Below are 57,671 nucleotides of genomic sequence, written 5' to 3' on the forward strand. Positions count from 1 at the left end.
ACAAAATCAAAAGGCGCCTTCCAATCCGAAGACGCCCTAATGAAACTTTTATTCCTCGTTCAGGAAAATATCTGCGCTAAGTGGAACAAACCGGTTCACAACTGGAATCAGACGCTTGCTCAACTATCTTTTATTATCTTTGGGGACAGGCTCAAACTCAATCTCTAACAAACTGACACACTTTATGTAATACTACCTGAGACTATTACAAATCGAAGTAAATCCAAAGGAACAATCCTCACCCAACCCTCAACACCATCCCGGCCCCCTGTTTCGCATTACCCCAAATCCCCCCGTCCGGCTCCGGTGAGCCCATCTGAATGCCTATCGCTAACATCAGCGTTTCGTCTTCAGCTGCCGCATGCGGCAGCTGCATCGTGATCGTCTGCCGGTCTGTGGGCTGTGTCAGATGCACCCAGGGTGTTTCGGCGCTTTCGCGGCTTCTCGGGTACGGGCACCGCTGGTAGTCCCATTGAGGATCGTGCATAAAGTCCTGGATAGGGCCGAAACTGAACACCAGCCGGTAGTACGACGCCTTCCACGGCGAAAACAGGTTCATCCCGGGCATGAGCGGCGGTATTTCGATGGTGGCCGTACCCCTTTCCCGGTCGATGGAAGCATGCAGCGGCTGGCGGATGATGCCGCCGAAAGGGTGAGCGCGGTTGAGTTGAAACCCTTCCAGCAGGAACCGGTACCGTGAAATCCGGATGTTTCGTTCCCCGCGATTGCCGGTGTCGCATTTGAGCTGGATTTTTTTCATGATGGCGGTCAGGGGCGGAAAGACGTTATAATCCGCCAGCCGGGCCACGGGGTGTAGCTGGTCGTGGATGTAGGCGGCGACCTTTGCACAGCCGGAAAATTCCACGTTGTTCTGCCGGGTCCGCTCGAACTCGGGGGCTTTTTTGATTCTTTTCTTCGATACCCCGCCTTTCCTGCGGACAATAATGCGGTCGATGCCGGGGAGGCGGTAGTAAGTAAAGTCACCAACGGTGCCGGTAAACTGTGTAGCGTTCGGATCAAGGAATCCCATAGTGATAGCTTTAGGGTGAAACAATAGGAACTGAATTTAACACTATTTCCTGGACCTACTAACAAGCTATTTCCCACCTAGTTAGTTCCTTCTTTTAAAAGAAGGAATCAATAAGGGATAGAGTAGGGCGGAACAAGGAAGGAACAAGGGCTCAACCCTCTGTAAATACAATGTCAATAAAGCTTTTGACCTACTTCGAGGTTTGTTATACCATAGAACAGGCGTTGAGCGAGAAAATCCTGCAATCGGATTGACTTGCCTGGAATTAATATATTGTGAGTAATTCTGTAAAATTCAGGCATATTTTAAGGTAATATGAAATTAAAATCAATAAATATCAATCAAAACTCAATAAAAACCGTATTTTACAAACAATAAATGTGGATAGAAATAATTATAATATAATTACATTCTTCACCTGAAAACCGGAGGGAGCCCAGCGGACCATTATCCTGCATGTATGTGAAAGCCGCGACGGATCCCTCCACTTTTCAGGCGCCAACAGTCCTAAAATATCGAGAGTCATGATTAGTGTTACTGCCGCCATGCAGCAAATAGCGGCCTGCCGGACAAGCTGGGGAACAGAACAGGTGCAGCCGGAACAAGCTACAGGCAGGGTGATCTCCGAAGCGCTCACCGACCAGGAAGGAAATAAACTGCTCGATACCGGTACCCGCATCAATTTTCAGCACCTGGCCCTGCTCGTGTCCGCGGGCATCCGCCAGCTGAAGGTGCACCGCCCGCCGCGCGCGGCGATACTGACGGTGGAAGGAGATACGGCGAACAACTTCACTATCGCCGGGCTGCTCGAACAAAACGGCATCATTCCGGAAACAAACGAGCGGGCCACGGGGCCGAAAAAACTGGAGGCGGCGATGAAAGAAGCGCTGGAAACGGACCTGCTCGTCATCTGCGGGGAAGAAGGGGTGCACAAGGTATTGCAGGAGCTTGGGGTGGAACAGGTGTTCCACAAAGTTCGGGCGAAGGCGCTCAAATCTTTCTGGCTGGGTTACAGCCCCACCAAAACGAGGGTCATGGTGTTCCCGGCGAACACCTTCTCGGTGCAGGTAGGCGGCAAGCTCTTCCTGGAGTCGTACATCCGGGCATGCTGGCAGCTGCCGGCCGTGCGGCCCTGGTTGCTGCCTTTCATGGAGAACCGGTCGGCGGTGAGCTCGTTCGATGAATTTGTGCCGGCCATGATGGTGAACAAAAACGGCCTGAAAATCAAAGGGCTTCACTTTCCCAAAACCGCGGAACTGGCGGCGGCCGCACAGGCGCATGGCTTCATTTACCACAGCACCGACGCGGGCAGCCTGGAGCCGGGCTCACTCGTGCCGTTCTATCCCTGGGTGGAAGGGGTGTCGCCGGCGGTCAACGGGCAACACTAAACGATTCAACGGGATGTGTCTGTCTCACGAGGCGCTGTCCTTCGTCAACGGCCAACATTAAACGATCCAACCGGAACTCATATATCTATCCCGAGAGGTGTCGCCCTCCGTCAACAGACAATACCAGGCGACTATTATCAACCAATATCAAAAAAGGGTGCCGCTTCCGCAGCGGCACCCTTCGATTTTATGGAAAAGCTGAAAAAACGATTCGTATTGCTTTGACCCGGTGGGTGTCCGGAAAATTTCCACATTGGTATCGGTACCCGTAAAGCGCCGCCGCTATCTCACCGTCCTGATCTTTATCTGCAATCCAATGCTTTGTGGTCCCGGTGATTATTCATGTCCGTTACCTTGGCAGCCTGAGCTTTATCTCTTACGTTCACTTCTATGCTGTCCGTTACCTCGGCAGCCTGCTTTCTCCCCAATCCAACGTACATACCTCTACGCCGCATCCACGCACCTCTTACCTGAACAGCCTGATCTTAATCCCCAATCCAAAATTCGCATCCACATTGGTTTTAGGCCCGGACGTCTGGGAGGTATAGCTCGCCTGCACTTCAATGGAGTTCTTGAACTGGAAGCCCACCCCGGCCGACACGGCATTGTTGGTATGGTACATCGCGAACATATTGACGGTGTTGCGGTAGAAGTTCACCTTCGCGCCCACATCACCCACCGGCTTGTAGCCTTTCACCCCGCGGAATGCCACCAGCGGTTCGATGGAATTGATCTGCGGGCATTTGGTGCCGAGTTTGTAAGACGCGGCCACGAAGAAGCTGGGTGTGCTGCGGGGCTCCACCTCGTCGCTGTTCCTGAACGTGCGGGTGATGTTCGGCAGGGAGGCCTGCAGGGTCAGTTTGTCGTTCGTATAGGCGATCCCGAAATCGGCCTGGAACTCGCTGCCCTTTTTGTTGAACGCCTCCACATAGGGGTCCTGTGGCATGTTTTTGCGTTTCTCGATGTGGCGGTTATCGATCGCGCCGGTCAGGCCGATGTGCAGGGATTCGTTGTCGTCTTCACTCAGCCGCAGATGATAGGCATAGGTGAGGGCCACCCGGTTTTGTTTGAGAGGACCGGCCTGGTCGTTGAACACGGTCAGACCGATGCCCATCTTTCTGCCCAGCCGGTAATCGCCGGTGAGCGCGAACGTTACGGGAGCGTCGGGTACTTCTTTCCATTGTTTGCGGTAACCGACGTTGATGCTCAGCCCGGAATCGGCGCCGGCCATCGCAGGGTTGGCGAGGTAGCGGTTCTGGAAATAGGAGATCATCAGCGGGTCCTGCGGGGGCATGGTTTTGTCGAAGCCCTGTGCGTGAAGCAGAACTGGCATTAAAGCCATGCAAGTCATTAATAATAAACGGGGAGTAAAAAATCTTTTCATCAAATATCAATTAGGTACAGGAAAATGAATGGGTCAAATCAAGTCGGACAGCAAATATAGAATATAATTTAAATTAAACAAAAACATTAATATGAATAAAAGTGAATGGGAGTAAGGGTTCTGGCGAATAACGGATTGGTTTTTAATCACAAAAAAAGAGCAGTTGAATAACTGCTCCAGCTGAAAAATCTTTAAAAATATGGAGGAAAGGGCGACGTAACGGTCATAATGAGCCTGGTTGATGCTTCAATCCCGGCATTACACCCCGGTATTTGCCCTCCGGGAAGGCAATGAAAAAAGGACGATGTAACGGTCATAATGAGGTCGATTGATACTTCGATCCCGGCATTGCACCTCGATATTTGCCCTCCGGGAAGGCAATGGGAAAAGGGCGACGTAACGGTCATAATGAGATCGGTTGATGCTTCAATCCCGGCATTGCACCATGATATTGTGTCTACGGTCAAAGGCAACAGGAAAGAGCGCCGCCTCAGGCTTTCAGCTGCGATTTTGAATGGAACCTTCACCCAACAGACGGCCGGGCAGGAATAGGCCGCTATGCTGGGCACAACGGGGTCGAAAACCCTAAAACGGATACCCGATCGCGATATTCAAAATCAGGTTCTCCTTCCGCCATTTCCCGTCCCCGAATGCAATCTGGTTAATGACCCAGCGTTCCCCCTGGGGCAGCCAGGGTTTCCGCAGCGGGAAAGCGATGTCGAACCGCACCAGCAGGATGGACGCATCTATCCGCAATCCCAACCCGGCGCCGACGGCGATCTCTTTTACGAAGCGGTTAAAGGCGAACACTTTCGCCTGCGCGGTATCGGGGGCTTTGCCCAGCCAGATATTACCGGCATCCACGAAGGCGGCGAGTTCAAGTAAATTGTTCGGCTTGTAGCGCAGCTCGGTGTTGAATTCGAGTTTGATGTCCCCGGCGGCGTTGGCCAGCAACAGGTTGCCGTCAGGCAGGGTATCGCGGTAAGATCCCGGGCCCAACGCCCTGGCGCGGAAAGCGCGGATGCTGTTGCTACCGCCGGTGAAAAACTGCTTCACGAAGGGCAGCGTGGGAGGAGGCAGGGTGTCGGGATTTTTCCCATAGGCGAAACCGTAACCGGCAAACAATCGGTTCACCCAGCGCAGGTTATCGCCCAACCGCCAGTAATGCCGGCCATCTACATTCACCCGGATGTACTGGGAGATCTCGTTGTTGAAGATGCGCTTCACCCCGTCGCCGGACTTCGGCACCACCAGCCCGGCGAGGTTGCCGGCGAGGTCGATATTAAACAATCCGAAGAAACTGTGATATTTCGCGGGTGATTGATTATTAAAGGTTAAGGTGTAGTTACTTCCTAAAATGAATTGTTTGGAAATGGACTGCGCCAGGGCGGGATCCTGCTTCTTTTGTTTCAGAAACTCCTCGGACTCATTCCCGGGCAGCACATAGGTGATCGCCACAGGGAACAGTTGGTGATCGATGTAACGCGTCTGTTTCCACAAATACCCGTACAGCCCGGTAAACGCGTTCAGGTTGTAGAGGTTCGGCCGGTTGAGCAGTTCGTACCCCAGACTGAACCTCGTTTTCGGCACGTACGGCGTGCGGGGATTGAACTTGATAATGGGCGTATAAAACCGCGGCATGGTGATGGCCACCTCGGCATTGGCGCTGTAAGCGTTGGTCGACAGCTGCGTGGTCTTCCCGCCCACCTGTGTTTCAAAGCCACCGCCCAGGTTAATTTCCAGCAAATTGGCCTTCCGCTGGAAGTTCCGGTTCCTGGCGGAAATCTTCACCTGCGATCCCACGAACCCGTTCGACTTGGAGGTGCCGGACACTTCGAATTGCAGCGACCGCTTGGGATAGGGGGTCAGGAAAAAACGGGCGAACAGCAGGGCACTGTCGCGCACGGGCCTGAAGTTGCCGCGCACGAACTTGAACGTACCGAGGTTCACCAGCCTTTGCAGGGTAATATTGTGGGAACTTATCCGGTACAGGCTGTCACGCTGCAAAAACACGCTCCGGTCGAATACGATGGGCTTATAGAGCGAATCGGGGTCGATGATGGTGAAGTTCTGGTATTTGACGCCGGGGGTGTTCCGCTGCACGCTGTCTTTGGTCAGGTCGTAATTGGTGTAGAGCTCCACCTCCTTCATCCAGTACTGCCGGATGGCGGTGGCGGGGGTATTGGGCTTCAGCCGCACGTACAGGTCTACCTGGCCTTTCAGCGTACTGTCGATCTGTACGAGCATGTAATCCGGCGTGAAATAATAAAAACCCTCTTCTTTCAGATGGTCGTGTATCCGTTCGCGTTCGGCCTTGATACGGTCGAGACTGAAATTGTCGCCTGGCTTCAGTAAAGTTCTCCGGGTGTTTTTCATGATCTCGCGGGCCAGCACGCCGGTGTCGGTATCGAACCGCACCCGGTGGATGGTGTACCGGTGGTTGGGCGTGGCGGTAAACTCCACGCTGGCCTTTTTCTTCCCTTTATTTTTGATCTCATGGGTCACTTCGGACTGGAAATACCCGTTGTCTTCGAGATAGCTGTTCAGGATATCGTCGTTCCGGTCTGCATTCAGCTGGCTGAGCAGCACGGGCGGCTCGCCCCATTTTTTGCGCAGCAGGTAATTGAGGCCTTTGCCTTTCGGTTCTTTCCCGAGGTTGTACAGCCATAATTTAAACGGCATGCCGAGGAACTTGCGGTTGGGGGTGGGGCGCACCCTGCTGTCCATCGCGCTTTTAAGATCGCTGTAATCCTTCGGTTTTTTCTTTTCCGTCCATTTGATCTCGTGGCCGGTGTACAGGCGGTCGCCCTCCGGCACGGTGCGGGTGGTGGAACAGGCTGCCCATACTGCCAGCAGCCCCATTAGTAAAAGATATCGTGCAAATGTCTTCATGTCGCTATTTGGTTTCCTTGCGCAGGCGCTCCTGTTTCTTTTCTTCTTTTTTCCTGCCGAATATTTCCCGGAACTCGTCATAATCCATGATGAGCATAAAAGTGAGCCCGGTTTCCACGATCTGCCCCTGCACCACGGTTTCGGTCACGTTCCGCTGGTACGCCCTGATGCGGTAGCGCCCGTCGGGCGTGAGGGTGTACTCGGCGGATACGTCGCCGATGATGGAGCTGGCGTCCTGCCCCTTCGTCTGTGATCCGGCGATGCCGATGTTGGAGCCCACGCTCACGGTGAGGCGGTCGCTGAACAGGCGTTTGCTCACATCCACCTTCAGGTTGGTGCTTTCTTCGCGGCTGCCGGCATCGGTGTATTCGTTCTCGCTCTGGAGGTCGAAGTTCACGTCAAAGCCTTTCACGAGGCTGCCGGCGAGATTGTTCAGCTGCTGCGACACGATCTTGCTCACACTTTTGCGGGCGATGTCTTCGGCCGCGCTGCCGCTCTTGCTGTCGAGCTGGTCGAACGGATTCTCGGAAATGAACCGGTTGAGCACCAGCAGCCCCATTACCTGCTTGTTCAGTTCGGAAGGCACCTGGTTGATCTGTTTGATGCGGGTATAGATCATACCGCCCAGCGCGCCCTGTTCGCGTTCGGGCATGTCGAGCTCGAAGGCGATGTCGGGTTTGAGCAGTTCCTTGGTGATCTTCAGGTACACCTCCACGGGCACTTTCTGGTTGAAACGGCCGCGGGTGGGGTCGGAGGAAGAGATCTGGTCCTGCACCAGGTCGCCGGCCACGGCATTCACGTCGTAGCGGGCGGTGATGTTCACGTCGGCGCTCAGCGGGTCGCCGTTCCAGATGATGGTACTGCCTTTGACGATCTTGAACTCACGTTTGATCAGCTGGTTGAGCGACATCTGGTATTTACCGTCGTCGATCTCATAACGCCCCGTCAGGCTCATTTTGCTGCTGGGGTCCATACTGAAGTTGAGGGTGGCGTTGCCTTTCACCTCCAGGTAATCTCCGTTGGCGCGGTCGATCACGATTTTCATGGACGATTCGGGTGTTACGGTGATGTCGCCGGAAAACACAAAGCCCTTCAGGCCGGTGGCCACCACCTTGGCGGTGTCTTTCAGGCGCAGCGTGGTGTCGAGCCACATGGCGGGGTCAATGAACTCAATCACGCCGGCGCGGTCGGCGATGCCGGGGTCTTCCTCGGGTATCAGCACGGTTACCTGCGATTTTTCGCGGAGCTTCAGTTTCATTTCCACGCGGGGGAGGTCGAGCGTGCCGCGGATGCGGGCGGTTACGTCTACATAGGCAGGGCCGTAAAAATACTGGTCGGGGTCGTTCATGGCCTGCGGGCCGAGCGCCTGGAAGTTTTCGGCGGCCAGCTCAAGCTGCAGCTGGAATTTCTCCAGGTCTTTCGTCAGTATCTGCCCGTTGATCACGGCCTCGTTGCCGCTGCTGTCGGCGATCACGAACTGGTTGAAACGGATGCCCTGGTCGTCGAGCTTCAGGTCTTCGGAAGGCAGCTGTATGATGCTGTTGATGGCCGTTACGCGGCCTTTCACTTTTTCGAAATGCAGGTCGCCCCGGACGATGGGCTTATCCATCGTGCCTCTCAACGTAACGGTGCCGCTGGTGGCGCCGCTCATCGTGGTCACGTTGCCGAAGGTGAACGGCTCCACGCTTTTCATATTGAGTTTGGCGATGTCGAGCCGGAGGTCCATGACGTCGGCATAAGTGCCCTGGAGCGTCAGGTCGTTGTCGTTGCCCTTGACGGTGGCGTTGAGGGTCACGGCATTTTGGGCGTTGGTCTGCGCGGTGAGGTCGAGGGTGCCGATGGCGGCGCCCATCGCGGTGAGACTGTCTATTTTCAGTTTGCCGTCGATGGTGGGCATGGCGTCGAGGTTGCTGATCGTGATGCTGCCGTTGCTGATGCCTTCGGCCAGCGCGGTGTCTTTTTCAATGAGGCTGGTTACGGTGCTGAGGCGGAAGTCTTTGAGGCTGACCGTCAGGTCGGGCAGGGTAGCGCCCGCGGCGCGTTCGCCGGTAACGATCTTCAGTTCCTGGCTGCCCTGCTGCAGGCCGATGTCGGCAAAGGCCACGCCGCCGTTGTGTATGACGACGTTATTATCCCCGCTCACGTTCCAGGCCTGCCGGTTGAGCAGCAGGTCCTTTTTAAGGGAAATCAGCAGGCTGTCGTGCTCGGCGAACCGTACCAGGCCGCCTAGTTTATATTTCGGGCGGTTGAGGTCGCGGCCCATCACCAGGTCCCAGTCGAGCAGGCCGCCCTGGGCCGACACGTCGAAACTGGTGCGGCGCAGCGGTATCTGCGGGTGATGCAGGGCGCCCAGCAGCACCTTGGCCTCCATGCGGCTGGTATCCGCGGAAATATCGGCCAGCAGGGTATCTACCTTGAAAGAGTCGTATCGCATGGTGGGCACGGCGATGTGCGCCACTACAAAGTTGCTGTCGGTGTCCATCCGGCCGTTAAGCGTAATGGGTTTGGGCAGGTCGATGTCGGGCAGCAGTTTGCGGAGCGATTTGGGAATGGAAATGCTGCCGCTGAACTGCATCCAATGGCTCTCGTGCCGCGTGGCGGCAGGGGGTGCCTTGGCGGCCAGGTGCCGGGTCACCAGGTCGCTGGCGGCGGTGGCGAAGGTCTGGTAGTTAAAATCCCCGAACGCGCGCACGAAACCGAACGGCCCGGTGAGCATGATCTCCTGGAGGCTGTCGGCCGCGGTGGCTTTCAGCAGGATGCTGTCCATCGCGTACATCTCCTTATCGTCGGTCAGCTGGATTTTATGGATGGCGGCAAACCCGGTGAGGCGGCGGGGGGAGAGGTTGGTCACCTCGGCATCCAGGCACGATTTGACGGTCATGGGGCTGGTGGTGAAGTTCGTGGCGAACAGGTCCAGCTTGTCGAGGTCCACTTTGGCCACGATGTCGGGGCGAAGGGTATCGAGCCGACCGGATGCTTCGAACCGCGCCTTCGCATTGGGGTCGGCGATGTTGCCCTTCACGGCGTAAGCGCCTTTTTGCAGGCTGCCGTCTATTTTAATATCCTGGTAGGTATAACGGTTATAGGTAAACGAACGGATGTCGATATTGGCCTTCGCCGATGCGGTCTGCGGGTCGGTGCCGCTGCCTTTGGCGGTAACCAGCCCGCTGAGGTTGCCCATGGCGGTGTCGCCCAGCAGCCGGCCCAGCTGAAGGCGGTCGGCATGGAGGGCTACGTCGTACCGGATCTTTTTGGGGTCCATAAAACTGGCCAGTTCGCCTTTGAGGGTAGCGTTCCCCATGTCTGTACTCAGCGCCAGGTTGGGCCTGATGACCTGCATGCCGCCGCGGGCGCTGCCGGTGAGCGACAGGCGGTTGGGCAGCTGCACGGAAGCGGGCAGGGTGTTGGGGGGTAACCACGACTGCACGCCACGCCGGCTGCTTTCGAGTTTGATGTTCACCAGGTCGGCGCCCATCCTTTCAGGGTCGGTCACCTGGTAGGCGGTGCCTTTTACATAGAGGTAATTCTGGTCGTTGTCTTTCACCTCCAGCCCGGGAATGTTCAGTTGGGCGAGGTTGCCCTTCACGCTACCGTGCATGGATAAACGCTTTTTCCAGAGGGGTTGCAGGGAGGCGTTGGTCCGCATCTCCGGCACAAAAAACAGCGCTTCCTTCATGGCCAGCGAGGAGGGTCGGATGTCCGCATTCACTTCCAGCAAGGAAAGCCGGTCGGCCACGGTCGCCCAGGCATCCGTTTTCAGGTGCACGTCCGCGTCTACCTTGCTTTCGGCGGTCTGGAGCAGGAAATTGCCCAGCTGCACTTCCTGGTTGGTGTAGCGCACTTTGCCTTTGAGGGCTTTGAGCTGCAGGCCGCTTTGTTCCTGCACGGCGGCGCCGCGGATATCCACAAGTGTGCTGTCTGCACTATAATACAGGTTGTCTGCGTTGATCGTCAGCTGGCGGATGCTCAGGTGGTTATAGTCGACCGCACCGCGGTAGGGCAATGGTTTTGCGAGGTGATTGTTCATGTCGAAGTCCACCCCGTTGACCGACACTTTCCTGGCGGCCACCGTCCAGGTATTGGGTGAAGCCGTAGTGTCGTCCGGTGTTTGCAGGGTATCGAGCGGCTGGTAGAAGTCGAGGGCGGATTTGGTTTTCTCCACCACCATTTCATCGGCGGCGATGAGGGTGTTCACGAGGTCGAACCGCGCCTTCCGGAGCTGCACCTTCCCGATGCTCCCCGTGGAGGCCAGCCCGCTGCTTTCGTCTTTATACGACCATTGTGCGTTGCGGATGGCGAACTCCCGCACGGCCAGGTCGAACGGTGTGGCCGAAGTGTCCGGCGGCCCGGTATCGGGAACCGGGGGGCGGTATTGCTGCAGGATGGAGGCGGTCAGCCCGTCGAGCAGGAAGTTTTTGATATAATAGATGCCCTTGCCGGGACTGAGCGTGTCCGGTAGGGCTTCCAGTTTATGAAGGTCTATACTGGCGAGCATGCCGCCGAGCGAGTCGTTGAAATTTACGTGTATACGTTGGAGCTGGATGTCGCCGATCTGGTACTCGAGGGTGGTGCCGGACTCTTCGATGAGGGTGTCTTCCTTCGCGCCCGGGCTGCCGAAGGCGTCGATGGCGAACTGGTAATTGAACGCGGAATCGCCCGCGGGGCGGTAGATGTTGACCACGGCGTTTTCCCAGCGGACGGTATTTATTTTCAGTTCGTTATTGAGAAGGCCGAGGAGGTTGTATTTCACGGCCAGTTCGCCGCTGGAAAGGAGGGTATCTTTCCTGGTATCGCCGATATAGACGCCTTTGAGCGTCATGGAGTTCCACCAGCTGAACCGGAGGCTGGCGATGTTGACTTCCGTTTTTAATTGCCTGCGCAGGTAAGCTTCGGCTTTGGAGCGCATAAAATCCTGCACCACGGGCAATTGCAGCAGCAGCAACAGCACAACGGGCAGCAAAAGCAAGGTCAGCACGCTCCATATGATCCAGCGTAAAATCTTTTTCCGGCGGGGGGTAGTCACGTATTAATTACAATTTATATCGGTAAATGGTTACAACCAATCAAATATTGTACCTCCGCGCAAAAATAAGGCATTAGGGGCTATGATGGCGGAGAATGGAGATTATAATCATATGATTATAATTGTAATAACAGGGAAAATTGTATAATTTCGTCCCCGGTTATAGGCGTTATAAATACTTAAAATGGCATTGCAGCGTTCTAATAATCAGTAACCTGTTAAAACCATACCACCTTGAAAAAGATCATCGGGTTTGTTTTATTCATCTCTGCCCCTTTCATTTGTTCTGCACAGGATTGGCATGTGGGCCTTATTGCCGGGATCAGTAATTACAGCGGGGACCTTTCCGAAAAACGCGTCGACTTCCGGTATACCCGCCCCATGGTGGGTATCATGGTGAAGAAGGATATGAACCGTTATCTCACGCTGCGGGCAGGCTTCAGCTTCGGCATGATCGCCGCGGCAGACAGCACCAATAAAAGCATCGCATTACAGGCACGTAACCTCAGCTTCCGTTCCAATATCTGGGAAGGGCAGCTTGGCGCCGAATGGAATATCCTGGACATCGATGAAAAAGGTTTCACCCCGTACATATTCGGCGGTGTGGCCCTCTTCAGTTTTTATCCCTGGGCGAAAGACGTGGACGGTAACAAAATAGCCCTGCGCCGTTTGAGCACCGAAGGGCAGGGGTTGCCGCAGTATCCCGAAAGAGGGAACCAGTATGCCCTGCACCAGGTATCGATACCTTTCGGCGCCGGTTTCAAATACCTGTTCACCGACCGCTGGACGCTGGGCGTCGAGATCGGCCTGCGCCCCACCTTCACCGATTATCTCGATGACGTGAGCACCGGTTACATCGACCAGAACACCCTGCTCGCGGAAAGGGGACAGCTGGCGGTAGACATGGCCTACCGGGGCGATGAGGTAGGGCACAAAATGCCGGCCGGCACTTACCCGCTCGACGGCGCGCAACGCGGTTCCGCGAAACATAAAGACTGGTACAGCTTCTCCGGCATCACGGTGATGTACCGTTTCGGTAGCGGCAGCGGTGGCGGCGGAAGGAGCACCAATTTTTCCCGCTGCTTCAAAATGTAAAAATATTATTTGGCATGAAGGTTGTTGATAAGAGATTATCACACCCCCAATCAAGTCCACATAGAAAAAAGGAAAAGACTGCTTTTATTGGCAGTCTTTTTTTATTGCATTCACGCATGCGACGCGAATTCAAATCTTCCCGAACGGTGATGGAAATGTGAAACCCCTTCCAGTAAAGGCTTTCAGAAGAAACAACCATATTGGCATACTTCTTGAATTTACTGCAGTAAGCCCGTCCGCCGAAATCAAAAAGGGGACAACGGGCTTCGAAAAACCAATTTTCTAAAACAGCAGGCTATGAAGAAGCTACTTCTGGTAACGCTCCTGGTGGGAGCAGCGTATGCAACGCAGGCACAGCGACGAGGCTACGACCATTATCCGCAACGCACCGTGTATTCAGACCGTTACGAGCGCCACGACCGTGACGACGACTGGGATGATGACGACAGGCGTGGCAGGGGCCATGGTCATGGGCATTACAAGCACAAGAAGTACAAGCACCGTGACTACCGCAGAGACGATTGTTATCGTGAAGAAAGAGTGGTGGTAGTAAGGCCTCGCTATCCGTACCCTCCTCCGCCGCCACCGTTCCCGGTTCCGCGCAGGCCCAGGGTATCCGGTGTCATCGTGTTCGGTAACTAACACGCACCTTTGCCAACATTAACCTAATTTATTCTTGTTGTCACAATAACCTGGACCGGGCCGCTTTTTCAGCGGCCCCTTTTTTGCCACCGCTTTTATCCAGATTGTGTTATCAAACCCCAGGGCCCCGGTTCACCGGGGTCTCTTTGTTTGCCGCATCCCCGGCATACCAATAGAAGCGGCTGCACCAGGAACCGGTACAGCCGCTTTTATTTTTCCGCATTTCGCAAATCTGATTCCCGAACTCGTAAACCATTGCGCGGATACAATGATAGTTTTACAGCCATCTTTATTTCACGCAATAATTGAGTTGGTCGTACATGCAAACGGCGCCTTTTAAGGCGCCGTCTTTATTTTTATTTGTGGATTTCAGAGCTGAAATGGAACTCGATGTCCGGGTTGTTGGCCCGTTCGGTGTTCAGGTACCATTCGGACTGGGCGAGGTATACGAGATGCCCGTCTTTGTCCTGCACCACGTTCGCGCCTTTGAAGCGGGTGAACTCTTCGAGTTTCTTTTTATCGCCGGTGATCCAGCAGGCTTTGTAGAAAGGCAGTGTATTGAACTGGCACGAAGCGCCGTATTCCTGGAGCAGGCGGTACTGGATCACTTCAAACTGGAGGTCGCCCACGCAGCCGATGATCTTGCGGTTGCCGTTGTGCTGGGTGAACAGCTGGGCCACGCCTTCGTCCGTCAGCTGGGAAATGCCTTTTTCCAGCTGCTTGGTTTTCATCGGGTCTTTGTTCACCAGTTCCTTGAACAGTTCGGGCGAGAAGCTGGGAATGCCGGTGAAATAAAAATCTTCGCCTTCGGTGAGGGTGTCGCCGATCTTGAAGTTGCCGGTGTCGAACAAACCTACTACATCGCCGGGGAAGGCATCGTCCACGATATTTTTCTCACGCGCCAGGAAGCTGTAAGGGTTGGCGAAGCGCACGTCTTTGTCGAGGCGCACGTGATGGAAGTATTTGTTCCGCTCGAACTTGCCGGAGCACACGCGCAGGAACGCGATGCGGTCGCGGTGACGGGGATCGAGGTTGGCGTGTATCTTGAAAATGAAGCCGGAGAATTTGTCTTCCGTCACTTTTACCTGGCGGGTGCTGGCTTCGCGGTCGCGGGGCGTGGGGGCGATCTCCACGAAAGTATCGAGCAGGTCCTTCACGCCGAAGTTATTCACGGCGCTGCCGAAAAATACGGGCGCCAGTTTGCCTTCGAGGTAAGGCTGTTTGTCGAACGTATCGTACACGCCTTCGATCAGCTCCACATCGTTGCGCAGCTGCGCGGCATCCTGCGCGTTGAACAGTTCGTCCACTTCCTTGCTGCTCAGGTCAGAGAGGGGCACGATGTCTTCATCGGTGGCCTTGCGGTTGGCGGCGAAGGAAACGAAACTTTTATCGTAGAGGTTGTATACGCCTTTGAAGTCTTTACCCATGTTGATGGGCCAGCTGAGAGGGCGTACGCGGATGTTGAGCAGTTCTTCCAGTTCGTCGAGCAGGTCGAAGGGGTTTTTACCGTCGCGGTCGAGCTTGTTCACGAAAATGATCACAGGCGTATCACGCATGCGGCATACTTCCATGAGTTTTTTGGTCTGCTCTTCCACGCCCTTCACGCAGTCGATCACCAGTACCACACTGTCTACCGCCGTGAGGGTGCGGTAGGTGTCTTCCGCAAAGTCTTTGTGGCCCGGGGTATCGAGCAGGTTCACGAGAATGTCGCGGTATTCGAAGGTCATCACGGAAGTGGCCACGGAGATACCTCTCTGGCGCTCGATTTCCATGAAGTCGGAGGTAGTATGTTTTTTGATCTTGTTGGACTTCACCGCGCCGGCCGTCTGGATAGCGCCCCCGAAAAGGAGGAATTTCTCCGTGAGGGTGGTTTTACCGGCATCCGGGTGGGCGATGATGGCGAATGACTTCCTTTTATTGATCTCGTTCAGGTATTTCATTATTTTATAAATGGCTGCAAAGGTAACTATTTCTCCGAAAACCCTGCTTTACGACCTTTCTTCCTATTCGAATTGTCCGCATCACATTATATGCTAAATTTGAAATATGCTTTCTACCCTTAAAATATTGTGGAGCAGTTTCAAAATGGCCCTGCAGGAGCTGCGGGTCAACAAACTCCGCACGTTTTTGTCGCTGCTGGGCATCACCATCGGCATTTTCTGCATTATTGCCGTGCTGACGGTGACGGACAGTATGGAAAGCACTATCCGGAACGACCTGAAGTCGCTCGGCACCAACGTGGTATACCTCCAGAAGTGGCCCTGGGACGGCGATGGCGAATGGTGGCGGTACATGAACCGCCCCGAGCCGGAATATTCCGAAATGAGATCGATCAAGGAAAAGGTGGCCACGGCCGATGCGGTGACTTACCTCTTTTCTTCCGGTGGCCGCAAAATCGAATTCGGCGCCGATTATATGGAGAACGTGGAGTTGCTGGCCGTGACGATGGACCTTGACAAGATGCAGGCCGTGGACATCGCGGCCGGCCGTTATTTCAGTCCTTCCGAGCTCATGAACGGCAGTAATGTGATCGTGCTGGGGGCCAATATCTGGGAAGGCCTCTTTTTCACGGCCGACGCGGCCGTGGGCAAGGTGGTCCGCTTTTCCAACCGCAATTGCAAAGTGGTGGGCGCCCTGAAAAAGAAAGGGGAAAGCATGATGGGCGGCGTTTTCGGGGATAATACGGTGATCATGCCGTACCTGTTCGCCCGGACCATTATCGACGAAAGGCGTTTCGCCGACCCGTTTTATATGATACGCGCGCGGCCTGATGTGGCCGTGGGTGAGCTGAAAGACGACCTCACCGGGGCGATGCGGGCCATTCACCGGCTGAAGCCCACGCAGGACAACGACTTCGCCCTCAACGAAATCACCACCGTGCAGGGAGAGCTCGAGTCCGTATTCAGCGTGCTGAACATCGCCGGCTGGCTGATCGCGGGGTTTGCCCTCGTGGTGGGCGGTTTCGGCATCGCCAATATCATGTTCGTGACCGTAAAGGAAAGGACCAATATTATCGGCCTGAAAAAGGCCATCGGCGCCCGCCCGGGCATCATCCTGCTCGAATTCCTGCTCGAAGCCATCCTGCTCTGCCTGATCGGCGGAGGATTGGGGCTGCTGCTGGTATTTTCGGGCACCCTGATAGCCGGTAACATGTTCGACAGCTTCCAGATCGCCCTGTCTACCGGGAATATCGTGCTGGGCCTGTCCATCTCCGCGATCGTGGGCATCCTCGCCGGTTTCATCCCCGCATTCACCGCCAGCCGCCTCGACCCGGTGGTGGCCATCCGCAGCAATTAACGGAAGTTGACCCGACAGGTAACCGGCGTTTCCGCCGGCCGGGCGACCTTTGCTTTCAAGGCATGGCCTCCCAAAAATCGAATAATGTGGTACCTTTGCGCCTCGTATGCCAGTCAACATATTAGCCATAGAATCTTCGTGCGACGAAACGAGCGCTTCCGTGATCGCCGACGGGAAGGTGTTATCCAATATCATCGCCAACCAGACCGTGCATGAACAGTACGGCGGCGTGGTGCCCGAGCTGGCTTCGCGCGCGCACCAGGAGAACATCGTGCCCGTGGTGGACCTCGCGCTGAAAAAAGCCGGCATGCAGCCCGCAGATCTCAGCGCCGTAGCCTTTACACAGTCGCCCGGCCTCATCGGCTCCCTGCTGGTGGGCAGCTGTTTCGCCAAATCGATGGCGCTGGCGCTGGATGTGCCGCTGATCGGGGTGCATCACATGCAGGCGCACGTGCTGGCTAATTTCATCGAAGAGCCGAAACCCGCTTTTCCATTTCTCTGCCTCACCGTATCCGGCGGCCACACCCAGATCGTGCATTGCGACGGCCCGCTCGACATGCGGATCATCGGCGAAACGCTCGACGACGCGGCGGGAGAGGCCTTCGATAAAAGCGCGAAACTGCTGGGGCTCCCGTATCCCGGCGGCCCGCTGATCGACAAGTATGCCCAGACCGGCAATCCCGCCCGGTTCAAATTCCCCGAACCGCAGATCCCCGGGCTCAACTTCAGTTTCTCCGGCCTGAAAACGGCCATTTTATATTTCCTGCAGGAAAACAAGGCGAAGAACCCCGGTTTCGTGGAAGAAAACCTCGCCGATATCTGCGCCTCCATCCAGCATAGAATCATTACCATCCTGATGAACAAGCTGGTGAAAGCCGCCGCCGAAACCGGCGTAACGGAGATCGGCATCGCCGGCGGGGTAAGCGCCAATTCCGGTTTGCGCAAGGCGCTGGCCGAATACGGCGAAAAACACGGCTGGAAAACGTACATCCCGAAATTCGAATATTGCACGGACAATGCGGCCATGATCGCCATTTCCGCGCATTACAAATACCTGGCCGGCCGCTTCACCCCGATGGATGCGGTGCCCAGCGCCAGGGCGGTGTTTTGATATGGGGAATCAATATTTTCAATTCAAACAGTTCACGGTGCAGCAGGCGGGGAGCGCCATGAAAGTCTGTACGGACGCCTGCATCCAGGGGGCGTTCACGGCGGCGTATATACGCGAACAGCTGCCGGGCGCAAGTCCCGTGCTCGACATCGGCGCCGGTACCGGCCTGTTAAGCCTTATGCTGGCCCAATCCGGCAACGGCACGATAGACGCCGTAGAGCTGGATGCCGCGGCGGCGCAGCAGGCGGCTGAAAACTTCGCCGCGTCGCCCTGGAGCGAACGCCTCCGCGTATTTCACACGGACATTGCCCATTTCAACCCGGCGCAACGGTACCCCTTCATCATCACCAATCCCCCTTTTTTCGACAACGACCTGCAAGGCCCGCACCAGCGGCGCACGGCGGCGATGCATACCGTTACGCTGGGGTATGAGGCATTGCTTGAAGCCATCATCAGGCTATTGGCGCCCGGCGGTTCCTTTTCGATCCTGTTGCCCCGCGGGGGATTCGACCGCTTCCGGCGGATGGCGGAAAATGAAGGATTTGTATTGCGGAAATTGCTGGAGGTACGGCAAACGACCGGCCACAGCCCCTTCCGGAGCATCGGCATATTCGGCCCTGCTGCGGAGCCGCAGCGCGAAGAGCTGGTGATTTACAATGAGCAAAGGCAGTACACCCCGGCCTTTGTTACGCTGCTGAAGGATTATTACCTGTACCTGTAGCATAATCGGTCAGGTAGGCATACCGCCTGGTAAGGCGATCGGCGTCGTTACGCTGCTGAAGGATTATTACCTGTAGCATAATCGGTCAGGTAGGCATACCGCTTCGTAAGACCGTTGGCATCCGCGATGGTCGCTTTTTCGATCATGTCGCTCCGGCCTTTCATCAATTCATCGAACACATATTTCATCAGGTGATCGCCGAAGAACTGCGAAGCGTCGCGCGGCAGTTCGTTAGGGAGGTTGCCCACGCACATCATGGTCACGCCGTCTTCATCGTAAGGCCCGGTTTTCTCCCGTGTGTAGCGGTTTACGCCGTAGGAGGGGTTTTCGATGGTGGCATCGCCCAGGTTGCAGGGAATGGAGCCGTTTTTATCGTCGGTGATGTCCGCGATCACTTTGATGCGGAAATTGTCTTTGGTGAGGTCGTCCCAGCTGAAGAGGCGCTCGATGTTCTTATCCCAGTAGATGCCGTTGAGGAGGATGTCGCTGCACGTCACGTACGGCAGGAATTTACAGTCGTACGCGCCGGGGTTGGCATGGAAGTCTTCCCGGCTGTAGGTTTTATCCGTTTTGCGGAGATACAGCTCGCCTGCCTTCAGCTGTGTATAGACCGGGTAGGCGTATTCGTTGATGAGGAATTCCTCCGGCGGGATGTATTTGATGCCCAGCAGGCCCATTACTTCCAGGATGCCCGCCGTTACGCGGCCGGAGCCTGTGGCGACGATTTTCAGCGGGGGGAGCTTGACGCCGAAGTAGTGGGTGATGAGCTCCTGGAAGTCGTGGCACTCGTGCACCCTTTTGAAATCAAACGTGCCGGTGCGGCGCCCGTATTCGAGCAGCCCGTTGTGCGCGCCCACGACGCCCGCGAAGAAGCCGAAGCCCAGGATGCGCTGGCCGTCTTCATGCACGAGGCATTCATAGTCGATGAGCGTGATTTTTTTCTCCAGTATATCGTGCAGCATGGCCTGGTTCTGCGGCTGCTGCTTTTTGGTGTGCGAAAAGAAAAGGTAGGTTTTGCCCGGCAGCAGTTTTTCCACCGGCACTTCTTTAATCCCGAGGAGGATGTTGCAATGGGACAGGTCTTCACTCATCCGGATGCCGGCCGCGCGGTATTCCTCGTCCTTAAAACAGCGGTGGGGAGAGGGTTGTACGGTGATCAGCACATGCGGGTAATGCGTCATGATCCACTGGCACTGCATGGGGGTGAAAGCGACGCGGTTGTCCTGCGGTATTTTTTCCTCCCTGATGAGCCCGATCTGTACTACGTGGTTTGCCATGAGATTGTTTAGGGTATTTGAAACGAATGCATGCAACATTACTGTAAATTTGCATTTTAGCAAAATCAGGATAGTGGCCATGAATTACTTTGAAATGTTTAATATACCGGTGTCGCTGGAGGTGCATGAAGGCCTGCTGCAGCAGCGGTACCTGGGCATGCCGGGCACGGACGAAAACAGGGAGGCGTACCTGACGCTGGTGGATCCCTGCCGGCTGCTGCCGTATGTGCTCGAACTGAAGGGCGTGCTGCGGCCCGGCGAAAAGATGCAGCTGCCGCATATGTTCATGATGGAAATGATGCCGCTGGGAGAGCAGCTGTTTGCCCTGGAGGCGGCGCCGGAGGGGGAGGTACTGAAATTCAGGCGGCAGATGGAGAAACTGCTGGCCCGGATGTGGGCCGAAGTGGAGCCCATCGGGGAGCTGACCCCCGAAAAACTGCAGGAGCTCAAAGAACTGCATTTCAAGCAAAAATATTTGTTGCGGATGTTGGAGAGAATCTCTACATTTGCATCCCGCGATCAGGTTTTATGACCTGGTTTGCCCAGATGGCGGAACTGGTAGACGCGCTAGACTCAAAATCTTGTTTCGGCAACGGAGTGCAGGTTCGATTCCTGTTCTGGGCACACCTGAAAATCAGGAAATTTTAAAGGCCATCATTTTGATGGCCTTTTTGTTTTTTTAGAAGTTTGCCGGCAACTACCGGGTTGTAAAATTTTTGCGGCAATAAGGACACAAATGATAATTGTATTGCCGGTTTGGGCACGCAATGAGCACGCTATTTGGGAAGCAGTAAATAATTATAAATAATTGATTACATTAGCGCCAAGTTTTTTACCCGAGTCCCTTTCGTCTATGAAAAGAATTGTTTTTACCCGCTCTCAGAGAAAAACAGCTGGACGATATACCGCCAGCTGCCTGATATTTCAGCCCGACTGTCGGAACAAATCGGAACTATTACAACTTATATTAGCTTTTTGCAGTCCAAGCTTCCACTTGAAGCTGCTTCACGAAATCTTCAGTTTCTTTTGGATGAACATTTCTAAAGTTTGAGTTGTCATCTAAAATTACTTCCACCATACGGTCAGCCATTGATTGAGGATCTAATTGACTTGCTAAAGATTCTGCTGCACCATCAAATGCGGATAGTGGGGTAAAATTAGCTTCAGGGTTATACCAACGGAAAATCGAATCAACGCCACGGTCATTAAATCCTGTACCAAAAACACCTGGGTTACACGTTGCAATTTTAATATTGAATTGTGCCAGTTCTGTCTTTAAACCTTCTGCTATCGCTCCCATAGCATGCTTAGATGAACAGTATGCTGCAACGTACGGTACTGTCCATAGTTCACCCATTGAAGTAGTAAATACAATCTTTGCAGCTTTCTTCTGTTCTACCCATTTTTTAATAAAGCCCTGAGCAACCTGAAGACCTCCGAAAACATTAACATCAAACATGTCTCGGATCAAATCAATTGGTTGTTCTGCTATTGGTCCTCCCTGCATAATACCTGCATTACTTACCAAGATATCTATATCATATCTCTGATGAATATAGTCCAGATCGCGCGCATCAGTTACATCCAGTTTATCAACAATAAGATCAAGACCTTGTTCACCTGCCTCTCTTTTAAGGTCACTTACCTGTGGATAAACCTGCGCTGTTGCAATTACCGTATGTCCTTTTTTTGCCAGATCAAAAGCTACAAGTTTACCAAACCCACTTGCTGCGCCTGTAATTAAAATAGTTTTGCTCATTTCTATATTATTTAAATGTGATAAATTGTCTATATGTAAAGGTCGAAATTTCGAATGGCAACCAATATCACTATAAAGCTCATTTTTGTATTACCAGATAGTCCTCTTTAAATTTTGTATTTTAATGCTAAAATTTGCAACCGGGAGCTGCAAACATCTGGAAGTTGATTCAAGGGGGTACTTCTTATTTATGAAACTATTTAACCTACTTTAAAAATGTAAAGTATCTAACATCCTTCATTTATAGGTCAAATATTCAAATTACTGTTGCATAGTATGCTCGAGGCCATCTAACAAATGGATATTCCTGTTATGCAAGAATGTATCGACAACCAACAGTCCCATACATAAGACCGCAAATCCAAGACTGATTCCTTTGTAATATTCTTTTAGAAAAAACAAAGATGACAAGGCGAAAATTGCTCCGAGAACAACCCATGTTAATCTCAATATTTTATAAATATTGTTGTCTTTCTGAACTTTCTTGTATTCTACCTTAAACACCTGCGCCGGATGCTTTTTTATCTGCTCCTGCAATTTTTGAACATCAGTACCTCTTACCGAAAGAAGATACGTACCATAACATAAGTTGACTGCAAGGAGAAATGAGATCGGAATAGCCATCCCTTGTCCAAGGCTCATCTCACTACTTTTGAAAAGCAGCGCTACAACGGGAATAAACAGTACAGCTGTCATGATCATCCATTTACCCTGTTCAATTTCGCCTCTTGTCCATAATTGAAAATGCTGAATCAGTTCTGTTTTTTCCATCAATGTTAATATGATTATTTAAGCAATTTCAGAAGTTGTAGTTCCGTATTTCAGCTTGAACGAAGAGTAGAAGTGAGATAGATTTTCAAATCCCAGATCAAGGTAAAAATGGGTCGGCTTCTGCTTCTTATATTTAATGAGATGGTATGCTTCCTCTAAACGCTTATCTTTGATCCATTGTTTTGGCGGACAATTGAATACTTTTGCAAAGTCACGTTTAAAGGCAGAAATACTCCTTCCTGTTAGCTTGGCAAAAGTTTCCAGAGGAACATTGAACATATAGTTATTTGTCATAAATTCCTCCAGATCAATTGCATGAGGCTTTGAAAAATCAAAAAGAATATATTTAAAGTCTGGATTACTGTCCAAAAGCAACTCGATGGCTTCCCTGATCTTTAAATCGGCCAATTTAGGTGTAGCCTGCTTGGTTTTATTGATATACGGAGCCAGTGACAGAAAGTAACTATGTAAAAATTCGTTGGGTTCAAAAAACAATTTCTGGTTTCCATTATAACGCTCCTTAACTGCAATCTTATTTTCTAAGGCATACTGCTGTAAAGTTGTTTTATCCAATGTAATTGCAATAAATTTATAGTTCCCTGATTTTGAAGGGTATTTAATAGTACGGATCAACTGGTTTTTCCTAACCAGCACCACAGTATTTTCCTTGATGATTATTGAGCCCTGTTCATGGAAGGCCTGCGTCTCACCGGCCAATTGAAATCCCAAAAAATGATCAGGATAGAATTCTTCTGTTCCGCGCTGTGTCTCATAAATGCATGAATACACCAGCTTGTCAAAAATCATTTCTCGTGAAGATTCCATAACAAAATTTTTTAGTTACATCATTGCAGAAGCTCCGGAACTTGCAATTTCTTTATCCTGATCTGCCGTTCCACCTGAGCATCCTATGGCACCGATAACAACGCCATCCTTATTTTTTATCACAACACCACCTGCAATTGTCAAAAGCCCGCCATTGGAATTAATCATCCCATATGAGTGAAGTTCTGCTCCTGCAATAATGGTTCCCATAACATCGCTGTCCACTCCAAACATTACAGCTGTCCTTGCCTTTTTTATCGCGAAATCGACAACTCCATAAACACTGTCCAGTCTTGCAAAAGCGACCAGATGGCCTCCTGTGTCCACAACTGCAATACTTACAGGTAAGTTTAAGCTTTTTGCTTTCTCAATTGCAGGATTTAATATCAAATTTGATTGTTCGTAACTGATATTCATTTTATATTTTATTTTCCTGAATTATTCTCTCTTATTAAGCTTGTACAACGCCACATTTTTTCCAAATATGTCTTCTAAAGTAAACAGCCCCTACCTAATTCATCATGATGTGCTTTCCCTTTTCTAATGTTTCAGCCGAAACGGCGTGCGTTTAAAATTGCCAGGGAATTGTTTATTTTAAGAAGCCCGAATTTCCACTTCAATTCTGTTCCATCCTAATTATAATGTAAATGTACAACAATCAGAAAGGGGATTGTAGTTGTATTCGGTTCAATTTTATATTTCCAAAAAGCCCAATCTTTTTGTAAAGACATAACCAGATCAACGTAAAATTCCTTATTAAATATATTTGCTAAATGGGCCTGTTATCTTTAATCTTCAATTCTGATTAAGGGCGAAAAGAATTTCCGGTGAGCCGGAGTTAGGAAAATTGGGCAGGAACGGTTGCCAACAAGGAAAATCGATAACTTTAAGCACGCATAGGTAAGCGGCCAACAGAAATAGAAGTTTTACAAAACAGACGGCAAAGAATACATCAAAGTATAATTAGGATCAAAGAATATGACAGTTGATGAAATTTATTTAAACATTGGACAGAGCATCATGAATGCTATAGAAGCAGATAATTGGACGAATGCGCAGTTGAATATTGAAATTGTAGGAACAGGAGTCGTAGGATATACCGGGGACTACAATATCGGGACGGCCAAGCATGACATCTCCGTCAGAAAAATCCCCCGGGAGATCAGGAATTGGCTTAAGGAGTTGCACGAAATAACTACTGAAGGTGGCAGCAATAAATGGAATAAGTCAGTTTTTACCCTATCGCCCGATGGTAAATTCGATATGAAGTTTATTTGGGATCAGGAGTTGTATGATGAAATCGAAAGACTGGCAAAAGCCTAAGGTGCTTTACAGATAGTATGAATGCGTCGATCCAACCCTGAACCGGATTTAAATCATTAATATGAAAAAGCTAGTTTTTAATCTTGCCATGCTGACGTTATTAACGCTACCTGCTTTGGCGCAAGGTATTCCTGAAAACGCTCCTCGTGGTTTTGACTCCCTGCGTGCCGGCATACCGCATGGCCGGATTGATACCATCAGCTACAGCTCGGTAACGGTAGGTAATCAGCGTAAAGCGCTGGTATATACGCCACCGGGATTTTCAAAAAAGAGCCAATACCCCGTGTTATACCTTTTGCATGGTATCGGCGGCGATGAAAAGGAATGGCTGAGAGGCGGCACGCCCCAGGTAGTGCTGGACAACCTGTACGCCGAAGGGAAAATCAAGCCTATGATCGTCGTGATGCCTAACGGCAGGGCCATGAAAGACGAGCGGGCCACCGGTGATGTCATGGCTCCAGACAAAGTACAGGCGTTTGCTACTTTCGAAAAAGATCTGTTGAACGATCTCATTCCTTATATACAGAAGAAGTATCCCGTGTACAAAGACCGGGATCACCGGGCCATTGCCGGGCTTTCGATGGGAGGGGGGCAGGCACTGAATTTTGGCCTGGGTAATCTGGACAGCTTTGCGTGGATCGGGGGATTTTCGTCCGCGCCTAACACCAAAACACCGGAGCAGCTGGTGCCGGACCCCGCGGAAGCGAGGAAAAAAATAAAACTGCTCTGGATATCCTGCGGTGACAGCGATAGATTGATTTCCTTTAGCAAACGCACGCATGACTATCTGCAAAAGAACAATGTGCCGCATATCTATCACATCGAGCCGGGCGCACACGATTTCAAAGTGTGGAAGAATGGATTGTATTTATTCTCCCAACTGATCTTTAAACCGGGGGACGCTTTACACAGGGATTAATCGGGACTGCCCGCCTGCCTGTTCCGGGCAGGGTGAAAGCCTGCAAATTATTGACTTGCGGGCTTTTTTATAACCGACAACATGCTCGCGATACCAGGCACCACCTGCACTTACAGGTAGCCGGTCCTTCAGTCCGCTTTTGTGATGACATCCGTGAGCCGCTCCTGTATATACTGCGTCCATGCGGGCGCGCAGGAATCGTAACATTCAAACGCGGGCACCAGTCCTATGTGCGTGAACGTGATTTTAGTTTTGCCGGCTTCTTCCGAGATGTCAAAACTGATCCTGGTGCCTTCCCATTCGTCCACCTTATCTACAAAGCTGAGATTGGCTTCCGTCACCAGCCAGACCACCTTCTTCCCCGGCACCAGTTCCACCAGTTTTTGTTTGGTATAATGCATGCCGCCTCCCGCGAGAAAACTGAATTCATCGCCGGGCTTTTCGGAGCTTCCTTCAAATGATTCGCCATGCAGGCCCGACCACCAGGCCCTGACATTTAAGATGGCATTAAAAGCGGCTGCGGGTGTTTGTTCCACCCAGATGGCGGTAGTGAAATCCTGATTCGTCATGTTACCTGGTTTTTAAAAATTGCAGTTGTCCCAAATGATAATCAAAATGGCTCGTTCTGCTTAAAACAACGTTGAGTTTATTGCGGTGCGGTTCTTTTTCAAAATCCTCCTGCGATACGGAAGTATGCCTTTGAAACCATTCCTCCGGACTAATGGCCGCCATTTTTTCCGCCAGTGATGTTTTTACCCTGGTCCATTCCTGCCGCAGTTCGCTGACAGCGGGCAATTCGCCGGTTTGTTTATCAGGCGTGTGTACGAATGGCTGGAACAGGTGTTCGGCTATCTTCTCATACCCGAGCAAAGGGAATATGGAATCGGCCAGCGCGGTAAGATGCCCCAGCAGGTAGATGCCCCTGTTCCTGCCCGGGGCCACTTCTTTTTGCAGCTGTTCGTCCGATAGCTCGGATAACAGTTTGTCGAACTGGCCGAGTTTGGAATGCCAGGCGTCGTGCACCATTTTGACGAATACCTGTTGTTGTGCGGTGTTATTTCCTGTCATGATCTTATGGATTAAAAGTGTGGTATTGGCTTGATGAGTTTGTGTTCTTCGTGGTAAAACAAAAGTAGTGTCTATCCGAAAGACGCAGCGGTGGTGAAATGGACATTATGGCGGGTTGATTTGGACAGGGTATATCCTTACCTTTGTTGAAAGACCATTCCGGATGAAGCACATCACGTTATTATATCCCGAGGGGCAGTGCAACCTCAGCACCATCGCCTGCATACTGGGCACGGTAGAGATCTTTTCAAGGGCCGGGGAGTACTGGGTACAGGCTGGTAACACCCCCAGGTACCGGCTGGTAGTGGCGGCCACCGTTCCCAAAACACAATACGTCCATAACCTGGTGGCCCTCAGCCCGGAAACCTACATCGGGGATATCGCAAAAACGGACCTGATTATCATTCCGTCCGCCATGCCGGGCGAAAACACGGCCGACCGCCAGGTCATGTTCGACTGGATAAACCGGCAATACAAGGCCGGCGCGGAAATAGCGAGCATGTGCTCGGGGGCTTTTATCCTGGCGGCTACGGGTATTATGGACGGCAGAAGCTGTTCCACGCATTGGGCGTTCGCAGACCGGTTCAGGAACATGTATCCTGAAGTGAACCTGCATTCGGATAAACTGATTACGGATGAAAAAGGCATCTATACCAATGGCGGCGCCTATTCTTTTCTGAACCTGCTGATATACCTCGTTGAAAAATATTACGACAGGCAAACGGCCATTTTCTGTTCCAAAGTGTTCCAGATAGAAATGGACAGGAACAGCCAGTCGTCATTTGCCATCTTCACAGGGCAGAAACAACATGGCGATACCATGGTGCAGCAGGCCCAGGCTTACATTGAGAACAATATCGACGAAAAAATCTCTGTGGAAGGCCTGTCTTCAAAGTTCGCCACCGGCCGCAGGAATTTCGACAGGCGGTTTATCAGGGCTACCGGTAATACCCCTGTGGAATACGCGCAAAGGGTGAAGATCGAGTCGGCGAAAAAGGCGCTGGAAAGCACCCGGAAAACCGTTAACGAGGTGATGTACGAAGTGGGTTATTCGGATGTAAAGGCCTTCCGGGAAGTGTTCCGCAAGATTACTGGACTGTCGCCACAGGAGTATAAAAACAGGTATAATAAGGAGACCGCCGGAAAATACTGACGGATAACAACATCACCCGGCAGGCCGGAAATTACATCATGCCATGGTGTTGTACCTTCGTCACATATCAATCATCATGAGAACCTTGACAAACGTTATGATCGGTGTCGGTTTATCATTGTCGGCATCCGGAAACGTACACCCCGGATGGACCGCTAACCGCCTGTTGCCGGTGAAAGCCAGCATGGATACAACGGTTACGCCTGTCAGGCATTATATTTTCTTTTCGCGGGACAGGGAAAAAATCCATACCGATACTGCTTTTTTGTTGCACCCCGGCATCGAGGGCGCACAAATAACGTACGCCTGGCGGCAGCTGGAACGCGCGAAGGATGTGTATGATTTCAGTGAAATTGAGGACGACCTGAATTTTCTGAAATCAAACGGCAAGAAATTGTTCATCCAGGTACAGGATGTAACCTTTTGGGAGAAGAACCACGCCGTACCGGAATACCTGACTACCGATACTGCCTATCACGGAGGAGAAGAGCGTCAATGCGTAACGCTGGAAAACGGGCAGGATCGGTGCGGCGGATGGTACGCCCGCCGGTGGGACCCGAATGTGGCGGCCCGCTACCACAAACTGCTGCAGCAACTGGCGGAAAAATTCGATGGGCGCATTGAAGGCATCAACCTGCCTGAAACATCCATCGACGTTTCGGAAAAAAAGCCGCCTGCTGGTTACAGTCATGAAAGATACCTGGTGGCCCAGAAAAACAATATGAAAGCGCTGCGGGACTATTTTAAGCGATCGGTGCCCATCCTGTACGCCAACTTTATGCCTGGCGGGACCGGTTACCTGAAGCCACTCTATGACTATGCGCGGGAAATGAAAGTAGGTATGGGAGGTCCCGACATTAAAGTGTACCGCAGAATGCAGATGAAAAACAGTTACCCCTTGATCAGGGAGCTGTCGGGCATTGTGCCTACCGGCGCAGCCGTTCAGGACGGCAATTACAACTTAATCAACGACAAAACGAAAGATACCGTTAAACTGGCTGAAATCCTGGACTTCGCACAGCATTACCTGCGGTTGAATTATGTTTTCTGGTGTACGGAAGAACCCTTCTATTCCAAAGAAGTGTTGCCGTTATTGGGGAGGCTGCATGAGGCCGGTGTTGTTCGCCGGAACGGACAGCCGGTACTTTCTGGGCTTCTAGTTGACTGATCACTTTCTCAGCGCCGGCAGCGCCCTGAACCAGGCCAATGCCTTCCCAGTCAATTGTGCCGTTTCAGCGGGGTGTTGCCTGGATAGATCGTGTTGTTCGCCCGGGTCTTTTTCAAGATCATATAGTTCCGCACCGGCGCCATTCGCATTCACCAGCAGTTTCCATTTGCCCTGCCGTACCGCAACTGAGGGGCTGCGGTTTTTGCCGCGCGGATAACCGAAAGTACTGTCGTTGCGCCCATACTCCCAGAACAGGGTGCGTTCGCGCGGGGACGGCTTTCCCAGCAGCACATCCGCGCGGTCCACACCGTCGACGGCCGGTTGCGGCACCTGTTTGACGCCGGCCAGTTTGCAGAACGTGGGCAACATATCCGTAGCGCTCAATATGGAAACGCTGTCTACCCGCCCGCCCTTCGTGGCGCCAGGGTACCGCACGATCAGCGGCATCCTGATGCCGCCTTCGTACAGCGACAGCTTCGAGCCTCTGTATTGTCCGGAGCGGGTATCGAACGTGGGCAGTGCGCCGTTATCAGACGTGAAAACGACGATCGTGTGCTGATCGATCCCGAGTTTCTTCAATCCTTCCATCAAGCGGCCCATCTGGCGGTCATAATTTTTCATGACGGCTTCAAACTGCCGCCGTCCCTGCGCGCCTTCCGGGTATCGCTGCATGTCCTTTTCGTCGGCTACCCAGGGGGTATGCACATCGTCCGGCCAGAGGTTGATAAAGCAGGGCTGGCCTTTGTGTTTGGCGAGAAATGCCAGCGTTCTGTCTACGAAGTACCCGGTACGGTCCCAGCGTTTCACGCTGTCTGTTTTCGACCAGATCCAGTTCTCCGCGGTGATCAGCGGATCCGGGTCGGGGCTTTCCCAGGTGCTGCTGTATTCATCAAAACCATATGCCTGAATGGAGGGCGCGTTTTTTACGTCCCGGCCTCCGCCGAGGTGCCATTTGCCGAAGTGTCCGGTATGATACCCGGCACTTTTCAGCAGTTTGGCAACGGTGGGAACATCCGCCCGGAGAAAGTCCGCCTGTTCGCATGCCGCGTTGCCTTTCCGGGTTTGCAGGTAGCTGGTGATGTTCCACCGGGCGGGATAGCTGCCCGTGAGGAGGCCGGCGCGTGAAGGGGAACAGATAGGCGAGGCGCTGTAGTATTGCGTAAAACGGATGCCTTCGGCGGCCATCCTGTCGAGGTGCGGGGTTGGGACGAGGCTGCCGCCGTAACAGGCGATGTCGCCCACGCCCATATCGTCTGTCAGCACCAGGATGATATTGGGCTTTTGTTGCGCAAAGGCTGCGGACGCGGTCAGGCAGAGGCAGATGGCGGCGAGGAATGTTGTGATTTTCATAAAAGTCTTGTTCGGCTGCCGGCAATGCCGGGGTGTAATGGTTTGGGCGGCAACCGGTTCTCCGGAACCGGTTATCCATGAAAATAGCGCGATTTTTAAAGCCCGGAGAATGCTGACAACAACGCGTTGAAAGCCTCCGCGCCCGTTGATGACAATCACTGCGGGTGTTGACAGGCGTCAATGAATAAGAACGTTTATAATCCTAGTTTTAATACAGATTTCACGTAAAGATCAGGTCAGGACGAAGCACTGCAAACCGGGAACCGCTATATATTGAATCCTGTCATTATCGCCTGCGGTAACAGCGGCATCAATGAACAACAATAAAAGCATTTAATATGAAAAAGCGAAATCCAATTCTCATACTTGCCGGTATCCTGTTTGCCTTTTCCCCGGCCATGGCCCAAAAAGACAGTAGCGGTATTTACCGTACAGCCACCGACTTCCAGCAAAGGAAACTGACCTACGCAATCAACTACAAAACCGAAAAGCACAAGATAAGGAGGAATATTTTATTGAAGGGCGGCGAAATAAAGGTCAGGCACAATGGCCGGACCTATACGCTCGATAAAAACGCGACGTACGGTTTCAAGGATACGAACGGGAAGGTGTTCAGGTTCGTTGGCGGGAAGGAATACCTGTTGCTGAACCCGGATGAGCCCATCCTGCTATACGAGTATAAGCACATCGCCCATTCTCCCAGGGAGACGGACAAATATCCGCCGGAATATTACTTCAGCAAGGATGCATTTTCGGCGCCGCAGCCATTGACGAAATCGAATCTCAAAGCAGCCTTCCCTGATAATCACAAATTCCATGACGGGCTTGATGCTGCGATGGCATACGACTCCGGGTTGCATGCCTATGACAGTTTTCATAAAATGTACAAAGTGAACTGGATTTTACGAAACGCCGGCAAATAGCGTACTGCCGGCAATCACCGATATCCCATACCCATTCCGTTAAATCCGTAACAATGATTGAGAAAATCATTTCCTGGTCGATTCATAACCGTTTTTTTGCGTGGCTGGGGATTATGCTGATAGTTGCCGGGGGTGTTTACTCCATCAGGGAAACGCCGGTGGATGCATTGCCGGACCTGTCGGAAAACCAGGTCATCATTTTTACGGAATACATGGGCCGCAACCCCCGGATTATCGAGGATCAGGTTACCTATCCCCTGGTATCGAACCTGCAGGGGATCCCACGCATCAAATCCATCAGGGCAACATCCATGTTCGGCATGAGTTTCATATTCGTGGTGTTTAAGGACAACGTGGATATCTACTGGGCGCGCACAAGAGTACTGGAGCGACTGAATTACGCACAGCGGTTTTTGCCCCAGGGCGTCACACCCAGCCTGGGGCCTGACGGCACGGGGCTGGGGCATGTTTTCTGGTACACCCTCGAAGGCAAGGGATATAATCTGGGCGAGCTGCGGGCTTTGCAGGACTGGTACGTAAAATTCGCGCTGCAGAATGTTGAGGGCGTGAGCGAAGTGGCTTCTTTCGGCGGTTTTCAAAAAAGGTACCAGGTGACCGTTGATCCCCACAAGCTGGTGTATTACGGCGTATCGCTGATGGATGTGACCCGCGCCGTGGCGGCCAACAACCGGGATGCCGGCGGCAGCATGTATGAAATGAACGCCACGGGTTACCTTATCAGGGGAGCGGGGTATATCACTGGCCTGGAGGATATTCGGGAAATACCGGTAGGCACTTATAAATCCATTCCCATCAAATTGAGTGATGTTTCGGAGGTGCAGATGAGCTCGGAAGTTCGCCTGGGTATTGTAGAAGAAAACGGTGAAGGGGAAGTGGTGGGCGGCATTGTGATCATGCGGTTCGGGGAAAATGCCAAAGATGTCATCGAAAGGGCGAAAGCAAGGATGGCGGATGTTGAAAAAGGCCTTCCGCCGGGTGTCCGGTTCAAAACGGCGTATGACAGGAGCGATCTGATACTGGGTGCAATCGGCACGCTGAAGGAAGCATTGTGGCAGGAAGTTTTGATTGTCTGCTTTATCGTAGTCCTCTTCTTGTTCAGCATACGAAGCGGGCTGATCGCGGTTTTTTGCATTCTGCTTTCCGTGCTGATCGGGTTCATGTTGATGAAGCTGTTCGGCATTACGGCCAATATACTTTCCCTCGGGGGCATCGCCCTGGCGATCGGGGATGTTGTAGATCCCAGTATCGTGATGGCTGAAAACGCCTACCGGCAATTAACCAACCGGGTGCTTCAGCATAAATAAAAACGATGCGGTATGACGGAGAGAAAAACAGTAAAAGAGAAAGAGCGGATCGGGCACACCCGGGAAATACCGGAAAGTGAAAGAGTCTCGATCATCGAGGCCTCGTCCCGGGCCCTGGGACGTCCTGTTTTCTTTTCGGTGATTATCATGATCATTTCTTTCGCGCCTGTTCTATTCCTTACGGGGCAGGAGAAGAAGCTTTTCTCGCCGCTGGTTTTGACAAAAACTTTTTCCCTGCTGGGAGCCGCCTTTCTAGCCATCACAATCGCCCCGATGTTAACCCGGTCGTTCATGCAGTGCAGGCTGGTCCCCGAAAGCAGGAACCCGGTGTCCCGGTTCTTCATTACGATCTATAAACCGGTAGCAAGATGGTGCCTTACCTGGCGTAAAACCGTTTTGGCGATGTGCCTGGCCCTGGTAGCCGGCAGCGTGCCGCTGGTCATTCATCTCGGAACGGAATTTATGCCGCCGCTGGATGAAGGCTCGTTGTTATTGATGCCGGTCACATTACCGGATGTTTCCAACTCGGAAGCGAAGCGGATCATGCAATTGCAGGACAAGATCATAAAAGGGATTCCTGAAGTGGACAATGTATTGGGGAAAGCCGGGCGCGCCTATACCGCTACCGACAACGCGCCTGTCAGCATGATTGAGACCATTATCGTGCTGAAGCCCAAGAGTAAATGGAGGAAAGGAATGACGAAAGAAAAGCTCATCAGGGAGATGAGTGACAAGATACAGATACCCGGGGTCGTGGTCGGCTGGACGCAGCCGATCATCAACCGTATCAATATGCTTTCGACGGGCATACGTACGGATGTGGGCGTCAAAATATACGGCAAGGACCTCGACAGTATCTATGATATCGGGCGTAAGCTCGAAGGGGCCCTGAAGGATATCCCCGGACTGGTTGACCTGTATGTGGAGCAACTGACAGGGGGGAAATACCTTGATATCAGGATCAGGAGGCCGGACGCGGCGAGGTATGGATTGAACATAGATGATGTGAACATGGTCATTGAAAGCGCGCTGGGCGGCATGAACCTGACCACAACGGTGGAAGGAAGGGAGCGCTTTAGCGTGAACCTCCGGCTGGCGCAGGAGTACAGGGACGATATTGACGAGATCCGGCGCATACCCGTGCAAACGATGAAGTACGGCGTCATTCCCCTTTCGTCAGTGGCAGACGTGGAGGTGGCGGAGGGGCCGCCGATGATCAATTCCGAAAATGCCATGCTGCGGGGCACGGTATTGTTTAATGTCCGCGGCAGGGATATGGGAAGTGTGGTGAACGATGCCAGGAAAAAGGTAGAAGAGACCTTCCGGCAACTGCCGCAGGGATATTATATTGAGTGGAGCGGGCAATATGAAAACCAGGAAAGGGCGCAACAACGGCTGGCCGTTATCATCCCGGTGGTATTGCTGCTTATTGCCGTTATATTATATTTCACTTTTCATTCGTTCACGGAAGCGGCGATCATATTCATCAGCGTACCGGTGGCGCTGATAGGCGGCGTGTATTCACTTTATTATTACCAGGTCAATTTTTCCGTGGCTGTTGCGGTCGGCTTCATCGCGTTGTTTGGGGTGGCGGTTGAAATGGGGGTGCTGATGATCGCCTACCTCAACGATTCCATCAGGAAACTCGTGGAAGAAAGCGGCAAAATGGCCGCCCCGGTCACCAGGGAAGATCTGAAGGCAACCTTCCTGACAGGCGCCACGCAGCGCGTGCGCCCCCTGCTGATGACCGTGTTGGCAAACATTTTCGGCCTCATACCGGTATTGGTTTCAACCGGTACGGGCAGCGACGTAATGAAACCAATTGCGATCCCGTTCGTTTTTGGCCTTATCACTGCCACATTGTTCGTGTTGATCGTACTGCCGGTGATTTATCACCTGATAAAAGAACGGGAGCTGAAAAAATATGGCCGGCCGGCCACCGTATCCGTTAAAACGTAAATACCCGAATTAAAGATGAAGCGCATCCTGATATATGTCCTGTTATTGCGGTTGATGGAAAACGCCGCCGAAGCGCAGCCACTTCCAAGGCTTGGCGTGCAGGACGTGTTGGCCGCGCTTGACAGAAATTACCCATCGCTGCAGATATACGATTCGAAGATTGCGGCGCTCCGATCGATGGCCGGTGGCGCAAAGGCCTGGATGCCGCCCACCGTCGCATTTGCGCTCGACCGGTTTCCCTACCGCGTATCCATGCTGAAGGAAAAAATTCCCGATAACCAGGCCGGCATCATGCTCTCCGTGCAGCAGATGATACCCAACCCGTCCCGGCTGAATGCCAGGAAAAATTACCTCGCGTCACTGGAGGAAGTTTTCCGGAATGACAGGGAGTGGCAGAAAAACGTACTGCACCTGGCCGCGAAGCTCTACTACTACCGGCGCTATACCGCAGAGAAAAAGATCAATATCGTCAGGGAGTACGAGGACCTGCTGCGAATGCTGATAAAGACCGGGAAGGACAAGTACAAGTATAACCAGGCCGAGCTGCCTGTCATCTTTAAAGCGGAAGCCCTGCTGGGCGAACTGGCCAATATGGAAACCATGTTCGTTTCGCAGGTAGCTGAATGCAATATCGGCCTGAATACCCTGATGAACCGCGATGCGGGATTTCTTATTGATACGTTATTGCTCCCGCAGGACTATGGCGCCCGGTATCCGGCGACCCTGGATAGCGCGGCGTTTCAGAGGAGCGACATTCTTGCCGCCGAAAGCCGCATCCGGTCCATGCGGTTCAGTCAAAAAACGGCGGCCACGGGCTCCAAACCTGAGTTCGGTGTCCAGGTTACCCATGGGAAGATGCTGGGTATGCCGGATCAATTTTCCATCATGGGAATGATGACCATTCCCATCGCACCCTGGGCGTCGAAAATGTACAGGTCTGACGTCAGGTCGATGGGCTTTGAAATTGAAGCCATGCAATCGGAAAAATCGACCATGCAACTGATGGCTCGCCAGATGATCCGCGAAAAGGCCGCCATGTTGCTGGCTGAAAACAGGCAGCTGGACAATTACGACAGGAATATCCTGCCGGCTTACCGGAAAAATCTCGACGCCAGCCTGCTGGCGTGGCGGCAGAATACGGGGAGTCTGTTTGTGTTGCTGGATGCGTGGAATATGTTGTTGATGAAGGAGCTCGAACGGGCGGAAAAGCTCGGCCAGGTGTTCACGATGCAATCGGAATTCGAGTATCAAAGCGCGATAAAATAACCATGAACGATACAAAACGATATGGAAGCAGCCGGTGGGTGGCCATTTGTATCCGGAGCGTCGCCATGCTGTCAATAGTTGCGATATGGGCATGCAGCGCCGGCGACCGGCGGCAGGGCGGGCCTCAACCCGGTTTGCCTGTTGACACCGGCGGCATGCGGCATGGAGCGCGGGATGAAACTTACTGGCTCTCGTTGCCTGCCAATCAAACAGTGATCGCCCGTCAAAAGGCGGAGGAACCGTCTTTTGGCACCGTCGATTTCGCCGTGTCCGGCAATGGATACATCACGTTTGACACGCGCCGGAACCGTACGGTGCCGATCAGGGTGGGAGGGCGGATTGAGCGGTTGTATGTGAAGTACAATTACCAGTATATCCATAAGGGAGAAAAGATGCTTGAGCTGTACAGCCCTGAATTGAATACATACATGGAAGAATATCTCTACATCATGCGGCAGGCTTCGGACACCCTGCTGCAAAATGAGGCAAAGCGGAAATTGCAGCTGACTGGCCTTACGCCGTCGCAAATAAGGCATATTGAGCTGGCCGGCAGCGCATCGCTCACCATTCCGATATACAGCCCCGCTGAAGGTTACATTCTGTTCGCCCCCGCTGCTGCCGGAGAGATGAGTGCGGACGGCGGCAGTTCCGGAAGCATGGGCGGCGATATGGGTGAGGCGGGGAAATCATTGTCTCCCGTACCGGGCTCCGTGCTGCCTGACGAAAGCATCCGGGAAGGCATGTATGTGAGTAAAGGTCAGACCTTGTTCTGGATCAACGATTTCAAAGAAGCCTGGGGGATCATCGCGTTTACGAAGGAGAATGAAAAATACATCCGCCCGGGGCAGGCCGTCACGATCACCAGCGAAATGCTCCCCGGGAAGCCGATAAAAACGACTGTCCGGCTGGTTGAACAGGTATACCGGCATGGGCAGAAATTCACGCAGGCACGGGTGTATATTTCCAATGACGGCGGCATCTTAAAACAAAATTCGTTGATCTCCGCTGCCGTGACTTTGCCGGTGAAGTCGCTGATGGTGCGGGCGAGCAGTGTCTATTACCTGGGTAAATCGGCTATTGTCTGGGTGCAGGTTGGCGCCACTGGTGACGGGAGCAATATTTTTCGCCCGAGAGTGGTAAAAGTGGGGCATCGAAACCGGGACAAAGTGGAAATACTGGAAGGGCTGGCGGAAAACGAAAGAATCGCCAGCGACGCCGCTTTCCTCGCGGACAGCGAAACGATCATTCAATATTAAACCGGGAGTGTATGAAAGACAACAGGATAAAAATTGTTTTTTTACTATGCCTTATCATACCAGGCGCACTGTCCTGCACCGATAAAGGAACGGCGGTTCATGACCAGGAGCATGGCGGCCATGCGGAGCAGGAGAAGCGCATGGAGACGAACATGATTATCCTCTCAAAGCGTGACGAGCAATACGCGAACATCGGGCTGGATACGGTGAAATTGAAAAACATGGCGGAATACACCACATTGTTGGGCACCACCGGTTTCGACGAACGGAAAATCGCGGTGGTGACATCCCGTGTCCGCGGCCGGCTGGATAAATTATTCGTACGGGACCCGCAGCAAATGATAGCTGCCGGGCAGCCATTGTATGCCATCTATAGCGAGGAGCTGCTGTCCCATGAAAACGAATTGCTGGTATTGCTGCAGCAACGGTCGCAGCCGGTCAATGCCATGCAATTGGAACAATTGATAGCGGGGGCAAGGAAAAAACTGCTGCTATGGGGGCTGACGAACGAGCAGATCGCCACACTGGAAAAGACCCGGGAAGCATCCCCGTTGTCTACTTTCTTCAGCGACGCGCCGGGTACCCTGGCGGAGCTTTTGGTGAGCGAAGGGCAATACGTGGAAACGGGCACGCCCCTGTTTCGAATCGCCGATTTATCGCAGCTCTGGATTGAAGCCCAGGTATATGCCGGCGAATTAAGATGGATGTTCGAAAAACCTGCTGTTACCGCCGAGTTTGATGCATATCCCGGCGAAATATTCGCCGTAACCCCGGTGTTTGACAATCCAGTGCTGGAGACGGATAAGAAGGTCAGCCTGGTCAGGTTGCTCGTCGCCAACCGGAAATACTTGCTGAAACCGGGTATGATGGCCTATGTCAATGTTCGCCGGAACGAGCGGAGGACCCTGGTCATTCCAAAATCCGCTGTCCTGATGGGCAATATGGTCACAGCATGGGTAAAGACTGGCGATGGCCGGTACGAGAACAGGATGATAGAACTGGGCATCCAGAACAAAAAGGAAGCGGAGGTGCGCAGCGGCTTGAAGGAAGGGGAACTGGTTGTTACCAGCGGAGCGTACCTGCTGAACAGCGCCTGGATCCTGAAAAACGGAGCCGGGGCGCATAGCATGGAAGGAATGGCTCCATAAACATAGTACCGTACAATTTTTACAAGCGCGCTGCAACGGGGAACGAATCCTGTGAGGCCGGTTTTGTTATTTGAAAGCCGTAGTGATATTGGATGTCCACTGGAAATACAGCCTGCCGTTTACTATATGGGTAGACAAACGGTCGAATACCAATCTTTTCACCTGTTCCCGCGAAGTTGGCGGCAAGTTGCGCAGGGCTTCCACAATTGCCGAACTGACGGTGGTAACGTAATCCCAGTATTCTTCCATTGAGTTGAAGGAGACGATGCCGGTAAGCTCCTGTTCCGTGATACTCCGGAATCCGCTTATATCCAGCCATTCGGTAGTAAAGCCGGGTTGCATGCAATAAAACATGCCAGGAGTGAAGGTCCGGTAGACTTTGGCTTGAGTTACAGCGGATACCTGCGTCAATACAATATCGAGCCAGAGGTTTTTGGATAATTGCCCCCAGGTACAGAGGTGTATGCTGCCACCGGGTTTCAGCAACCGGTGCATTTCCCGCAGGGCCTTTGCCAGATCCGGGAAAAACATGATGCCGTTCCGGCAGATGATAGCATGGAAGCGCTCGTCTTCAAAAGGGGTTTCACCTGCATCAGATTGACAGACCGAGTAGTTGGGCACATTCCTCCTGACCGCATTTTTACCGGCCACGGTCAGCATCCGGGCCGACAAATCAAGACCCACTACCTGCAATAATGGATTTGTTTCAGCCAGTGTAATGCCCGGCTCTCCGGTACCTGTAGCCACATCAAGAATGTATCCCTCCGAGAGGTTTACCAACGGTTCAATCAGCTTGCCGGAAATCGGGGCGAGAAAATGATGGGCGACTTTTTCCAACCGGTCCCTGTCCACAGACAGGGAATCCCAGCCTTCACAATAGGGCGTCATGGGACAACAATTTGCGTTAATAGGTCAATGGTGCCTGCAATTTAGTCGCGTGCGCCGCACGCTGGTTAACCTGACTGCATCTTCAGTGCGTAGGAATTTAGGCTTATCACAGCAAAGATGCGGATTGTACCTGAAGTATTACCTCAGTGGCACATCATATTTTTGAATTTTTAACTTCCAAATTGAAAGCCTTATGAAAAAAATGCTCCTGTACATTGTTGTAACACTGTTTTGTTTTCCCGGATGTGATGAGTCGCCTGGATCCCCCCATGTTTCCCAAACCAGTTTTATTATTGATTACCGCGACCTTTCGGGTGTTTCGGATGGTATCGCCATCATCGAACTGGATCCGGAATCGCCGCAGTTCGGCAAAATCACTAGTAGAATCGAGCTCGGAAAAGATGTTCTGCCGCATCATATTTATTTCGACAGAAGGCAGAAAAGAGTGTATAATACGGCCCTGGGATTCCCGTACCTCTACGAGCTGAAACTGAAACATGGCCCTGACGGCAGGCCATACATCGCCAAGGCGGAACCGATCAACACAGGGGGGAACCAGGTGGGGGAAGATATGTTCTTCACCAATGACGGCCGTTATTTCGTCACCTTCATGGGTGGCAGGGGGAATGAGCATGGCGGGACCGTTGGCGTATTCCGTGCAACGGACAACAGGCTGATACATACCATCGAGGCGGATATGCACCACGACAGCACAAAGTTCATCATGCACCCGCACGGAATCTCCATGAACGAATCTACGCGGCGGTTGATGGTAACTTCCACGATCCATCCCGGTTTAACCTCCGGTGTCGGCAGTACCGTTACGTTGATAAATGCGGATAATTATTCTCTTATAAAAACTTACAAAGTGGCTGATGCAGGCGCGCCGGCTTCCAGCCCGGTTGAAGTATTACTCCTTCGCAATGGGTTCCTCCCATATGCGCTTGTCACCACGATGTTGGGCGGGGATGTGTGGATCGCGCCCCGTGATCCTAAAACGAATAATTACGGGGAATTCACGAAATTTTTTGACGGTAGTGACCATGGTTTGGGTTGGGCACTGGAATTTTACGTCAGCGCGGAAAAATTGCTATATGTGAGTTTTGCCAAGCCGGGTGTGGTTAAGGTTTTTGATATTGCCGCACTACCGGCGGTAAAGGTGGTGCGTACCCTGCAGTCTGATCCCGGAGCGCACCATATGGCCTTCTTTAAGACCAAATCGGGCAGGGACGTGGTTGCCGTGCAGAACAACATGCTGAACCTGCCGGATATCAATGCCGGCACCATTGCCGTGTTTGATGTGAAAACCGGGGAGCGGCTGGCCACGGCCCAGGTCAAAAAAAATTATAATATCCAGCCGGAATCCATCGAGTGGGCGAACGGCAATGGACATTATATGCATCACTGACGGCCGATGTTGAAATATACCATAAAAAGGCCTTTTATACCATAATCCGGGCATTTATTATCTGATATTTGCAGCATGGTGTTTTACCCATATCGGAACAAACTGCAAATCCGGAACCGACATGCTTCAAAAAATCATACGTACCAACCTATCCGGCACTACCATGCTTCTCCGGTTGATGGTAGGGGCCGTGTTCCTTTCTGAGGGAATACAGAAGTTCCTGTTCCCGGCGACGTTGGGTGCCGGCCGTTTTGCAAAGGCGGGTTTGCCCAACCCGGAATTTTTGGGCCCGTTTGTGGGCAGCTTTGAGATCATCTGCGGAGGATTGGTGCTGGTGGGGCTATTCACCCGGCTCGCAGCCGTTCCGTTACTCACGATCATGCTGGTGGCTATTGCCACAACAAAGGCCACGGTATTAGCCAACGACGGTTTTTGGGAAATGATGCACGGCAGCCGCACCGATTGGTCCATGCTGTTAGGCAGCATTTTCCTCATTGTCGAGGGAGGAGGCCGATGGTCGTTTGACAGGGCGCTCACCAGGCAGCGATGAAAAATTCTGTAACACCGGCCTCGTTTGCCAAAACCTGGAAAATCAACGAAGCGGCAGCTTGTTGCTGCCATGCAGTTGTTGGGTGACGTTTAGGGGCAGGTTCCGTATATTGCAAACATTGAGCGCAACACGTTGATCAATGAACTACCATACAATCGCTCCGCCCGCTAAACTTGCGGAATACGTCCAGTTTTTCTGGGCGCTGGACGGTTCGGCCTCGGCAGAAAAACCATTCCATCATCGCGTGCTGGCAGAGAGCTCGCCGGAGTGGGTATTTTACTGTAAAGGGCAGTTCGACCTGTACGGCTCGGCACCGGACCGATATAAGACTTCTTTCTCCGCACTGTCCGGTCAGATGCAGCATTTTAAAAAGCTGTACACGCTGAACGATTTCTGCCTGTTCGGCGTATACTTTTTCCCTTATGCGATTCCCGCCGTATTCGGCTTGCCGGCGCACGCGCTGAGCGATCAGGCTGTGGATACGGCAACGCTGCTGGGCCGGGAAGGGCAGCTGCTCGAGCAAAAAGTACTCGCGGCAGCGGACCACCGGCAACGCGCCAGGCTCATTTCGCAATTTATCCTGCAGCGGCTGGCAAAGAGCCGCGAAACAGCAAGCCCTGTTTTCCATTCGGTAAGGCAGATACTCTTTTCTTCCACGGCATTATCCATCCCGGCGCTGGCGGACAGCTGCTATTTATCCCGCCGGCAGTTTGAAAGGAAATTTGTTCATTATGCGGGGTATAGTCCCAAACAGTTCCAGCGAATTGCGCGGTTTAATGCGGTGATAAAGGGATTTGACAAGCGACCCTCGTCCCTGACCGAAATGGCATACAATTGCGGCTATTACGATCAGTCCCATTTTATTCACGACTTCCGGTTGTTTTCCGGGTATAACCCGAAAGCATTTTTCACACATCAAAAAGACGCGGCCGATTACCGGGCGTTTGAGGAATTTAACCCCTGAGCGGCCACTGAAAAATGTCGCGATTTTCCAATTTTGCCGGCGGCACCGGGCGTAGCTTTGTTTAAAAAAGAGCATATGACTTCACAGGGCAAAACCATATCGGACAAATGTTTCCCGTTTATTTTACCGGCATGCCTCGCGCTCCTTCTTTTTGTTCTGGCGGCGGGAGCGGTGGTTGCACAAACAACGCCCGATGGCTCGTCGCCGGCTGTTACCGGCATTACCGCCGGGAGGGCCAGGTCGCTGGTGGGGGCGGTGATCGCGCTCGCAAGCCTGGTGATGGGATGGCGGGTCAAAGCCCGCTCGAAGGCGGCCGGCCATTCCGGCGCCGGAAACGGCGGCAGTCTGCGAACACAAGCCATCATTGCCCTGTTACTGGGCGGGATAGCCATTATCCTCAGCGTGGTGCATCTCGGCGCCTCCGCAGGGGCGGTTTACGGTTCGGGCAGCGGAAAGGCGGGGGCTATTGTCGCCCTTGTACTGGGCCTGGCCGGCGCGGCCCTGAGCGGCCTGTCGCTGCGCACGAAGAGAGGTTAAAGTAAAAAGTAAACAGCTTACTGGTTCTTAAATATTGGCATCTGTTGTTTAAGACGCCAATATTTTGATCCCTGCTGCTCTGCCGTTTTTTGTTTGATAGATGTAATATGCCATCCAGAAATACGCCGCGGACCAGAGGGCATTTGCAAAAAACTGCACGAAAACGCCGGGGACCGGTATCAGTGCAAAACCGAGCAGCGCTGTCCAGCCGGAAAGCTTCGGGAGTTTGCCGCTCTTTTGTATCGCCACCGCCATGCAAAACAAACCTGCCATGGTAGTGATAAGCGACAGGGCGAAGAACCCACCCAGGGCGCCTTTCATCGTAACAAAGGGAATGGCGCCCTGTACGCCTTCCTGGAATAGGTGTCCCGCTGCCGGGAATAAAAAGACCGCAATCGCAAATACGCCCATCCCCAGCATCTGATGCGTAAGCGTGAGCAACAGCCCGGCGAAGGCCCACTTTTCCGCTTTCGAGTTTTTCAGATGGAGATAAAGTCCCACCGTACCGATCATCTCCAGAAAAACCCCTGCGAATCCACGCCCTGCCCACCACAAATAAGACGTGGAAGTGGTCAGAGCCGAAAATTTTTCAGGTTCGAGATCGGCTTTGAAAATCACATTTTCCTGGTCGATCAAAAGGTCGCCAAAGGCAAAAACAAGTCCTGCCACCCCTAAACAGCATAGGGATGCTACTACTCTTCTTTTCATATGTTGTTTGTTATGGAATTACGCTATCGGGAGGTACCAGTGAATGAACAGATTGTCGATATTCCCGGGATCCGGAAGGGTATCGAATTTAAAATAGGAAACACCGTGGCGGTGCTGTACGCCGGCCTCTTTGGCCAGCCAGCTGTTGATTTCCGTGCTCACTGCATGATAGTCCTGCACTTTGCTGCAAAAATTGAACCTGATGTAGTTGCCTTCCAGCACGTTTGTCTGTAAAAAGGGCTCGGCGGGAAGCTCGAATCCTTTCGGGACAATGGCGGCGTCGTACCGGCATTCTTGATTACCGGTCATGTGCGGGCATTCGTGCAGGATGGCGTAATATTCAAAATCTTCGGGGGTTTTATTGACGGACGCGATATAGGCCGCTGCGTCGTTCCATATCGCGTACACACGCTCGGAAAAATAATCCCCCCTTGAAGGGAAAACGCGCGCTGCTTTTTTTCTTTCCCTGGTTGTCACGCCGTTCGCTGAGATATATTTAAAGGTCTGCAGCGGGAATTCCTGCTGATGCTTTTTAGACTTTCTGTACTGAAGCGGGGATACACGGTACAATTGCCTGAACGCCCTGCTAAAAGCGCTGTTATCTTCAAATCCTACATGGTGTTTGATATCGTTCAGCGGCATCCTGGTCAACGCCAGAAAATAAGCCGCGGCATGCAGTCGCTGGTGCTGAATGTATTTTCCCAAGCTGGTGCCCAGCTCGGCGCTGAGTTTTTTGTGTAAATGATGGGGGGAATATCCTGTTACGTTGGATAGTACCTCCAAAGTGATCTTACTGTCGAGATGATTGTTGATATAGGCCAGGACTTCGCTGATCATGTTCCTTTTTTTGCATTTACATTGCAAATGTAAGGCGTGCCGGGAATATAAAATGTGCAGATCTTGTGGTGGGCCGCCAGCCGGGCGCCTGGGGCAATACCCATGCCGGAGGGCCTTCTTTCAATACATGTGGGCGCAAAAAAGGCCGCCCGAGGGTACTGCGGGCGGCCTTAAAAAGAGCTGAGCCCTATCTCCAGGCGTTGTCGTACGCCCTGCCGGCCAGCCCGAAGGGGTCGACGATACCGGTCTGGATGGAATTCGTGTGCCAGGCGATCTGCACGTTGTTGGGGAAATGCATCACATAGGTAAAGATGCCCCGCATGTCATTATCAAACCAATACCCGTTTTTCCAGTAATAGTTGCCGTGTTTGCCGGGAACCACCCCGTCGTAGCCCATCAGCAGCGTCTTCATCCGCCCCAGCATGCCGGTGGAAACGTATTTTCCGGCCTCCGCGGTCAACAGCACCTGCGTCATTTCGGGCGAGTTCAGGAACCATCCGCCGGCGCCGGCTTCTTTGTAGCTGGTGTACACCATGATACCGGGCAGGGTGGGCTTGGAGAAATTGTAGTACATCGTCATCTGCCGGTCCGGGGATTTTGACGAAATAGGACCGTTGGCGTTCCAGGGGCCGATGTTGATCTTCTGCCAGTCGGGAAGCCCTGCCACCTTGAATATTTTAGTACGTACATAATCGCGGTGGGCCTGTGATACGGCTTCATCCGCCGCCTCGTCGGTCATGTTCGCATACGTCTGTTTGCCATTCACCACGCAGGGGATCAGCACCCGGCACAGCAGGAAATTGACGTTGTCGTATTTCCGGTCGAGGTTCTGCCCGTAACCGGTGGTTTTGGTCTCCATCGTTTTGCGCAGTGATGCATAGTCGTCGCCGAAATATTTCAGGCCGGCTTTGTGCGCCAGCATGTGCGACACCTTGATCTTGCGGTTTTCGTCGGGAATGGTCCAGGATGAAGGCAGCAGGTCTGCGAGGTAAGCGTCTTCGTCGTCGCCGTTGGCTTCGAGCGCGCCCAGCAGCGCGAGTGCGGAGATGGTTTTGCTGCAGCTGCCGGTGGCCTGGCGGGTGACGGGCGTGTAGGTCACTTCATTGTCGTTGGTGCTGAGGCGGGCTTTACCGTCCGCATCTATTTGCACGATCTTTCCGTTCTGCGAGATGGCGAACGACCAGCCCACCGTTTTCCCATTGAGGCCTTCGCGCATGTTCTTCGCAAAGAGCGCGGCGTCAAATCCTTTGTTGACGATTACACCCGATGGTTTCTGACAACCGCCCAGCATGAGGCCGGCGGCGCATACCGCCAGCGCGGCGGAAGAAATAAACTGTTTCATTTTTTTGAGGTTTTTTTGGATTACCCGACAAAGATGAAAAACCCGGTAGCAGTGGCGGGTGCTGAATTAACGAGCAGGGGATTCCGGTTAACAGACGGGCGGTTCAGCATCCGTTTATCGTAGGTGAACACGGCACAAGCGTTGAAACAGCTGTGCCGGCCGCAGGAATGCAGCACAGTTTTTGAAATGTTATATTTCAAAATAGCAACAATATGAAACCCTTTGCTCCAGCACACCGGCAGGTAACCGTTGACGGTGCTTCGATACATATCGTGGAAGCCGGTAACGGCGAGGCCCGCACCATCATATTGCTTCACGGCTATCCCGGATCCTGGCTATCGTTTGAACGGGTGATGGCGCTGTTGAGCGACCGGTTTCACGTGGTTGCTGTGGACCTTCCCGGTATCGGCGCATCGAAAGGGAATAGCCCCGCCGATAAAAAATCCATTGCCGCCTGCCTGGACGGGTTGATGGAACGACTCGGTGTAAAGGAGGTGCTGCTGGCCGGCCACGACATCGGCGGCATGGTGGTGTATGCTTTCCTCCGTCATTTCCCGCAGCGTTTGTCGCGGGCCGTGATCCTGGATACCGCCGTGCCCGGTATTGCGCCCTGGGAGGAAGTGAAAAAGAATCCCAACATATGGCATTTTGCGTTTTATGCCGTGCCGGCACTACCGGAAGCACTGGCCGCGGGCAAACAAAAGCTGCTGTTTGATTATTTCTACAATACGCTGGCGGCTGCGCCCGGCGTCATTCCCGCATCCAACCGCATTGCCCATGCGGAGGCCTACCGGGAACCGGCGGCTTTGAAAACCAGTTTCGACTGGTACCGGGCGTTTCCACAGGATGAAAAGGATAATGCCGGCACCTCGTCGCCCGGCATTCCGCTGCTGTACGTACGAGGGGAGAAGGAGCCCGGCGATATAAACGATTACGTCAACGGCTTCCGCAAAAGCGGGCTGCGGGACGTTACCGGCAAAATCATTCCCGGCAGCGGTCATTTTTCCCCGGAGGAGCAGCCGGAAGCAGTAGCGGAAGCGCTGGCTGCGTTTATGGCATGATGTAAGCGGTACTGTGGATCGGCTGCATGCATATGTTTTACAGGCGTTTCCCCATGCAGACCATCCCTGAGGATTTTTCCGCCGCTTTTTATTTAAGCCTTATATTTGAGTTTTACGGGTGCGGAACGGAATGCCCGCAGCCCGGTGAACATTTTTAATGTATTAACCCGCCGCCATGCTGGATGCAGAACAATTACAATCGCTTTACGATCAGGGAAACTATCAGCAATGCCTTGAAGAGATCAATCTCCTGTTACTTTTTAATACGCACGACACCGCCGCTTTATTACTGAAAGGCAAATGCCTGTACCAGGTTGCCGTGAGCGAGGCGGAGTCCGGCGACGAGGCCGGCTTTACCGCTGCCGCCGGCTGTTTTGAAGAGGTGCTGGCGCTGTCGCCCGCCCATGAAGAAGCACTGACTTTTGCCGCATATATCAACATCTTCATCACGCAGGCGGACCTGCCTGCGGCCATCGGCTATTGCACCAGGCTGGCTGCTGCCGCCGATCAGGTTGTACGGGCCGGCGCCCTGCGGTATCGCCAGGAGGCATATTGCCGCACGGGTGATTTTGCGCTTGCGCTGGAAGATCTGGCATTGCTGGCGGATCTGAACAGGGAAATTTATCACGACAACCTGCCCGCGCTGGACCAGGAATCCGGCGATGTGTATTTCAGGATAGGAAAAATATACCTCGAGGAATTCGCCGACCGGGCCAAAGGGCTGGAAGCTTTCAGGGAAGTGCTGAAACACGGGCATGCCGATTTCAGGGCGTATTGCCAGATAGCGGAAGTGGCATTGGCTGACGAAGATTACGGCACCGGCGGAGACGCCGCCGTAGAGGCTTTTTTCAGCGACAATCCGGATCCGGAAAATGAACGGCTTGCATTATACCATCAGCTGGAAGCGCTGAACGGGCAGGGTATCCATCACCCATCGCTGGTGAAAGCCATGTTCGTAGGCCAGCGGATATTTGCGGATGCAGTAGGGGCCGATACTACCGAGTTACTGAGCTTCACGCAGCAGTATATAAAAATGTACCCGGACTGGTTCTGGGCCTGGCACTACGCCGGCTCCGCGTTATACGACGCCGGGCATTATGAAGCAGCGCTGCCTTACCTGGCCAAAAGCCTGGAACTGGGCGGCACCGCCACCGGTTTACAGCGTTTCATCGAAACGGCCTACCGCGTCAACGGCGAATTGCCGGCCGTCCCAAAATGGCCGGAAGATTCTCCCATGTTCTATTACAATGCGGGTGTGAATTTCGCTGAATTCGAAGCGCTGCTGGCCGGTACGGCCATGGCGCCCAAACTGCTGGAGATCAGGATCGGGTTTTACCGCAGGTCCTACGATGGTTTTTATGATTATTTCCACAGCAGCAAGGGAAAAGCCGGATTTCATGAAGGCCATATTTTCGCCATGTGCTGCAATAACTACGGTATTGCGCTGACGGCAGGCGGGGCATACGAACAGGCGGTGGACATACATACGCTGGGTTATTCCATTTCTCCTTTCTGGGAGCAATCGAGCAGCCTCGGTACCGCCCTGATGCGGCTGGAACGGTATGATGAGGCCATCGCCGTGTTTAACCGCGCTCTTGAAGACGGGCAGCGGCTGCTCGACTTTGCCGGTTACATCGAATTAAAGGGAGAGATACTGACGGCACTGTCGAACCTCGGCCGTACCGAAGAATTGACTGCCCTGTTGCAGCGCACGGAAGAAGAATACAATGATTACATCAGCAGCTACGGCGCCGAACTGTCGGAAGATGAACGGTTCATTTTGAGCGAGCGGTACATTACCGTACAGAATGCGCGGCACGACCTGCTCGCCGGCGGCACCACCGAAGATGCCGTCAGGGCCTGGCAGGAACAGCTGGCCAAACACCCCGACGATAATTCCGCATGGTATATGCTGATGCAAAACTATTTCCAGCTGAAGGACTATCATCAATGCATCGCCTGCGCCAACAATTACCAGTCCGTAAAAGGGGAGGCGATGAAACCCGACTCTGTGATGAAAGTGCACTACATGCGCGGTGTTTCTTACCTGCAGGTTGAAAAGTACCAGCAGGCCAGGGCCGACCTGGTGGTGGTATTGAACGGATGCGATCCTGCGGAGGAGAGCGGCCGGGTGAGCATCTGCAACACCAGCATGCACCTGGCGGAATGCTGCGCCAAGCTGGAGCAGTGGGAGGACTGTAAAACGTATGCCTGGGACGCCATTGCCTGTTACAACGACAATGGCTGGCGATGGGACGACGCATGTATCGCCACCGCCCTGCTTTATGCGGACGCCTGCATGGCTACCGGCGACAAGCATGCAGCCACCGGAACGGTGGATGTTGTGCTGGGTGTAGCGCCGGGCAATGAAGAAGCCCTGAAACGGAAAAAGGAATGGAAATCCGGCGGGTTGTTTTCATTCCTGAAAAAGAGATAACAATCCTGCCCGGTAGCGATATGCGGTGCCGGGCAGGATGCTGTATTCCGGGTGTCAGAAACTAAATGCAAGCGCCGGCAGCGATAACTCCCCCAACGCGCCCGCTGTGGCTGTGCCGGAACGTACCAGCGTGCCGCCGGCATAGATTTTCACCGTCACCGTCTGCCCCGGCGTCCCTGCCGCAGTGGCATTCCCGCCAATGCCGATGGCCGCTACCGTGCCGGGGTAACTCACCTCTTTACTCCAGGGTACAGTGGCGTTGTTGACAACCGTGTTGCCATTCACGTTATCGTTGTACAGGATGAGCAGCTTGCCGGCAAAATTGCCGGTAATTTCATATTTCACATTCCGGGACGGGGCTTTGTCGTCATCCTTTTTCTTGCTGCATGCAGACAGTACTGCAAGTGATAGAATCAGCGGTGTAATCAATTTCATGTTTTATTCGTTTTGATAAGTTGGGCGTTAGAACTTCATCCCGACATGCAGCCCGGCTCGGGGAAAAACGTTTTTCGGCGTAACCCGGTTGGCGAAATTAAACTGGACAGACCCCGGCGGATTAGGGGTGTCGGGAAGGAGGTCGGCCAGCAAAAAAATGTACTGCCGGCAAAGAATTTCCGGTAAGCTGAATGATGCTTGCGCCCTGATGCTGAGTAAGACGAATAATAGCGGCAGGAGGGCAAACTTTCGTTTCATCATATTGCATGAATGGCTTTGAATAATGATGCAATATTACTGTGCGGCAGCCCTTCGGTTGGTTCACTTAAGTTAAGAAATCGGGGAAGGGGTTATTTTTTCACGAGCCTGGTGCGCATGCGGCTCAACGATTGGGTGTAATGCCCAGGTAGCTGGCCAGTTGCTACTATGGCACTCTTTGCACATGTCCGGCCGGTTTTCCAGCAGGTTGACGTAGCGTTGCTCCGGGGAGGAGGTTTGAAATCATCGAAAGAAGACCGTTACTGTCAACCGGCAGACGCTGTGGGATGCTTCCGTTCCGGGGCAATGATGTCCGTTAGCGGAGACGGTGACCGCCGTCCGTTTTTCGTTGACGAATAACGGTGCCGGATAACACGAAAGTTATGCCTGCGGGCTTGTTGCAAAGGGTTAAGTTTCAGTATCTTTGCAACATCAAACAGGGCATGAATAACCGTAACACCTAGAGAGTCATTGAAGCGGCAACGAAAGCGCTGATAAACATATCCTTAAACCGTAACCGATAGAAGAACTGAAAACACCTTTACACCAGCACTACGTTTATTACAGCTGAATTTTCTCCATTTCGACTTCAACGGATACACCGGGTAATACCTTCCGAACAGCCATAAAAGCTGAAGGGGGAGGCTGCATGCCTATGAATCATTCTATGAAACGAGATCGCATCAGGCTTCTTTTAACGGCCTTCTTCACCATTTGCGCGTTTGCTGCCGCCGGCCAGCTGCCTTCCAGTCCCTGCGGGACGAGCGGAGGCAAGCGGGCGGACGTGCTCGGTACGGAAGCCCAATACAGCAGTCCCGGCGCCAGCGCTCCCGTTTTCACGATCCCGGCAGGCACAAAATCCATCTCAGTATACGTTTCGTCCGAAACCGGGAAGACCTCCGGGGGGAACGACTTTGCGCAGGGCGATGAGGATTTTCTTTCCATCAGCGCCATCATCGACCTGACGTCCAACACTTCTTCCGGTTATGTCAACTATGCCAAGAGCACGTTCATGGACGGCTCGGGCACCAATCTCTATGGGTGGAAAAACGCCCCCCTGGGCAGTTTTATCCCGGTCGGCGCCCGTATCGGAGATGCGGTGCCGGAGTTGAACAACGTCAATTTCCTGGTCCAGGGCAATACGCTGACCATCACACAAAGCAACAGCGGCGTCCATTCCTCCTTCTACGTACAATATTTATCGCCTTTCAACAATTCCCTGAACCCGATGGAGCCGCAGGTAAAAGCACTGCTGCATGGTACGGCTGTTGCCAATACCGACCTGGTAATGCCCATTCCCGCGGGCGCCGACGTCATCTTTATTTCCGGGAAGGGTACTAACTCGAGCGCCCGCGATCTGAACACGGCTGAAGGGTCGGAAGAAGGGTATTCCAATCTGCGTTTTACGATCGACCTGCAAAAGGGCACTACAACGGGTTTTATCACCGTGGCCAACGGCGGTTCGGCCAACAAGCGCTCTACCTATGCCATCAACAACCTGAGCAGTTCATATACGGGCCATATGGTGGCCGCCGGCCCGCCGGCCGTATCCGGCGACAATACCAACGGGAAGTCCGGCAATGAGGGCTCGGTCGGCATTTATGACCCGGCTATTTACGTACTGAACGGTAACCTGTACATCAAACGGGACGCCGACTACGCCCGCGACTTCGATGATGCCTACGTGGTGGAGTTTTACAAACGGGCAGGGCAGGGTATGAGCGCGGAGTTTGTAAGCTCGGAGATCCAGTTCATTCCTACCGGGCTCAGTTCCACGGCAGGCGTATCCAGAACGTTTAACATCCCGCCGGGCACCAATGCCGTATACCTGACCGCCACGGGCAATGCCGTCAACAAAAACTCGGAAAGCAACGAAAATTCCCTCGAAGCATACGCCTACATCGACCTGACCGCGGGTACCGCCACGGGTTACTTCTACCAGCAGGTGGGCCTGGATCAGACCACGCGCAGGGATGATAACTACGCCTTCAAGGGCGTGCCTCTCAACAACAGCAGCACCCGCGCCCATACCAATACCGTCGGTTTCAAGGGACCCTATGCATATGATATTTCCTTTTCCCTCTCGGCCGACAAAAGCCAGCTGACGGTTACCAACAAAACCGGCCTGGCCAACCCCGACTACCAGTTACTGCTGTCGATCGACAACTTCGGCTCCAAGCCCGACCTGGCTTTCGGTACCCCGGCCGTTACGTTTACAAAATATCCTGGCACCAAAACGATCAAGACAGACCTCACGGTTTGCAATCCTGGCGCCGGCAACAGTACCCAGGGGGTGCCGTTTGCCGTGTACCAGGGTAACCCGGTTACCAACCCCCAGGCGAAACTGCTGTACACCGGTACCCTGCCGGAAGCTCTGCAGGCCGGCGAATGCAAAGCGTTTTCTTTCGACCTGGACCTGGGTAGTTACGACAACCTGAACATCGGCCTTACCATTGTGCTGAACGACGACGGCAGTTACGTTTCCGGCGGCATCGGTGGCACGGTGGGCACCGTCTTTACGCTGGCCTCCCTGGCCAGCCAGCATGCCGGCTTCGAGGAATGTTATTACGACAACAACCTCGTTACCGGCACGATTGCCGTGAACAATGCGCCGGTGATCGATCCGGACCCCAACAACAGTTCGGGCGCCCCCGGCACCTACAGCTACCTGAACTATTTTGATGCGGGCAGCACCGGGGCCACTATCATGGATGCGGATATGAGCATCACCGACCCGGACGCGCCGGCTATTTCGGGCGCTACCATCACGCTGACCAACCGCCCGGATGCCGGTAGTGAAACATTGTTCCTGAACGGCGTACTGCCGGCAGGCATTACCATTTCCGGCAATAACACGAATGTGGTACAGTTGTCCGGCCAGGCATCGCTGGCGGATTACACCGCCGCCATGAAAATGCTGGAGTACCGCAATAGTAATTTTTCGCCGGTTACCGACAACCGCATCATCACCACGGTGGTGACCGACGGCATTGAATCCAGCCCGCTCGCCACCACTACGATCGTAATACAGACCACGCCACGTATCAACGTGGCAGGCAACGGCATCACCATCGCAGACGACGCCACCGCCAGGGTGGCCGCAGACGGTACTGATTTCGGCATGGCTGCCGGCAGCGTGATCACACATACTTTTTCCATTCATAATGTAGGCACCGGCAGCATCAATCTCACCGGTTCGCCTGCCGTGACCATTACCGGCGCTGGTTTCAGCATCGCGGCACAGCCCGGTTCAAATGCCCTCATCAGCGGCGGCAGCACCACGTTCGAAATCAGTTACGATCCCACGGCGCAGGCCGGCGGCACACATACCGCCATCGTCCGGATACAGAATAATGATCCTGATGCAGACAGGGCCGACTATACGTTTACCATTTCCGCCACGATCAATATTCTGCCGACGGTGATGGACAACAGTGTTACCGGCGAAGAAGACCACACCTACGAATTCAAAGCCACTGATTTCTCAAACGCATTCAGCGACGGCAACGGCACAACGTTATCTGCGATCCGGATCAACAGCCTGCCGCAGCACGGCAGCCTCCTGCTGAACGGCGTTGCTCTTACAGCCGGGACCGAAGTACCATACGCCAGCCTGGAGCTGCTGACCTTTGTGCCGGACGCGCAGTGGAACGGTGTTACGGGGCTGGATTGGAACGCTACCGACGGCACAGGTTATTCACCTGCCCCCGCGCATCTGACCATCAACATCACCGCCGTGAACGATGCGCCGGTCATCACTCTTCCTGCCGGGGCGGCAGTTACCGAGGACGTGCCCTTTGCCGTGGAAGACATTGTTTTTTCAGATGTGGATGTGGAAACTGGCACCGTTACCGCTATATTTTCAGTGGCCGGTGGTACGTTAAGCGCGCTGTCGGGGAGCGGGGTGACCGTTGGCGGCCTTGCCGATGCGCTTAAACTGGAAGGCCGGCTCTCTGCCATCAATGCATTCATAGCGGCAGGGAAACTTTCCTATTCAGCCCCGCAGGCTGTAGTGGGCGCCATTTCCCTGCTGGTGGATATTTCGGATAACGGGAACACGGGAACGGGCGGCGCTTTGCACGATACAAAATCGATGCTCCTGAACATCATCACGGTCAACGATGTACCGTCAGCCACAGACGACAACCAAACCACCAATGAAGATACGCCGGTGAACGGTGCGGTGAGTGGTGCGGATGCGGATGGAGACGTGCTCACTTTCAGCAAGGGGACCGATCCCGCGAATGGAACCGTGATCGTGAATCCGGACGGCAGCTATACTTATACGCCGAATGCAAATTATGTCGGCACAGACCACTTCACGATCACTGTGGACGATGGCAACGGTGGCACCGCCGCAGCGAATGTAGATATTACGGTTTCCCCGGTGAACGATGCGCCCTCCGGTACAGGCGATCATAAAACGACGGCTGAAGATACGCCGGTCGATGGCGCGGTAAGCGGCTCCGATGCGGATGGGGATGCGCTGGTATTCAGTAAAGCGTCAGACCCTGTAAATGGTGCCGTGGTAGTGCGTACGGACGGCACCTATACGTATACGCCGGACGCAAACTACGTGGGCACCGATATTTTTACGATCACCATCACTGATGGTAACGGTGGTGCCGCTACCGTGACTGTCAACATCACCGTTTCTCCCGTTAACGATGCGCCCACCGGTACCGGCGATAACAAAACGACGGCTGAAGATACACCCGTCAATGGCGCGGTAACCGGTTCGGATACAGATCTGGATGCACTTACCTTTACCAGGGCCTCGGAACCGGCGAACGGCACCGCAGTGGTGAATCCGGATGGCAGTTATACCTATTCGCCGAAAGCGGACTACGTTGGTACGGACAACTTTACGATCACCGTCGACGATGGTAACGGTGGCACTGCTACCGTGACTGTCAATATCATCGTATCTCCCGTTAACGATGCACCTACCGGTACGGGAGACAATAAAACCACGCCCGAGGATACGCCGGTCAGCGGCGCGGTAAGCGGTTCGGATACAGATCTTGATGCGCTTACCTTTACCAAAGCCTCGGAACCGGCAAACGGTACAGCCGTGGTGAATACGGACGGCAGCTATACCTACTCGCCGAAAGCAGACTATGTCGGCGCGGATCACTTTACCATCACTGTCGAAGATGGCCATGGCGGTACGGCCACGGTAACCGTCAACATCACCGTATCTCCCGTCAATGATGCACCTACTATTTCAGATGATAATAAAACCACCGAAGAAGACACGCCGGTAAACGGCACCGTATCCGGCGCAGATGCAGACAGCGACGCGCTTACCTTTACCAGAGCTTCTGAACCTGTGAATGGCATCGTGGTGGTCAATACGGACGGGAGTTATGTTTATACGCCGAAAGCAGACTATGTTGGGACAGACCATTTTACGGTCACTGTCGCCGACGGCAACGGGGGCACTGCTACTGCAACCGTTAACATTACCGTGTCTCCCGTCAACGATGCGCCCACGGGTAAGGGGGACAATAAGACTACTTTGGAGGATACCCCGGTAGACGGTATGGTAAGCGGTGAAGATGCAGATGGGGACGCGCTTACATTCACGAAAGCAGCAGAGCCGGCCCATGGCGCCGTGACAGTGAATCTGAACGGTACTTACACGTATACACCGGGTACTGATTACGTCGGTTCTGATAACTTTACGGTGACCGTGAGCGATGGCAACGGCGGTACTGCTACCGTAACCGTCAACATCACCGTATCTCCCGTTAATGATGCGCCCACCGGTACAGGAGACAACAAAACAACGCCTGAGGATACGCCTGTAAGCGGCGTGGTAAGTGGCACCGATGCGGACGGCGATGTACTTACTTTCACCAAAGCTTCGGAGCCTGCAAATGGTGCCGTAGTGGTGGATGCAAGCGGCAGCTATACTTATACACCGAGTGCAGATTATGTCGGCGCAGACAACTTTACCGTTACAGTGAGCGATGGTAAGGGCGGCACTGCAATTGTAACTGTCAACATTACGGTTTCTCCCGTTAATGATGCGCCCACCGGTACGGGCGATAACAAAACCACCCCGGAGGATACACCTGTAAATGGTGCGGTGAACGGGGCAGATACGGAAGGCGATGCACTTACTTTTACCAGGGCTACGGAACCTGCTAACGGCACCGTAATCGTAAATCCGGACGGCAGCTATATGTACACGCCCAAAGCGGATTATGTCGGCGCAGACCACTTTACGATCACTGTTTCCGACGGCAACGGCGGCACTGCTACGGCGACCGTCAACATCACCGTAACGCCGGTTAATGATTCGCCCACCGGCACCGGCGACAGTAAAACCACGCCCGAAGATACACCGGTAAACGGAGCGGTAACCGGCACCGATACGGATGGCGATGCACTGATTTATTTAAAGGCCACCGACCCCGTTAACGGTACCGTGAGGGTAAATGCCGACGGCAGTTACATCTACACGCCGAACGTAAACTATGTTGGTGCGGATCACTTTGCGGTTACGATCAGCGATGGCAATGGTGGCGCAGCGACGGCAACCGTCAACATCACCGTAACACCGGTTAACGATGCGCCTGCCGGCAGCGGTGATTCAAAAACGACCGATGAAGATACCCCCGTCAGCGGTTCCGTAACAGGGACGGATACGGACGGAGATCAGCTCATATTCACTACATCCGGCCAACCCGCCAACGGCACGGTGATTGTCAATACCAACGGTACCTATACGTACACACCGAACCCTGATTTTAGCGGGCCGGACAGTTTTGTAATCATCGTCAGCGACGGGAAGGGCGGTACCACCACCGTGACAGTTCACATCACCGTGGCGCCCGGCAATGATGCGCCTGTGGGGAAAGGGGATGCAAAATCCACTCCCGAAGATACTCCTGTAAACGGCGCTGCCAGCGGAACCGACAAAGACGGTGATGCGCTCACGTTCACAAAGGCCTCAGATCCCCTGAACGGCAGCGTAACGGTGCGTACGGATGGTAACTATACCTACACGCCGAATCCGCAATATAACGGCGCGGATAACTTCACCGTCACCATCAGCGACGGCCACGGCGGCACCGCGACAGTTACGGTGCAGATCGAAGTATTGCCGGCGAACGACGCGCCAACCGGCACGGGCGACAACAGGACTACCGAAGAAGATGTGCCGGTAAACGGTGCTGTGACCGGTACGGATACGGACGGGGATCAACTGACATTTACGCAGGCGGGGAACCCGGCACACGGCTCCGTGGTCGTGCATGCCAACGGCACCTATACCTACACCCCGGATGCAGACTATAATGGCACAGATCAGTTCACGGTAAACATCAGCGATGGCCACGGCGGTTCAGTGACTGTTATGGTGAACATTACCGTTACGCCGGTACACGATGTGCCCACAGGTAAAGGAGACGCCAAAACCACCCCGGAAGACACCCCGGTGAGCGGCACCGTTACGGGCAGCACCGGCGACCGGGTGACGCTCGTGTATTCCGGCGGCACAACGCCGGCGCACGGGTCGGTGGAAGTGAATGCCAATGGTGCCTATACCTATACGCCTGAAGCCAACTATTTCGGCCAGGATAATTTTAACATCATCATCTCCGATAAACACGGCGGCACCATCACCGTACCCGTCAATATACTGGTAACACCGGTGAACGACCTGCCTGCCGGCACGGGCGATGAAAAAACGACGCTTGAAAATACGCCTGTCAGCGGCCGCGTGAAAGGCAGCGACATCGATGGCGATGCCCTCGACTTCAGCAGGGCTACCAACCCCGCCCACGGAGCGGCAACGGTGAATGCGGATGGCTCGTATACTTACACGCCCTCGTCCGGATATACCGGCCCGGACCAGTTCGATATCAATATTTCGGATGGTAAAGGTGGCACCGTTGCGGTGACCGTACGTATCACGGTAAGCCCCGTTACGGGCGGCATCGCGCTGGTGAAAACCGCGGCGCCGGACAAGATCAATATCGTGTATACCCTTACGGTGACCAATACCAGCAATGTTGCACTGCACCAGGTCACCATCACCGACCCGATGCTGGGCTTAAAACGGACACTGCCGGGTGAATTGCAGCCGGGGGCCTCGGTTTCCGTCACCGCCACCTACAAAATCACGCAGGAAGACCGTGAGCGCGGAAAAGTCACCAATACC

At 53.3% G+C, this 57,671-nt stretch carries 41 protein-coding genes, 1 tRNA gene and 2 pseudogenes (1 of these 44 running past the window's edge); 25 read left to right on the forward strand and 19 right to left on the reverse strand.

What is annotated here, in order from left to right:
• A pseudogene (locus EGT74_RS27445) lies at positions 1-168 on the forward strand (IS256 family transposase); the annotation flags it as partial.
• Positions 169-238: 70 nt separating this feature from the next.
• Here EGT74_RS27445 and EGT74_RS12295 read toward each other — a convergent pair.
• The gene (locus EGT74_RS12295) at positions 239-1,030 is read right to left on the reverse strand and encodes a hypothetical protein (protein WP_123846888.1); all 792 of its coding nucleotides are present in this window, start codon (positions 1,028-1,030) and stop codon (positions 239-241) included.
• A 524-nt stretch (positions 1,031-1,554) separates the two neighbouring features.
• Between EGT74_RS12295 and EGT74_RS12300 the strand changes: the two genes are divergently transcribed.
• The gene (locus EGT74_RS12300; RefSeq protein ID WP_123846889.1) at positions 1,555-2,418 is read left to right on the forward strand and encodes a MoeA family protein; all 864 of its coding nucleotides are present in this window, start codon (positions 1,555-1,557) and stop codon (positions 2,416-2,418) included.
• A gap of 466 nt (positions 2,419-2,884) precedes the next feature.
• Here EGT74_RS12300 and EGT74_RS12305 read toward each other — a convergent pair whose 3' ends face one another.
• The 3 genes from EGT74_RS12305 to EGT74_RS12315 all read right to left on the reverse strand — a co-directional run bounded on the left by EGT74_RS12305 (position 2,885) and on the right by EGT74_RS12315 (position 11,717).
• Positions 2,885-3,760 (reverse strand): PorP/SprF family type IX secretion system membrane protein, encoded by an 876-nt coding sequence (locus EGT74_RS12305; protein ID WP_158618115.1) that lies wholly within the window; start codon positions 3,758-3,760, stop codon positions 2,885-2,887.
• A 627-nt stretch (positions 3,761-4,387) separates the two neighbouring features.
• Positions 4,388-6,694 (reverse strand): translocation and assembly module lipoprotein TamL, encoded by a 2,307-nt coding sequence (gene tamL, locus EGT74_RS12310; protein WP_158618116.1) that lies wholly within the window; start codon positions 6,692-6,694, stop codon positions 4,388-4,390.
• A gap of 4 nt (positions 6,695-6,698) precedes the next feature.
• Entirely contained in the window at positions 6,699-11,717 is a 5,019-nt protein-coding gene (locus EGT74_RS12315; RefSeq protein WP_123846892.1) for a translocation/assembly module TamB domain-containing protein, read from the reverse strand.
• Positions 11,718-11,951: 234 nt separating this feature from the next.
• Between EGT74_RS12315 and porG the strand changes: the two genes are divergently transcribed.
• Positions 11,952-12,812 (forward strand): type IX secretion system protein PorG, encoded by an 861-nt coding sequence (porG, locus tag EGT74_RS12320; RefSeq protein WP_123846893.1) that lies wholly within the window; start codon positions 11,952-11,954, stop codon positions 12,810-12,812.
• 297 nt (positions 12,813-13,109) lie between these two features.
• Entirely contained in the window at positions 13,110-13,454 is a 345-nt protein-coding gene (locus EGT74_RS12325; protein WP_123846894.1) for a hypothetical protein, read from the forward strand.
• Positions 13,455-13,810: 356 nt separating this feature from the next.
• On the opposite strand, the gene EGT74_RS12330 is transcribed toward EGT74_RS12325, so the two are convergent.
• Complete coding sequence (locus tag EGT74_RS12330; RefSeq protein ID WP_123846895.1) at positions 13,811-15,394, reverse strand: peptide chain release factor 3; 1,584 nt, start codon at positions 15,392-15,394, stop codon at positions 13,811-13,813.
• 106 nt (positions 15,395-15,500) lie between these two features.
• Here EGT74_RS12330 and EGT74_RS12335 point away from each other — a divergent pair, with 106 nt between their 5' ends.
• From EGT74_RS12335 to EGT74_RS12345, 3 genes are all read left to right on the forward strand, one after another.
• On the forward strand, positions 15,501-16,751 hold the full coding sequence (locus tag EGT74_RS12335) for an ABC transporter permease (RefSeq protein WP_123846896.1): 1,251 nt from the start codon (positions 15,501-15,503) through the stop codon (positions 16,749-16,751).
• A gap of 106 nt (positions 16,752-16,857) precedes the next feature.
• Complete coding sequence (gene tsaD, locus EGT74_RS12340; protein WP_123846897.1) at positions 16,858-17,862, forward strand: tRNA (adenosine(37)-N6)-threonylcarbamoyltransferase complex transferase subunit TsaD; 1,005 nt, start codon at positions 16,858-16,860, stop codon at positions 17,860-17,862.
• Between the two features lies 1 nt (position 17,863).
• Positions 17,864-18,583 (forward strand): tRNA1(Val) (adenine(37)-N6)-methyltransferase, encoded by a 720-nt coding sequence (locus tag EGT74_RS12345; RefSeq protein ID WP_158618117.1) that lies wholly within the window; start codon positions 17,864-17,866, stop codon positions 18,581-18,583.
• A 47-nt stretch (positions 18,584-18,630) separates the two neighbouring features.
• Here the strand turns inward: EGT74_RS12345 and EGT74_RS12350 are convergent, their stop codons facing one another.
• Positions 18,631-19,860, reverse strand: a complete 1,230-nt coding sequence (locus EGT74_RS12350) for an NAD(P)-dependent oxidoreductase (protein WP_123846899.1) — start codon at positions 19,858-19,860, stop codon at positions 18,631-18,633.
• A gap of 79 nt (positions 19,861-19,939) precedes the next feature.
• Between EGT74_RS12350 and EGT74_RS12355 the strand changes: the two genes are divergently transcribed.
• A complete protein-coding gene (locus EGT74_RS12355; protein WP_158618118.1) occupies positions 19,940-20,392 on the forward strand; it encodes an iron-sulfur cluster co-chaperone HscB C-terminal domain-containing protein in 453 nt (150 codons plus the stop codon).
• A gap of 8 nt (positions 20,393-20,400) precedes the next feature.
• Positions 20,401-20,484, forward strand: a tRNA-Leu gene (locus EGT74_RS12360).
• Positions 20,485-20,827: 343 nt separating this feature from the next.
• Here EGT74_RS12360 and EGT74_RS12365 read toward each other — a convergent pair.
• The 4 genes from EGT74_RS12365 to EGT74_RS12380 all read right to left on the reverse strand — a co-directional run bounded on the left by EGT74_RS12365 (position 20,828) and on the right by EGT74_RS12380 (position 23,632).
• A complete protein-coding gene (locus EGT74_RS12365; protein WP_123846901.1) occupies positions 20,828-21,619 on the reverse strand; it encodes an SDR family oxidoreductase in 792 nt (263 codons plus the stop codon).
• Positions 21,620-21,880: 261 nt separating this feature from the next.
• A complete protein-coding gene (locus EGT74_RS12370; protein WP_123846902.1) occupies positions 21,881-22,390 on the reverse strand; it encodes a hypothetical protein in 510 nt (169 codons plus the stop codon).
• Between the two features lie 18 nt (positions 22,391-22,408).
• A complete protein-coding gene (locus tag EGT74_RS12375; protein WP_123846903.1) occupies positions 22,409-23,215 on the reverse strand; it encodes a helix-turn-helix domain-containing protein in 807 nt (268 codons plus the stop codon).
• A 15-nt stretch (positions 23,216-23,230) separates the two neighbouring features.
• Positions 23,231-23,632 carry a GlcG/HbpS family heme-binding protein gene (locus EGT74_RS12380; RefSeq protein ID WP_123846904.1) on the reverse strand — a complete coding sequence of 134 codons (402 nt, stop codon included), beginning with the start codon at positions 23,630-23,632 and terminating at the stop codon, positions 23,231-23,233.
• 561 nt (positions 23,633-24,193) lie between these two features.
• Between EGT74_RS12380 and EGT74_RS12385 the strand changes: the two genes are divergently transcribed.
• Positions 24,194-24,538, forward strand: coding sequence for a hypothetical protein (locus EGT74_RS12385; protein WP_123846905.1), 345 nt, complete (start codon positions 24,194-24,196; stop codon positions 24,536-24,538).
• Between the two features lie 61 nt (positions 24,539-24,599).
• Positions 24,600-25,457, forward strand: coding sequence for an alpha/beta hydrolase (locus EGT74_RS12390; RefSeq protein WP_123846906.1), 858 nt, complete (start codon positions 24,600-24,602; stop codon positions 25,455-25,457).
• A gap of 128 nt (positions 25,458-25,585) precedes the next feature.
• Here the strand turns inward: EGT74_RS12390 and EGT74_RS12395 are convergent, their stop codons facing one another.
• Both EGT74_RS12395 and EGT74_RS12400 read right to left on the reverse strand, forming a co-directional pair.
• Complete coding sequence (locus tag EGT74_RS12395; RefSeq protein WP_123846907.1) at positions 25,586-26,026, reverse strand: SRPBCC family protein; 441 nt, start codon at positions 26,024-26,026, stop codon at positions 25,586-25,588.
• A 1-nt stretch (position 26,027) separates the two neighbouring features.
• Complete coding sequence (locus EGT74_RS12400) at positions 26,028-26,525, reverse strand: DinB family protein (RefSeq protein ID WP_123846908.1); 498 nt, start codon at positions 26,523-26,525, stop codon at positions 26,028-26,030.
• Positions 26,526-26,688: 163 nt separating this feature from the next.
• Here EGT74_RS12400 and EGT74_RS12405 point away from each other — a divergent pair, with 163 nt between their 5' ends.
• On the forward strand, positions 26,689-27,678 hold the full coding sequence (locus EGT74_RS12405; RefSeq protein WP_123846909.1) for a GlxA family transcriptional regulator: 990 nt from the start codon (positions 26,689-26,691) through the stop codon (positions 27,676-27,678).
• Between the two features lie 76 nt (positions 27,679-27,754).
• Positions 27,755-28,846, forward strand: coding sequence for a hypothetical protein (locus EGT74_RS12410; RefSeq protein WP_123846910.1), 1,092 nt, complete (start codon positions 27,755-27,757; stop codon positions 28,844-28,846).
• On the opposite strand, the gene EGT74_RS12415 is transcribed toward EGT74_RS12410, so the two are convergent.
• Positions 28,847-30,196 carry a sulfatase family protein gene (locus EGT74_RS12415; RefSeq protein WP_123846911.1) on the reverse strand — a complete coding sequence of 450 codons (1,350 nt, stop codon included), beginning with the start codon at positions 30,194-30,196 and terminating at the stop codon, positions 28,847-28,849.
• A 338-nt stretch (positions 30,197-30,534) separates the two neighbouring features.
• On the opposite strand from EGT74_RS12415, the gene EGT74_RS12420 reads away from it, so the two are divergent.
• The 5 genes and pseudogenes from EGT74_RS12420 (at position 30,535) to EGT74_RS12445 (ending at position 38,073) form a co-directional block, all read left to right on the forward strand.
• Positions 30,535-31,119 (forward strand): hypothetical protein, encoded by a 585-nt coding sequence (locus EGT74_RS12420; RefSeq protein ID WP_123846912.1) that lies wholly within the window; start codon positions 30,535-30,537, stop codon positions 31,117-31,119.
• A 53-nt stretch (positions 31,120-31,172) separates the two neighbouring features.
• Positions 31,173-34,403 (forward strand): annotated as a pseudogene (locus EGT74_RS27185) (efflux RND transporter permease subunit).
• 15 nt (positions 34,404-34,418) lie between these two features.
• A complete protein-coding gene (locus EGT74_RS12435; protein WP_123846915.1) occupies positions 34,419-35,669 on the forward strand; it encodes a TolC family protein in 1,251 nt (416 codons plus the stop codon).
• A gap of 2 nt (positions 35,670-35,671) precedes the next feature.
• Positions 35,672-36,925: an efflux RND transporter periplasmic adaptor subunit gene (locus EGT74_RS12440; RefSeq protein WP_123846916.1), complete on the forward strand. Its 1,254-nt coding sequence runs from the start codon at positions 35,672-35,674 to the stop codon at positions 36,923-36,925.
• Between the two features lie 11 nt (positions 36,926-36,936).
• Positions 36,937-38,073, forward strand: a complete 1,137-nt coding sequence (locus tag EGT74_RS12445) for an efflux RND transporter periplasmic adaptor subunit (RefSeq protein WP_123846917.1) — start codon at positions 36,937-36,939, stop codon at positions 38,071-38,073.
• A gap of 66 nt (positions 38,074-38,139) precedes the next feature.
• Here EGT74_RS12445 and EGT74_RS12450 read toward each other — a convergent pair whose 3' ends face one another.
• Positions 38,140-38,961, reverse strand: a complete 822-nt coding sequence (locus EGT74_RS12450; protein WP_123846918.1) for a class I SAM-dependent methyltransferase — start codon at positions 38,959-38,961, stop codon at positions 38,140-38,142.
• A 193-nt stretch (positions 38,962-39,154) separates the two neighbouring features.
• On the opposite strand from EGT74_RS12450, the gene EGT74_RS12455 reads away from it, so the two are divergent.
• From EGT74_RS12455 to EGT74_RS12470, 4 genes are all read left to right on the forward strand, one after another.
• The gene (locus EGT74_RS12455; protein WP_123846919.1) at positions 39,155-40,369 is read left to right on the forward strand and encodes a YncE family protein; all 1,215 of its coding nucleotides are present in this window, start codon (positions 39,155-39,157) and stop codon (positions 40,367-40,369) included.
• 121 nt (positions 40,370-40,490) lie between these two features.
• On the forward strand, positions 40,491-40,919 hold the full coding sequence (locus tag EGT74_RS12460; protein WP_123846920.1) for a DoxX family protein: 429 nt from the start codon (positions 40,491-40,493) through the stop codon (positions 40,917-40,919).
• Positions 40,920-41,058: 139 nt separating this feature from the next.
• The gene (locus EGT74_RS12465; RefSeq protein ID WP_123846921.1) at positions 41,059-41,883 is read left to right on the forward strand and encodes a helix-turn-helix transcriptional regulator; all 825 of its coding nucleotides are present in this window, start codon (positions 41,059-41,061) and stop codon (positions 41,881-41,883) included.
• Positions 41,884-41,958: 75 nt separating this feature from the next.
• Positions 41,959-42,420 carry a DUF6223 family protein gene (locus EGT74_RS12470; protein WP_123846922.1) on the forward strand — a complete coding sequence of 154 codons (462 nt, stop codon included), beginning with the start codon at positions 41,959-41,961 and terminating at the stop codon, positions 42,418-42,420.
• Positions 42,421-42,468: 48 nt separating this feature from the next.
• On the opposite strand, the gene EGT74_RS12475 is transcribed toward EGT74_RS12470, so the two are convergent.
• The 3 genes from EGT74_RS12475 to EGT74_RS12485 all read right to left on the reverse strand — a co-directional run bounded on the left by EGT74_RS12475 (position 42,469) and on the right by EGT74_RS12485 (position 45,307).
• On the reverse strand, positions 42,469-43,128 hold the full coding sequence (locus EGT74_RS12475) for a hypothetical protein (protein ID WP_123846923.1): 660 nt from the start codon (positions 43,126-43,128) through the stop codon (positions 42,469-42,471).
• A gap of 18 nt (positions 43,129-43,146) precedes the next feature.
• Positions 43,147-43,965, reverse strand: a complete 819-nt coding sequence (locus tag EGT74_RS12480; RefSeq protein ID WP_123846924.1) for an AraC family transcriptional regulator — start codon at positions 43,963-43,965, stop codon at positions 43,147-43,149.
• A gap of 187 nt (positions 43,966-44,152) precedes the next feature.
• Positions 44,153-45,307: a serine hydrolase gene (locus EGT74_RS12485; RefSeq protein ID WP_123846925.1), complete on the reverse strand. Its 1,155-nt coding sequence runs from the start codon at positions 45,305-45,307 to the stop codon at positions 44,153-44,155.
• 212 nt (positions 45,308-45,519) lie between these two features.
• Here EGT74_RS12485 and EGT74_RS12490 point away from each other — a divergent pair, with 212 nt between their 5' ends.
• Both EGT74_RS12490 and EGT74_RS12495 read left to right on the forward strand, forming a co-directional pair.
• The gene (locus EGT74_RS12490; protein ID WP_123846926.1) at positions 45,520-46,368 is read left to right on the forward strand and encodes an alpha/beta fold hydrolase; all 849 of its coding nucleotides are present in this window, start codon (positions 45,520-45,522) and stop codon (positions 46,366-46,368) included.
• 175 nt (positions 46,369-46,543) lie between these two features.
• Positions 46,544-48,805: a tetratricopeptide repeat protein gene (locus tag EGT74_RS12495; protein WP_123846927.1), complete on the forward strand. Its 2,262-nt coding sequence runs from the start codon at positions 46,544-46,546 to the stop codon at positions 48,803-48,805.
• 54 nt (positions 48,806-48,859) lie between these two features.
• Here EGT74_RS12495 and EGT74_RS12500 read toward each other — a convergent pair whose 3' ends face one another.
• Positions 48,860-49,240, reverse strand: coding sequence for a hypothetical protein (locus EGT74_RS12500; protein WP_123846928.1), 381 nt, complete (start codon positions 49,238-49,240; stop codon positions 48,860-48,862).
• 27 nt (positions 49,241-49,267) lie between these two features.
• A complete protein-coding gene (locus tag EGT74_RS12505; RefSeq protein ID WP_123846929.1) occupies positions 49,268-49,501 on the reverse strand; it encodes a hypothetical protein in 234 nt (77 codons plus the stop codon).
• A 664-nt stretch (positions 49,502-50,165) separates the two neighbouring features.
• On the opposite strand from EGT74_RS12505, the gene EGT74_RS12515 reads away from it, so the two are divergent.
• Positions 50,166-57,671, forward strand: the 5' portion of a protein-coding gene (locus tag EGT74_RS12515; protein WP_158618119.1) for an Ig-like domain-containing protein. Its footprint extends 657 nt past the window's final position; only the first 7,506 of its 8,163 coding nucleotides appear in the window; its start codon is at positions 50,166-50,168; the stop codon falls past the right edge of the window.

The organism is Chitinophaga lutea, from assembly GCF_003813775.1.
GTDB classification, from domain to species: Bacteria; Bacteroidota; Bacteroidia; order Chitinophagales; family Chitinophagaceae; genus Chitinophaga; species Chitinophaga lutea.

What these genes read in the sequence shown, in the direction of transcription:
- EGT74_RS12295 (WP_123846888.1), bottom strand. Translation starts at nt 1,030, where the DNA reads ATGGGATTCCTTGATCCGAACGCTACACAGTTTACCGGCACCGTTGGT.
- EGT74_RS12300 (WP_123846889.1), top strand. Translation starts at nt 1,555, where the DNA reads ATGATTAGTGTTACTGCCGCCATGCAGCAAATAGCGGCCTGCCGGACA.
- EGT74_RS12305 (WP_158618115.1), bottom strand. Translation starts at nt 3,760, where the DNA reads ATGGCTTTAATGCCAGTTCTGCTTCACGCACAGGGCTTCGACAAAACC.
- tamL (WP_158618116.1), bottom strand. Translation starts at nt 6,694, where the DNA reads ATGAAGACATTTGCACGATATCTTTTACTAATGGGGCTGCTGGCAGTA.
- EGT74_RS12325 (WP_123846894.1), top strand. Translation starts at nt 13,110, where the DNA reads ATGAAGAAGCTACTTCTGGTAACGCTCCTGGTGGGAGCAGCGTATGCA.
- EGT74_RS12330 (WP_123846895.1), bottom strand. Translation starts at nt 15,394, where the DNA reads ATGAAATACCTGAACGAGATCAATAAAAGGAAGTCATTCGCCATCATC.
- EGT74_RS12335 (WP_123846896.1), top strand. Translation starts at nt 15,501, where the DNA reads ATGCTTTCTACCCTTAAAATATTGTGGAGCAGTTTCAAAATGGCCCTG.
- tsaD (WP_123846897.1), top strand. Translation starts at nt 16,858, where the DNA reads ATGCCAGTCAACATATTAGCCATAGAATCTTCGTGCGACGAAACGAGC.
- EGT74_RS12345 (WP_158618117.1), top strand. Translation starts at nt 17,864, where the DNA reads ATGGGGAATCAATATTTTCAATTCAAACAGTTCACGGTGCAGCAGGCG.
- EGT74_RS12350 (WP_123846899.1), bottom strand. Translation starts at nt 19,860, where the DNA reads ATGGCAAACCACGTAGTACAGATCGGGCTCATCAGGGAGGAAAAAATA.
- EGT74_RS12355 (WP_158618118.1), top strand. Translation starts at nt 19,940, where the DNA reads ATGAATTACTTTGAAATGTTTAATATACCGGTGTCGCTGGAGGTGCAT.
- EGT74_RS12365 (WP_123846901.1), bottom strand. Translation starts at nt 21,619, where the DNA reads ATGAGCAAAACTATTTTAATTACAGGCGCAGCAAGTGGGTTTGGTAAA.
- EGT74_RS12370 (WP_123846902.1), bottom strand. Translation starts at nt 22,390, where the DNA reads ATGGAAAAAACAGAACTGATTCAGCATTTTCAATTATGGACAAGAGGC.
- EGT74_RS12375 (WP_123846903.1), bottom strand. Translation starts at nt 23,215, where the DNA reads ATGGAATCTTCACGAGAAATGATTTTTGACAAGCTGGTGTATTCATGC.
- EGT74_RS12380 (WP_123846904.1), bottom strand. Translation starts at nt 23,632, where the DNA reads ATGAATATCAGTTACGAACAATCAAATTTGATATTAAATCCTGCAATT.
- EGT74_RS12385 (WP_123846905.1), top strand. Translation starts at nt 24,194, where the DNA reads ATGACAGTTGATGAAATTTATTTAAACATTGGACAGAGCATCATGAAT.
- EGT74_RS12390 (WP_123846906.1), top strand. Translation starts at nt 24,600, where the DNA reads ATGAAAAAGCTAGTTTTTAATCTTGCCATGCTGACGTTATTAACGCTA.
- EGT74_RS12395 (WP_123846907.1), bottom strand. Translation starts at nt 26,026, where the DNA reads ATGACGAATCAGGATTTCACTACCGCCATCTGGGTGGAACAAACACCC.
- EGT74_RS12400 (WP_123846908.1), bottom strand. Translation starts at nt 26,525, where the DNA reads ATGACAGGAAATAACACCGCACAACAACAGGTATTCGTCAAAATGGTG.
- EGT74_RS12405 (WP_123846909.1), top strand. Translation starts at nt 26,689, where the DNA reads ATGAAGCACATCACGTTATTATATCCCGAGGGGCAGTGCAACCTCAGC.
- EGT74_RS12410 (WP_123846910.1), top strand. Translation starts at nt 27,755, where the DNA reads ATGAGAACCTTGACAAACGTTATGATCGGTGTCGGTTTATCATTGTCG.
- EGT74_RS12415 (WP_123846911.1), bottom strand. Translation starts at nt 30,196, where the DNA reads ATGAAAATCACAACATTCCTCGCCGCCATCTGCCTCTGCCTGACCGCG.
- EGT74_RS12420 (WP_123846912.1), top strand. Translation starts at nt 30,535, where the DNA reads ATGAAAAAGCGAAATCCAATTCTCATACTTGCCGGTATCCTGTTTGCC.
- EGT74_RS12435 (WP_123846915.1), top strand. Translation starts at nt 34,419, where the DNA reads ATGAAGCGCATCCTGATATATGTCCTGTTATTGCGGTTGATGGAAAAC.
- EGT74_RS12440 (WP_123846916.1), top strand. Translation starts at nt 35,672, where the DNA reads ATGAACGATACAAAACGATATGGAAGCAGCCGGTGGGTGGCCATTTGT.
- EGT74_RS12445 (WP_123846917.1), top strand. Translation starts at nt 36,937, where the DNA reads ATGAAAGACAACAGGATAAAAATTGTTTTTTTACTATGCCTTATCATA.
- EGT74_RS12450 (WP_123846918.1), bottom strand. Translation starts at nt 38,961, where the DNA reads ATGACGCCCTATTGTGAAGGCTGGGATTCCCTGTCTGTGGACAGGGAC.
- EGT74_RS12455 (WP_123846919.1), top strand. Translation starts at nt 39,155, where the DNA reads ATGAAAAAAATGCTCCTGTACATTGTTGTAACACTGTTTTGTTTTCCC.
- EGT74_RS12460 (WP_123846920.1), top strand. Translation starts at nt 40,491, where the DNA reads ATGCTTCAAAAAATCATACGTACCAACCTATCCGGCACTACCATGCTT.
- EGT74_RS12465 (WP_123846921.1), top strand. Translation starts at nt 41,059, where the DNA reads ATGAACTACCATACAATCGCTCCGCCCGCTAAACTTGCGGAATACGTC.
- EGT74_RS12470 (WP_123846922.1), top strand. Translation starts at nt 41,959, where the DNA reads ATGACTTCACAGGGCAAAACCATATCGGACAAATGTTTCCCGTTTATT.
- EGT74_RS12475 (WP_123846923.1), bottom strand. Translation starts at nt 43,128, where the DNA reads ATGAAAAGAAGAGTAGTAGCATCCCTATGCTGTTTAGGGGTGGCAGGA.
- EGT74_RS12480 (WP_123846924.1), bottom strand. Translation starts at nt 43,965, where the DNA reads ATGATCAGCGAAGTCCTGGCCTATATCAACAATCATCTCGACAGTAAG.
- EGT74_RS12485 (WP_123846925.1), bottom strand. Translation starts at nt 45,307, where the DNA reads ATGAAACAGTTTATTTCTTCCGCCGCGCTGGCGGTATGCGCCGCCGGC.
- EGT74_RS12490 (WP_123846926.1), top strand. Translation starts at nt 45,520, where the DNA reads ATGAAACCCTTTGCTCCAGCACACCGGCAGGTAACCGTTGACGGTGCT.
- EGT74_RS12495 (WP_123846927.1), top strand. Translation starts at nt 46,544, where the DNA reads ATGCTGGATGCAGAACAATTACAATCGCTTTACGATCAGGGAAACTAT.
- EGT74_RS12500 (WP_123846928.1), bottom strand. Translation starts at nt 49,240, where the DNA reads ATGAAATTGATTACACCGCTGATTCTATCACTTGCAGTACTGTCTGCA.
- EGT74_RS12505 (WP_123846929.1), bottom strand. Translation starts at nt 49,501, where the DNA reads ATGATGAAACGAAAGTTTGCCCTCCTGCCGCTATTATTCGTCTTACTC.